Origin of the sequence: Pseudomonas sp. GD04091 (assembly GCF_029836165.1) — a bacterium.
GTDB lineage: Bacteria > Pseudomonadota > Gammaproteobacteria > Pseudomonadales > Pseudomonadaceae > Aquipseudomonas.
The window spans coordinates 1-45,445 of record NZ_JAOEBG010000034.1; the positions used below are offsets into that span (position 1 = coordinate 1).

Genomic DNA, 45,445 nt, shown 5'->3' on the forward strand with positions numbered 1-45,445 from the left:
TTGCCCGAACTATCGCGCGCTTAGAGTCAAGATCAAGATCAACAGACTTTCAATAATTATCGGAGCACCGACAGCGTGCTTGCAGTTACATCCTCTCGCCGGCAAGCCGGCTCCCACAGGGATGACTGAACATTTCAGAGCAGCGCGACAGATTCAGTGTTGATCGTTGTAATGAAACTTCGGCATTTCCCAATGAAACCGAATCGCCAACAACCGCACCAGAAAACCACCGAACAAGGTCAACAACATCGCCTGCTCGGCCGGCACCTTGAAATACACGCAGCCCAGGTAAAACCATGCCGCCGCAAACGACACACTGGCGTACAACTCACGACGAAACACCAGTGGAATGTCGTTGCAGAAGATATCCCGCAGGATGCCGCCAAACACCCCGGTGATCACACCACTGATCGAAGCGACCAGGAACCCCTGCCCCATCTCCAGCGCAGTCATGCAGCCAATCAGCGTGAACGCCACCAGCCCCAGCGCATCGAGCACCAGGAACAACGAACGCAAGTGGCGCATCAGGGGTGCGATGAAAATGGTCAGCAGCGCCGCGAAACTGGTGAGCACCAGGTACTCCGGATGCTTCACCCAGGTCAGCGGATAGTGCCCGAGCAGCACGTCGCGCACCGAGCCGCCACCAAGCGCGGTGACGCAGGCGATCAGCACCACGCCGAACCAGTCCATGCCGCGGCGACCGGCTGACAGAGCACCGGTCATGGCCTCGGCGGTAATGGCGATGAGATAGAGCATCAACAACATGGCGCAGGTCCGTGCGGGAAAGGCGCGCAGTCTACCCAGTCGCGCGGGGCGCCAAAAGGGGGCGCGCCAAGGATCGTCGGCGCATGACAAGGTCAGACCTTGATGAAATGCTCGCGGTAGTGACGCAGTTCGGCAATCGACTCACGAATGTCGTCCAGCGCCAGGTGGGTATTGCCCTTCTTGAAGCTGTCTCGCACATCCGGAGCCCAGCGCGCGGCCAGCTCCTTGAGCGTGGATACATCAAGGTTGCGATAGTGGAAGTAGCCCTCCAGACTGCGCATGTGGCGATACAGGAAACGGCGGTCCTGGCAGATGCTGTTGCCACAGATCGGCGACTTGCCTTTCGGCACCCACTGCTCGAGGAAGGCGATCGTCTGCGCCTCGGCCTCGGCCATGCTCACCTTGCTTTCCCGCACGCGCTGGGTCAGGCCCGAGGCGCCGTGGGTGCGAGTGTTCCACTCGTCCATGCGCGCCAGCACCTCGTCGTTGTGGTGGATGGCGATCACCGGGCCTTCGGCCAGGGTGTTCAGCTCGCTGTCGGTGACGATGGTGGCCATCTCGATGATGACGTCTGCGTCCGGATCCAGGCCGGTCATTTCCAGATCGATCCAGATCAGGTTCTGTGGGTTCTGCATGAAAGGGCTCCTCGAATAGGCCGTCATATTAGCCTAGCGAGGCGGGTCTTGGGCGGGCCGTGCTAAACTGCCTGCCGTTTTCTTTCTGCCCCGCCGACACGGAACCTCCATGGCCAAACGCCAGCTCAACCGCCGCCAGAACTGGCGCATCGAAAAGATCCAGGGCGAACGCGCCGCCCGCGCCGCCAAACGCGAGCAGCATGTCTTGCAAGAGCTGGAAGGCGGCGACCTGGGGCCAGAGCAACTGGGCCTGGTGATCGCCCACTTCGGCGTGCAGGTCGAGGTGGAAGCCCAGGACGGCGAGGCCGCCGGCCAGGTGTTCCGCTGCTACCTGCGGGCCAACCTGCCGGCGCTGGTGACCGGCGACCGCGTGGTCTGGCGCGCCGGCAACCAAGGCATCGGCGTGATCGTCGCGCAGATGCCGCGCAGCACCGAACTGTGCCGGCCAAACAACCACGGTCAGCTCAAGCCTGTGGCGGCCAACGTCGACCTCATCGTCATCGTCTTCGCCCCGGCCCCGGAACCCCACCCCAACCTGATCGACCGCTACCTAGTGGCCGCCGAGCACGCCGGCATCCGCCCGCTGCTGCTGCTGAACAAGGCCGACCTGATCGATGACGAGAATGGTCCCGGCCTCAACGCGATGCTGGAGGTGTACCGCGGGCTGGGCTATCCGCTGCTGGAGGTGTCGGCTCACCACGGCGACGGTATGCAACGCCTGCAACAGACGCTCGATGGCCACATCAGCGTGTTCGTCGGCCAGTCGGGCGTGGGCAAGTCCTCGCTGGTCAACAGCCTGCTGCCCAAGGCCGACAGCCGCGTCGGCGACCTGTCGGAGTGGTCCGGCCAGGGTACGCACACCACCACCACCGCGCGCCTCTACCACTTCCCCAATGGCGGCGACCTGATCGACTCGCCGGGCATTCGCGAATTCGGCCTGATGCATGTCAGTCGCGACGACGTGGAAGACGGCTTCATCGAGTTTCGCGACCTGATCGGCAACTGCCGCTTCCGCGACTGCAAACATGACCGCGAGCCTGGCTGCGCGCTGCTCAAGGCACTGGAGGATGGCAGCGTCACGCAACAGCGGATGAACAGCTATCGCTCGATCATCGCCAGTCTGCCGGAAGACACCTACTGAGCCGACCGAACTGTAGGAATATTTAACCGATATAGGTAGGAGCTCTCTGGTTTTTTGGTCACCCATTGTCCCGAGTCCGGCTTTCCCCGAAGGTCATGCCTCAGCCTGGCAGGTCCTGCCGGCGAGGATCAGGGAGGACAATGCAAAATGCCGGTTTTCATCAGCTACCGTCACGACGAGCGACTCGATGCCTTCATCCTCAACGAGCGCCTGCTGCTCGAAGGCATCCCCACGCAACTGGTGCGTTTCGACGACGAAGGACAGACCTTCGACGACCTGCACGGCAGCTTCTGCCAGCAGATGACCGACGCCACCCACTGGGTCGGGATACTGCCACCGAACAATCGCGACGACTGGTGGACAGCCTGGCTGCTGGGGGCCGCGGCCATGACCAATCGACGGGTGAGTTTCTATCACGCAGGCGCCAGCGAATCGCCGGGATACCTGGGCAAGTGGCCGACCATGAGAAAGCGGGAGCATATTGATCTGTTCGTGCGGGCCTATCATGACGAGCAGACCTTTGGCCGCGCCATGGCCTCGATGGCCCGCCGCGGGACGCTGTCGGACAGGGACAACGCGGACTTCTTCCACGCCGACCTCAAGGCCAAGATCCGGCGGGGCTTCTGAATACCTTTCGCCGATGATCCGGGTGATGCGGCGTTCCGACGAGCCCGCGCCCACGCAGGCAATGCTTGAAGGCGCAGGCCTGGGCAATCTCCTACGGGGCTCGCCGATGAAAGGGCCGCAAGGCGGCCCCTGGCACTTACTGGTCCTTGGCCTCGTCCATCTTCAGTACGCCATCCTCGAAGATATTCAGCTTCTGGCGCAGCTCACGCGGCTGCATCGGCGTATCGGCCGGTGCCGCGCCGGCCCCCGGCGCGGCGCCCGCAGGCGGCGCGGTCTCGGTCGGCGGCGCCTGCTCCGGCGCGCCCTGCTCACCCTCGATGGTGCGCTGAGCCTTCTTGGTCAGGACGATGATGTCGATGCGGCGGTTGACCGGATTGAACGGGTTCGCCCGATCGAACAACGACGACGACGCATAGCCAACCACACGCGCCACCTGCTCGTCCGGATAGCCACCGGCGACCAGCGCTCTGCGCGCGGCGTTGGCCCGGTTGGCCGACAGCTCCCAGTTGCCGAAGTCACCGGTGCCGGAATACGGCTTGGCATCGGTGTGGCCGCTGATGCTGATCTTGTTCGGCACCGCCTTGATGGTATCGGCCATGGCCAGCAGGATGTCCTCGAAGTACGGCTGCAGGCGGGCGCTGCCCAGGTCGAACATCGGCCGGTTCTCGGCATCCATGATCTGGATGCGCAGGCCGTCCTGGGTGATCTCGAACAGGATCTGGTCCTTGAACTTCTGCAGTTGCGGGTTTTCCTCGACCTTGTTCTGCAGCTCCTGCAACAGCAGCTCCAGGCGCTCGCGCTCGACCTGCTCGGCCATGGTCTCGACCTTGTCCTTGTCCAGCTGAATGCTGGTGTCGGGCGTCGGCTCGGACTTCTCTTCCGGGTTGATGGTCTTCTCCGGCGCCAGCTGCGGCGAGCCACCCAGGTCGATGATGTAGGGAGTGCCGCTCTCGGAGAAACCGATCGGGTCCTTGAAGTAGCCGGCAATGGCGATCTTCTGCTCGGGCGTGGCGGTGGAGAGCAACCACAGCACGAGGAAGAACGCCATCATCGCCGTGGCGAAGTCGGCGAAGGCGATCTTCCAGGCCCCGCCGTGGTGGCCGTCGCCAAAACGCTTGACGCGCTTGACGATGATGGGCTGATTGTTCTCCATGGCTTAGCGACCGCGTACTGCTTGTTCCAGCTCGGCGAAGCTCGGGCGGTGCGCCGGGTAGAGCACCTTGCGACCGAACTCGACCGCCAGCGACGGCGGCATGCCCGAAGCCGAGGCCACCAGCGATGCCTTGATCGCCTCGTAGACGTTCAGCTCTTCCTTCGCGTCGTGGCGCAGGGCGTTGGCCAGCGGGCCGAAGAAGCCATAGGCGGCAAGAATACCGAAGAAGGTACCGACCAGCGCCGCGCCGACGTGCAGGCCGATGGATTTCTGATCGCCATCGCCCAGCGAGGCCATGGTCACCACGATACCCAATACCGCGGCGACGATACCGAAACCGGGCATGCCGTCGGCGATACCGTTCACCGCATGGGACGGGTGCTCGAGCTCTTCCTTCAGGCTCAGCAGCTCCATGTCGAACAGGCCTTCGAGCTCATGCGGCGCCATGTTGCCGGTGGACATGATGCGCAGGTAGTCGCAGATGAACGCGGTCATGCGCTCGTCGTTCAGCACGGCAGGGTACTTGGCGAAGATCGGGCTGGCCGCGGCGTCCTCGATATCGCCCTCGATGGCCATCATGCCTTCGCGGCGGCTCTTGTTGAGGATCTCGTAGACCAGGCCCAGCACTTCCAGGTAGAAGGTGTGAGTGAAACGGGTGCCGAACATCTTCAGCGACTTCTTGATCACATGCATGGTCATGTAACCAGGGTTGGCCTGAAGGAACGCACCGAAGGCCGCACCACCGATGATCAGCACTTCGAACGGCTGGATCAGTGCCGCGATCTTGCCGTGGGAGAGCACGTAGCCGCCGAGCACGCTCGCGAATACGACGATGATGCCGATAATTTTAGCCATAAGTTGGAAGCACTTGCTGTCGTGGTCAGGGTAAGGGACGGGAGCCTTTAAACTCTTCTTCTACTTATCGGCAGAACTGCGCCAGACTATAGCCACTCATTGCGAAAAGCCAGTTCGGACTGATGTCAATATGCCAATTGAAAGCAAGGTGCCCAGCCAGGTCCCGTCGAGTCTAGAGGCCTGGATAAAGCTGCTCGACGGGGTTCGCGTTCCAGTCCCGAAGGAAAGCCACGACCGTGTGCTGCAGGCTATCAACGACAGCCACCGCTCACTGCGCGACATCGCCGAGCTGATGCAGGACAGCCCCGCGCTGGTGCTGTGCGTGATGCGCGAGGCCAACCATTCGGCCAATGCCAGCCAGGCCGAACCTGCGCAGAGCCTGGAGATCGCCCTCAACCGCCTGGGCCTGGCCCGCACCAGCCAACTGCTGGCGCGCCTGCCCGCGCTGCCGACCGACGACATCCCACCCGTACTGCGCCAGTTCCTGCTGATCAGCCAGCACGCCACCCAGCAGGCCAACGGCCTGTTCGCCAGCCGTCTCGCGCGGCTGTGGCAGGAGATCCACTGGGGCAGCCTGTTGTTCCTTGCACCGCTCTGGCCGTTGGCCCTGGCCTACCCCCGGCTGCTCGACACCTGGGAGCTGCGGGTCATCCACAAAGGCGAGCAAGCCTGCGAAGTCGAACACGAGCTGTTCGGCGTACGCATCATGCAGCTGTGCCAGGCCATGGCCCAGCACTGGCGCCTGCCCGAATGGGTGACGCAGGGCTATCGCCTGCTGCTGGACGAACGCGAGCAACTGGCGCAGGTACTGGCCATCGCCCGCGAACCGGACCCGCTGGTCCAGCAGCAACGCCTGGACGAAGCACCGAACTTGCGCCGCTGGTTCAACCAGCCCCCCAACACGGTGCTGCTGGCCAACGGCCTTGCCCTGGCCGCCCAGGTGGGCTGGGACAACCCGCACTTGCTGCGCTGGCAGTTGCTGACCGCGCTCTATCTGCAGACCTCGCTGGACGATGTCCAGCAACAGGTCCATCAACAGGCCGCCACCAGCGCCCGCCATCACGCCCGGCATGCCCTGTTCCACCCGGCCGAGGCGCTGATCTGGCCCTGGCACCAGCGCCGCCCACACCCGGACATGCTCACACCGCCGCCGCCCGACAGCGAAGACCTCGGGCGCTGGCGCAAGCTGTGCCAGGAGCTGCTGGCCCAACCCAGTCCGTTCACCAATGCCGTGCACCTGGCCACCCAGGCCCGCGACGCGCTGCAGGCATGCGGCATGCAGCGCATCATGCTGCTGAGCCTGGACAAGGCCAGTGACTACCTGCGCGTGCAGCAGACCGCCGGCCTGCCCTCCGAAGCCGCGGCCATCGCACTGCCGATCAGCCAGAACAAGCTACTGCAGAAACTGCTGAGCAAGGCCGGGCAATTGCGCCTGACACCGGAGAACCATGCCCAGTTTTCGGCGCTGCTGCCGGCGCCGCTGCGCGCGTTCTTCCGCGGCGAACACCTGCTGTTGCGCTCACTGGCGGTCAGCGACCAGGTACTGATGCTGGCGGTGGCGGACCAGGGCGGCAAGCCGCTGGCCGACGTCAGCGTGCAGGCGTTCGGAAAGACCGCGCAATGCATCGAACGCGCACTGGCCGTGTTTGCCGTCCGCAATGCCTGACCCTTGCGCTACAATCGCCCCTCTTTCCACTCTGGAGAACGTGGATGACTGACTTTTCCGGCCTGCCCCTGGTGATCGAAGCCGAGGATCTGCTGCCGCGCCTGGATTCGCCCGAGCTGATCCTGATCGACCTGAGCAGCGCCAACCGCTATGTCAGCGGCCATATCCCCGGCGCCCGCTTCGTCGAGGGCAAGCGCACCCAGCTCGGCCAACCCCCAGCCCCCGGGCTGGTGCCGGCACTGGCGGACCTGGAAAGGCTGTTCAGCGAGCTCGGTCATCGCGACGACGCCGTCTATGTGGTCTACGACGATGAAGGTGGCGGCTGGGCCGGCCGCTTCATCTGGCTGCTCGACGTGATCGGCCATGAGCACTACCACTATCTCAACGGTGGCATTCAGGCCTGGCCCGCCGACAAGCTCACCACCGAGGTGCCGGCAGCGGCCGGTACATCTGTGCGCCTGCAATTGCACGGCGAACCGACCGCCACCCGTGAATACCTGCAAAGTCGCCTGGGCGCCGATGACCTGGTCATCTGGGATGCCCGTGGCCCACAGGAATTCAGCGGCGAGAAGGTACTGGCCGCCAAGGGCGGGCACATTCCCGGCGCGATCAACCTCGAGTGGACCGAGGGCATGGATCTCAACGATCACCTGCGCATCCGCAAGGACATTGCCAAAACCCTGAAGGAACGGGGCATCACTCCGGACAAGGAAGTGATCACCCACTGCCAGACCCACCGCCGCTCCGGATTCACCTACCTGGTGGCCAAGTCCCTTGGCTATCCACGCGTCAAGGCCTACGCCGGCTCGTGGAGCGAATGGGGCAACCACCCGGACACGCCTGTAGAAGTCTAAGGAACCTGCATGAAATCCCGTCTGTTCATCATCAGCCAGTACCTGCTGCCGCACCACCTGCTGTCGCGGCTGGCCGGCTGCGTCGCCGAGTGCCGCGCACGCTGGTTCAAGAACGCCTTCACCGCCTGGTTCGCCAAGCGCTACCAGGTGAACATGTCCGAAGCGCTGGTCGAAGACCTCACCGCCTACGAACACTTCAACGCCTTCTTCACCCGCGCCCTCAAGCCTGGCGCCCGCCCGCTGGACGAAACCCCCGGCGCGGTCCTCTGCCCGGCCGACGGCGCGGTCAGCCAGCTCGGCCCGATCGAGCACGGCCGCATCTTCCAGGCCAAGGGCCACAGCTACAGTGCCCTGGAGCTGCTGGGCGGCGACCCGGCGCTGGCCGCGCCGTTCATGTGCGGCGAGTTCGCCACCATCTACCTGTCGCCCAAGGACTACCACCGTGTGCACATGCCGCTGGCAGGCACCCTGCGCGAGATGGTCTACGTACCGGGCCGGCTGTTCTCGGTCAACCAGACCACCGCGGAAAACGTGCCTGAGCTGTTCGCCCGCAACGAGCGCGTGGTGTGCCTGTTCGACACCGAGCGTGGGCCGATGGCCGTGGTGCTGGTCGGTGCGATGATCGTCGCCTCGATCGAGACGGTCTGGGCCGGCCTGGTCACGCCGCCGAAGCGTGAGCTGAAGACCTTCCGCTACGACGAAGCCAGCCGGGCGCCGATCCACCTGGAGAAAGGTGCCGAATTGGGGCGCTTCAAGCTGGGTTCCACCGCCATCGTGCTGTTCGGACCGGAGCAGGTGAAGTGGGCCGAGAGCCTGGGCGCAGGCTCTGCGGTACGGATGGGTGAGCTGCTGGCGCAGCCGAGCCAGGCCTGAGCATCCGATAACTAAAAGGCCCTGCATGATTCATGTCATGCAGGGCCTTTTTTTGCCTTGGGATTGCTGGGAGGGCTTCGCCCTCCTTTCGCGACGCAAGGCCGCTCCTACAGGGGGATGCGATCTTCTGTAGGAACCCCCGGACTCAAGATCAACCGCGCGCTTCGCGATCGCGCACGCCGAGCAGGTACAGCACGCCGTCCAGGCCCAAGGTCGAGATCGCTTGCTTGGCCGACTGGCGCACCAGCGGCTTGGCACGGAAGGCCACGCCCAGGCCGGCCAGGGATAGCATCGGCAGGTCGTTGGCGCCATCGCCGACGGCTATGGTCTGCTCGAGCTGCAGGCCTTCTTCGCTGGCCAATTTCTGCAATAGTTCGGCCTTGCGCTGGGCATCGACGATCGGTTCGACGGCCACGCCGGTCACCTTGCCGTCGACCACCTCCAGTTCATTGGCGAATACGTAGTCGATGCCCAGGCGCGCCTGCACCTGCTTGGCAAAGTAGCTGAAACCGCCCGAGAGGATCGCAGTCTTGTAGCCCAGGCGCTTGAGCTCGGCGAACAGATGCTCGGCGCCCTCGGTCAACCGCAGCGAGGCGCCGATCTCGTCGAGCACGCCCACATCCAGCCCCTTGAGCAGCGCCATGCGCTCCTTGAAGCTGGCGCGGAAGTCCAGTTCGCCGCGCATGGCGCGCTCGGTGATCGCCGCCACCTGCTCACCGACGCCAGCAGCCTTGGCCAACTCGTCGATCACCTCGGCCTCGATCAGTGTGGAATCCATGTCGAACACCGCCAGGCGGCGGTTGCGACGGAACAGGTCGTCCTTCTGGAAGGCGATGTCGATGCTCAACGCTTCGGACAGCGCGAAGAAGGCCGCGCGCAGGGCTTGGCCGTCGCTCGGCTCGCCGCGCACGGAGATCTCCAGGGCCGCCTTGCCTTTCTCCTGGGGAGCATCCAACACCACGCGGGCGGACAGCCGTTCGATGCGCTCGATGGTCAGGCCGTGCTGGCTGATGATCGCGCTGACCTGCTGCAGCTGCTGAGGCGTGATCTTGCGGCTGAGCAGGGTGACGATGTGCCGGGCCTCGCCCTGGCTGTCGGCCCAGTGCTGATAGTCGGCCTCGGAAACCGGTGTGTAGCGCGCCTGCAGGTTCAGCTCGTGGGCCTTGGATTGCACGCTTTGCAGCAGCGCGGTGGCCACTTCATTGTCGGGAATGTCGACCAGGATACCGAACGACAACGTGCCGTGCATCACGGCCAGACCGATGTCGAGAATGTTCACACCGCCCTGGAGCAGGACGCCGGTGATGGCCGCGGTGAGACCTGGACGGTCTTCACCAGTGATGTTGATCAGGACGATTTCGCGCAAGACCGGGCTCCAACTCGATGAAAAATGCGCATTCTACCGATTTTCCATGACCATCGGGCGCCAACGATACTTTGCCGACAAAACACGGATCGCTATACTGCGCAGCAACTTTCTCGCCATAAAGAGCCGCGCTCTGTGAACCGGCCCACGCCCGTAAAACCCGACAACTTCTTCCTGATGATCTACCGAGCCCTGAGCCAGCGCCGAATTCCACTGGCCCTGCGCATCGCCAGCCATAACATCTTCCTGGTGGCCCTGGCCCTGGTGATCTATGCCTGCGTGATGGGTCTGCAGTTCAAGCAGGCCATGCACGAGCAGGCCGATGCCGTTGGCCAGAGCCTGACCACGCAGACCGCCACGTCTGCGACGGAGCTGCTGGTGTCCAACGACATCCTCAGCCTCAATGTGCTGCTGGGCAACCTGGTGAAGAACCCGCTGGTGGCCCATGCGGCCATCTACAGCGTGGACAACCGCATCCTCGCCGAAGCCGGCCAGCGCCCGCGCAATAGCCTGCTGGGCGAAGCCGAAGGCGTCTACCAGACCAAGATCACCTTCCAGGACGTGACCGCCGGCCAACTGCGCATCAGCCTGGACATGAGCCAGTTCCAGCAGCCGATGCTGATCAGCCTGCAGAGCATGGGCATCCTCGCCGCGATCCTGCTGGCCCTGGCCCTGACCCTCAGCCTGCGCCTCGGCCGGTTCATCTCCACGCCTCTGCTGCAACTGCGCGTATGGCTGCGCGACCCGCACCCGTACACCCCGGCCATCGACCGTCAGGACGAGATCGGCGACCTGGCTCGTCAGCTGCACGCTCGCCTCGCCCCGCCGCCACCGCCGGAGCCGGAGGAAGAAGACGAGGAAGACGATTTCGACGACATGCCCGCCCCCAAGGCTGCCGCTCGCCCGAAAGTGGCGGCGCAGGTACAGGAGCATGACGAAGACGATGAAGCCTTCGCCGGCCTGATGGATGAGGAGAGCGCACCGGTCAAACCGGTCGCCGTCGAATCCGACGAGCCGCAGAGCAGCGCAGTGCTGGCTGTGCAGCTGGGTTCCCAGGAGCAGCTGCGCCGCCTGCCACGCAGCCGTCTGACCGAGCTGCTGGAACGCTACCGCGACTGCCTGGACCAGGCCGCGTCGCTGTACGAAGGCGAAGTCCATACGCTGAACGACGGCAGCACCCTGCTGCTGTTCCACAGCCGTGACTGCGGCGAGGACTACCTCACCAACGCCATCTGCTGTGGCGAGCTGCTGCGCGCCCTGGGCCACGCCCTGCAGATCGAGGTGGCCGACAGCGGCATCACCCTGCAACTGCAGTTGGGCCTGGTGCTGGCCGACGATCTGCATGGCATGGACCAGGTGGACCTGCTGATGACCGAGCAGGCGCAGGACGCACTGGCCCTGTCGCAGCACAGCCGCAACCTGCTGCTGGTCGAGCGCCGTATCAGCGACGATGCCCTGGTGCGCCAGCGCGCGCGCATCCGACCGATCGCCAGCCCCGAGGGGGCATGCTGCGTGGAGCGTTTGATGGAGCCTTATCCGTCCATGCTGGAGCGCCAGCTGGCGCGGATGCACGAGCGCCGCGCCTGATCCACTGCTGAGCGTGGGAGCGGGCTTGCCCCGCGACAGGGCTCGTCGGGACGGCAAGATTGCTTGCGCCGACGCTATCGCTCCCCCGCTGTCCCGCGTCCATTACGACAGACATGAAAAAGCCCGCATCGCTGCGGGCTTTTTCATGTCTGTCAGATCAGAACCGGAACACTTCCAGGTCGGTACGGATCGGCGAAGCCATCGGAATCTTCGGTTTCTCCGGCTCTTTCTTCACCTGTACCGGCGCGGCTGGCTTGCGCGGTGTCTCTTCGGCAATGGCCGGCTGGTTGGCCAGCGGCTTGACCGCACTGCTCAGTTGCTCGGCCAGCTTCTGCAGCAATTGTCCCTGGGCCTGAACCTGGGCCGACTCGCTGCCAGCGTGGGGCTGCTCAAGGTGGACGATGCGGTTGTCACGCACCTGGCCACGGCGGTCCAGCACACGCCATTGCGCATCCAGGATCGCCGGCTGGTTCTTGCCCGAGTCCAGGCGGGTGATCGACAGCAGCACCTGCACGTCCGGAGTGAAACCGGCGCTGGCCGGGGCAAGCACGACGCGTTGGCTGTCCAGGCGCCAGGCCAGCTGACGCACCAGCAACTGGTCGATATCCGACGAAAGGCTGCCGGCCCAACGACCATCGGTCGCCGCGGTCAGGCTGCCATCGGCCTGCCGTTGCAGGAAGGTTTCGCGTTGCAGGTAGTCGGCCACCGATACCGGGCCAAGCACCACCGCCATGCCCGCAGCCTGGCCAGGTTGGCCGGGATCACCACTGTCGAGCTGATACAAGGCGACCGGTTGATGCAGACTGCATCCACTGAGCCCCAACAGTCCGGTCATCAACAGCGCAAATGGAAGGCGCAGAAATTTCATTCATCCCATCCAGGCGGCCGTCACAAGACTGACCGCAGTGATACTCGTGTAGATTCATCCGGGCACTCAGCCACGCCGGTGCCGCAAGGGCGATATCATCCGCGAAAAATCCGCCAGACTCCAGCATTTCCGCCCGAAGCGGCGCCGAAAGCGCCGCGACAGACAGCCCGAGCACTCAGGCGACAGGCTCCACCAGCAACGCATCGACGCGCTGGAAACCTCGTGGCAATTTGCTACCACGGCGACCTCGCTCACCCTTGTAATGCTCCAGATCATCCGGCTTGAGGGACAGGGTACGCTTGCCAGCCTGCAATACAAGGGTCGCCCCCTCGCTGATCACTGCCAGGTCGGTGACATACTCTTCACGGCTGACCACCCGATCACCCGGCACGCCGATGATCTTGTTGCCCTTGCCCTTGCCCAGCTGTGGCAGGTCGGCCACCTTGAACACCAACAGACGGCCCTCGGTAGTCACCGCGGCCAGCCAGTCCTGCTCGCGATCGGCCACCGGGCGCGGAGTCATGACCTTGGCCCCGTTGGGCAGGCTGAGCAGGCCTTTGCCGGCCTTGTTCTTGGCCTGCAGGTCCTCGCCCTTGACCACGAAACCGTAGCCGGCGTCGGAGGCCACCACATACAGGGCATCGTCCTCAGGCAACAGCACGCATTCGAAGGTGGCGCCTGACGGGGGTGTCAGGCGACCAGTCAACGGCTCGCCCTGGCCACGGGCCGACGGCAGGCTGTGGGCGGCCAGCGAATAGCTGCGACCGGTGGAATCGATGAGCACGGCGAACTGGTTGGAGCGTCCGGCGGCGGCGGCCTTGAAACCATCTCCCGCCTTGTACGACAGCCCCGTGGCATCGATATCGTGACCTTTCGCGCAGCGCACCCAGCCCTTCTCCGACAGCACCACGGTCACCGGCTCGGTCGGCATCAGCTCGTTTTCCGACAGGGCCTTGGCCTCGGCACGCTCGACGATCGGCGAGCGGCGATCGTCGCCGTAGGTCTCGGCGTCCTTGATCAGCTCGCTGCGGACCAGCTTGCGCAACTTGGCATCGCTGCCCAGCAGGGCCTGCAGCTGCTTCTGTTCTTTGAGCAACTCGTCCTGCTCGCCACGGATCTTCATCTCTTCCAGGCGCGCCAGCTGACGCAGGCGAGTCTCCAGAATGTAGTCGGCCTGGATCTCTGTCAGGTCGAAGCGGGCGATCAGCGCCTGCTTGGGGTGTTCCTCGGTGCGGATGATGTGAATGACTTCATCCAGGTTGAGGAACGCCGTGAGCAAGCCTTCCAACAGGTGCAGGCGCTTCTCGACCTTGTCCAGACGGTGCTGCAGGCGGCGACGAACGGTACCGATCCGGTACTCGAGCCACTCCAGCAGCAGCGCACGCAGGTTCTTCAGCTGCGGGCGACCGTCGAGGCCGATGATGTTGACGTTGACCCGGTAGGTGCTCTCCAGCTCGGTAGTGGCGAACAGGTGCTGCATCAGTTCGCCAGCATCGACGCGGTTCGAGCGCGGGATGATGACGATGCGGCACGGGTTCTCGTGGTCCGACTCGTCGCGCAGGTCGGCGACCATCGGCAGCTTCTTGGCCTGCATCTGCGCGGCGATCTGCTCCAGCACCTTGGCCCCGGACACCTGGTGCGGCAGCGCGGTGACGATGATGTCGCCATCCTCGACGCGGTACACCGCACGCATGCGGATCGAGCCCTTGCCGGTCTCGTAGAGCTTGAGGATGTCGGCGCGCGGCGTGACGATCTCGGCCTCGGTCGGGTAGTCCGGGCCCTGGATGTGCTCGCACAGCTGTTCGATGGTGGCCTTGGGCTCGTCGAGCAGGCGCACGCAGGCGCTGGCCACTTCGCGCAGGTTGTGTGGCGGCACGTCGGTAGCCATGCCCACGGCGATGCCGGTGGTGCCATTGAGCAGGATGTTCGGCAGGCGCGCCGGCAGTACCGCCGGCTCCTGCAGCGTGCCGTCGAAATTCGGCACCCAGTCCACGGTGCCCTGGCCCAGTTCGCCGAGCAGCACTTCGGAATAGCGCGAAAGACGCGCCTCGGTGTAACGCATGGCGGCGAACGACTTCGGATCGTCCGGCGCACCCCAGTTGCCCTGGCCATCGACCAGGGTGTAGCGATAGCTGAACGGCTGGGCCATCAGCACCATGGCCTCGTAGCAGGCCGAGTCGCCGTGGGGGTGGAACTTGCCGAGCACGTCGCCGACGGTACGCGCCGACTTCTTGTGCTTGGAATCGGCGTCGAGTCCCAGCTCGCTCATGGCATAGACGATGCGCCGCTGGACCGGCTTGAGGCCGTCGCCAATGTGCGGCAGGGCGCGGTCCATGATCACGTACATGGAGTAGTTGAGGTAGGCCTGTTCGGTGAAGTCGGCCAGGGAACGGCGTTCGACGCCTTCGAGACTGTCCAGTAAGTCGCTCATGCGAGCCTCGTCATTTCAGGTTCTGGCGCAGCAGCATGGTGCCGCCGCGCTGGGTGAATTCAAGTTGTTTCAGGGCGCTCATGCCCAGCAGCACGGCCTGGCCATCGAGGCCGGGAACCACCAGCGCGCGCACGTCGCGCAGGTGGATATCGCCCAGTTGCAAGCTGTCGAGGCGGGTGCGGTAGCCTTCGGTGCGACCATTGGCGGTGCTCAGCTGCACCGGGGCGCCGCGGGCCAGCTCAAGGTCGCGGGCCAGGGCTTCGGGGATCGCCACATCGGTCGCGCCGGTATCGAGCATGAAATGCACCACCCGCCCATTGATCGCGCCATCGGCAACGAAATGCCCCTGGCCGTTGCTCAGCAGGCGCACCTCGATGAAGCCATCGCCCTGCTCGCTGTGCACCACGGTATTGGGATTCTGCTGACGCGCCTCCCACTGGCCGAAAAAGCGCGTGGCGAGGAACATCGCCGCCGCCCAGGCGACGATCATCAGTACCCTGCCCGCGCGCTTGCCCGGTGGCTGGCTCATGGCTTGGCGCTCCAGCCGCCTTGCGGCGCGTCGAAGCGCCAGACGATCGGCCGGGTCTCGCCATCCACACGCGGACGGTCGTTGTTGTCCACGCCGATCCAGGCTCCGGCTTTATCGATCACCAGCGCCTCGGCCAGGCCATAGGGTTGCGAATAACGACGCGACTCCACCAAGGCGTCGGCGGCGAATGACCAGCAGCGCTCCACCGCGCCGCTGTCGACATCGCGGCGGCAGATGCGGTAGGCATTGCGCTCGAGAGTGAACAGCTTGCCCTCGAACCAGGCCAGGTCGGCAAAGTCACGGGATACCGGGCGCGCCTCGGGGAACTGCGGCGGTTGCATCTCGACGCCGGCTTCGCTGAGCAGCACGCAGCCGCGGCCACAATTCCAGACCGACTGCTGGCGCTGCACGGCGAGCAGGCCGCGCCGCTCACGCTCGGCGGCCAGCCACAGACGGTCGCCCGCCGGGTTGATCGCCAGGCCTTCGAACAACGCATTGAAATGCAGCAGCATGCCGCTGGCCCGGGCCTGGCGGACCATCGCCTGGTCAATCTTCAACCAGCCTGGCTCTCCGTCCACGGGCAATTGCAGCACAGCGGCGTGCGCCTCGCTGACAACGAACAGATTGCCGGCCTGATCACAGGTGATGCCTTCGAAATCCAGGGCACCGCCGCGGATATAGGACGCCGCCCAATTGCGCGACTTCAACCCCCAGGGCAGGCCGGTATCGGGAGGCGCAGGCGGGGTGAAGGCCAGGGGCTCGGCCTGCCAGGCCGCCGTGTGCTGCGCCAGGCGATAGATGCGGTCGTCATCGCGATCGGACACCGCCCACAACGCCCCCCGGCACCAGGCCAGGCCTGACAGGTTGCCACCGCGCATGCCCTCGACCATGTGCTCGCCGCTGAGCTTGAGCTGGGGCCAGTCGCCCGCCCGGGCCTGCAGGGCGAACAGCGCCAGGCAGGCCATGAGCAACGGACGAATCAAACCAGGACCTCGGCCAGGTTGCCTTTGGTCTCCAGCCAGCTCTTGCGATCACCGGCGCGCTTCTTGGCCAGCAGCATGTCCATGATCTCGGTGGTGCCCTGCACGTCGTCCAGGGTCAGCTGGACCAGGCGCCGGGTGTTCGGATCCATGGTGGTTTCGCGCAGCTGCGGCGGGTTCATCTCGCCCAGGCCCTTGAATCGGGTGACCTGTGGCTTGCCGCGCTTCTTCTCGGCGACCAGACGGTCGAGGATGCCATCGCGTTCCGCTTCGTCCAGCGCGTAGTAGATCTCCTTGCCCAGGTCGATGCGGTACAGCGGCGGCATGGCCACGTAGACGTGACCGGCCTCGACCAGCGGTCGGAAATGCTGGACGAACAGCGCGCACAGCAGGGTGGCGATGTGCAGGCCGTCGGAGTCGGCGTCGGCGAGGATGCAGATCTTGCCGTAGCGCAGTTGCGAGAGGTCGCTAGCGCCCGGGTCGACGCCGATGGCCACGGCGATGTTATGCACCTCCTGGCTGGCCAGGACTTCACCGCCATCGACCTCCCAGGTGTTGAGGATCTTGCCGCGCAGCGGCAGGATCGCCTGGAATTCCTTGTCCCGCGCCTGCTTGGCCGAACCACCGGCGGAATCACCCTCGACCAGGAACAGCTCGGCGCGCATCGGGTCCTGCCCGGCGCAGTCGGCCAGCTTGCCCGGCAACGCCGGCCCCTGGGTGATGCGCTTGCGCTCGACCTTCTTGCTCGCCTTCAGGCGGCGACCGGCGTTGCTGATGGCCAGTTCCGCCAGTTGCATGCCCAGCTCGGGGTGGGCATTGAGCCACAGGCTGAAGGCGTCCTTGACCACGCCGGAGACGAACGCCGCCGCTTCGCGGGACGACAGGCGCTCCTTGGTCTGGCCGGAGAACTGCGGCTCCTGCATCTTCATCGACAGCACGAAGCTGATGCGTTCCCAGACGTCCTCGGGCGCCAGCTTGACCCCACGCGGCAACAGGTTGCGGAACTCGCAGAACTCGCGCATGGCGTCCAGCAGGCCCTGGCGCAGGCCATTGACGTGGGTGCCGCCCTGGGCGGTGGGGATCAGGTTGACGTAGCTTTCCTGGATGCTGTCGCCGCCTTCGGGCAACCACAGCAAGGCCCAGTCCACGGCCTCCTTGTTACCGGCCAGGCTGCCGCAGAACGGCTCGTCGGGCAGGCGCGGGAACTCGCTGACCGAGTCCACCAGGTAGGAACGCAGGCCATCCTCGTAATGCCATTCGACCTTCTCGCCGGTGCCCTTGTCCTCGAAGCTGATGGACAGCCCCGGGCACAGCACCGCCTTGGCCTTGAGCACGTGCTTGAGGCGGCTGATGGAAAATTTCGGCGAGTCGAAGTACTTCGGATCCGGGGTGAAATACACGCTGGTGCCGGTGTTGCGCTTGCCGACCGTGCCGACCACCTCCAGCTCGCTGGCCTTGAAGCCATCGGCGAAGGTCATCTGGTACTCGTTGCCGTCGCGCTTCACGCGCACGCGCACTTGCGAAGACAGGGCGTTGACCACCGAGATGCCGACGCCGTGCAAGCCGCCGGAGAACTGGTAGTTCTTGTTGGAGAACTTGCCGCCGGCGTGCAGCTTGGTGAGGATCAGCTCGACGCCGGAAACGCCCTCTTCGGGGTGGATGTCCACCGGCATGCCACGGCCATCGTCGCTGACTTCCAGCGAGTGGTCGGCATGCAGAATGACCTGCACCGAACGGGCGTGGCCAGCCAGGGCCTCGTCGACGCTGTTGTCGATGACTTCCTGGGCCAAGTGGTTCGGCCGGCTGGTGTCGGTGTACATGCCCGGCCGCTTGCGGACCGGGTCAAGGCCCGAGAGGACTTCGATGGCGTCTGCGTTATAGGCGCTAGCGCTGGGATTGGCCATGGGGTCTCGTCGTCAGTCTGGTGAGTGCAAAAAAATCAAAATAGCGAAAAATCGAGCGCCGCATACTGTCCACGGGCAATGCCGGCGAAGGCCAGCAGCGCCGGCAGCTGTTCGGCGAAGCCCTGGTAGCTGTGATCGCCACCGCCCTGGATGCGCAGGGCGCAGGCGCGGTAATAGCGCTCGGCTTGGCGATAATCCAGGGTTTCATCGGCGGTCTGCAACCACACCTGATAGCGAGCCGCGTCCTGTGGGGCAGGCACTTCCAGTTCGGCCAGGGCGTCCACGTGGTCATGGGTGAGTTCCCAGGCCTCGTCGGTATAGAGGTTGCGCTGGGTACCAAGGTAGCCGTCGAACAGCCGGTGCGGACTGACCGCTGGATTGATCAGCAAGGCCTTGAGCCCGTGGCGCTCGGCCAGGTGGGTGGCATAGTAGCCGCCAAGGGAGCTGCCGACCAGCAAGGGCGCGCCGAGCTCGGCAATGGCGGCCTCCAGCTGGGCAATGGCCTGACGTGGGTGATGGTGCAGGGCCGGGACGCGCAACTGGTCAGGCAGGCCAAGCTGCTGCATCACCGCTTCGAGCTGACGCGCCTTGATCGACAGCGGCGAGCTGTTGAAGCCGTGGATATAGAGGATGGAACCCGACATGCTGCCCCCGGACGCAAAGATGCGCAGTGTAGCGTGTTCGAGGGGCATTGGTTCACCGGCAGGATTTTCGCAACAAATTCTTCAAAGCGACGCCGTCCCACAGGAAATGCGTCGCACTCAATACCCCGGGCTGTCGAAATCCAGCCTCACCTCGAAATCGAGCGCCCGCTCTACCCCAGTCTCCAACCATCCGTCGGCATGCAGCCGCAGCCAACGGTAACCCGGCCGCTCCTCGCTCACCTTGAACGCCTCGCTGCGCGGGGCGAACTGGATGCAGGTCGAAGGCGTGGCAAGGAAGCGAATGCCGTCGCGCACCTCGTCCCACTCCTGGTGGATATGCCCCCAGAGCAGTGCCTTCACCTGTGGATAGCGCTTCACGCGCGCCAACAGCTCATCCGCATTGCGCAGCCCGATCGGTGCGATCCAGGCACAGCCGATATCCACCGGTTGATGATGGCAGCACACCAGGCAATGCCGATCACCGGCCGTGGCCAGGGCCTCGTCGAGAACGACCAGCTGATCCGCCGCCAGCAGCCCGAACGTAGCACCTATCACCGCCGAATCGAGCATGACGATACGCCAGGCGCCAATATCGGTCACCGACCGCACCAGCTCCGGCGCCACCTCGGCCATCACGCGGGCCTCGTCATGGTTGCCCGGCAGCCAGCGTGCAGGAGCACCGAGCGTAGCGGTCAGGTCGCGGAACGCCTGGTAGGAGGCGACGCTGGCATCCTGGGACAGGTCGCCCGTGCAGAGCAGCAGGTCGATGCGCTGCTGTTCACGGCGAACCTGGTCGACCACATGCGCGAGGCTGTCGCGCGTCTTGACTCCCAGTAGCCCGCCCGCCGGGTCGGCGAACAGATGGGCGTCGGTCAGTTGCACCACATGGACAGGTGACGCAGGTGTGAGTGGTTGCGGCAACGGCCGTCTCCTCGAACGGATTCAGCACGGATTATGGCGGCGGATCGGTTTCGAGCAAATACTCGAAACCGACACGCATCACATTTCAGCGCACCGCTTCCAGCTCGTGGCCACACGCCAGGCAATGGCTCAGCCATTCGCCGAGGAACAGGTTGAGCTGGGCTTTCTCGTCCGGCTGGTGCATCGCGGTATTGGGGTACGGATAGATACTGCGCAGGCGCCGGGTATGCTCGGCGCTGACCACTTCGGCCATCCGCGCGTCGTGATACACCTGCACCTCCAGCTCGGGCACCGGCAGCCACGGCAGGCTGTGCTCCTGGCGCACCCGCAAGGTGGTGGTGTAGGGGCAGGCCAGCAACACGTCCAGCACCAGCACGCCGAGCATCTGGTCGCCCTGGGTCATGCCGATGCGCCGCGAGCTTTGCGTGGCGCGCATGTCCGGCAGCAGGCGCATCAGGCGGGCGTAGTTGGCCTCGCAGGCCGTCTGCAGCCCGACCAGGTCGACCCGATAGCGCTCACGCAGCAGGTTCACTTCCACATACCTCGGACTTCGTCACGGTTGAGGGCCAGCCATTGCAGGCCGATGATCGCGGCGGCGTTGCAGATGCGCCCGTCGCGCACGGCCTGCAAGGCGTCCTCGAAGGACCAGACGCGCACGCGAATGTCTTCGCTTTCTTCCTCCAGGCCATGGAGCCCGCCGGCGCCTTCGCTGGAGCAACGCCCCAGGAACAGGTGGACATACTCGTCGCTGCCGCCCGGCGAGGGAAAGTAACGGGTCATCGGCCACAGCGAACTGAAGGTCAGACCGGCCTCTTCCTCGGCCTCCCGATGAGCGACCTCCTCCGGCGCTTCGTCCTTGTCGATCAGCCCGGCGACCATCTCGATGAGCCAGGGGTTGGCGACCTTGCCCATGGCACCGACGCGGAACTGCTCGATCAACACCACTTCATCGCGCTGCGGATCGTAGGGCAGCACGCAGACGGCGTCATGGCGCACGAACAACTCGCGGGTGAACTCGCGGCTCATGCCGCCGGCGAACAGTTCATGGCGCAGGTGCAGCTTGTCCAGTTTGTAGAAGCCCTTGAACAACTGCTCGCGCCGGGCGATCTCGACCTGGGTGGGCATCGAATTCAACGTGTCTGTCATGCAAGTTCCTCATTACCTCGTCTACCGCATCGCGCAATCCTACTCTGCGTGCCGCTCGGTTTCATCCCCTTGCGTCGACCATTCGCGCAGCCGGGACAGGCGCGGCGCTCTCTGTTAGCTTAGTGGCGAACTGAAGGCCGCGCAGGCGGTCCAAGGCCGATTACCCCTGTTGTGAAAGAGGCAACATGACGCTAGTCAAACTGACTTCCCTGGCCCTGGCCGCGCTCGCCCTGAGCGCCTGCCAGAGCCTGTTCACGCCCAACTACCGGGCTCCGCTAGAGGTCAAGCGCGAAGCCTGGGAGCACGTCAAACCCGGCTGCAGCGCGAGCGACTGCCCACTGGTCAATATCGACGTCGTGCACTTCCCGGGGTTGCCCAAGCTCGACGGCATCGTCGAAAAGCGCCTGCTGCAGCTGACCGAGGACAACCAGCGCGGTACTCCGCCGGCCTCGCTGCAAGCCTATGAACAGCAGTACCTGGCCCAGGCCGACAAGCGCAACAGCAGCTACCTGCAGGCCAAGGTACGCGAACAGCATGACGGGCTGGTGATCATCGAGCTGTCCAGCTACCTCGACAGCGGTGGCGCCCATGGCATGCCCGGGCGCGGCTTCATCAACTACTCGCGCAAGCTGGACAAGGTGCTGACCCTGGACGACATGCTGGTGCCTGGCCAGGAGGCGACCTTCTGGAAGACCGCCGAGGAGTCCCACCGCGCCTGGCTGATCAGCACCGGCATGGACAAGGACCCCGAGTTCGTGAAGACCTGGCCGTTCAAGCAGTCGCCGCACATCGCCCTGACCTACGGCGCGGTGGTGATCAAGTACGAGGTCTACGCCATCGCCCCCTACTCCATGGGCCACGTCGAGCTGAAGATCCCCTACCCGCGCCTCAACGGTGTGATCAGGCCCGAGCTGTTTCCCGGCCGCGGCTGAGCGATAGCAGCCCGTGCAGTACCCCTGCCAGCAGCAGTGCCGGCAGGGTCGCTCCCAGCTCCGGCGCCTCGCTCGCCATCAGGTGATACGCCGCGACACCCGCCGCCCAGGCCAGCAAGGCCTGCCAGTGCACCCCCTCCACCACTGCCGGCAGACGGCGGCGGCGGATCACGAAGTGGTCCACCAGCACCACGCCGAACAGCGGTGCGAACACCGAACCGATCAACAGCAGGAAATTCTGGTACTGGGCCAGCGGCGCCAGCAGGGCGATCAGGGTGCACAGCACACCGATGGCCAGGGCCAGGTGCTCGACCTTCAGCCTGACCAGCAGCCCGGTGGATACAGCTGCCGAGTGAATGTCGGCAAAGGCGTTCTCCGATTCGTCGAGCAGGATCAGCAACAGCGGAATACCCAGGCCGGCACCGGCCAGGGCCAGCAACAGCGCATTCACTTCACCGCTCGGAGCGAAGGCCAGGGTGTAGGCCACGCCCAGGCTCATCAGCCAGGCGTTGCCGATGAAAAAGCCCAGCGCCGTCCCGCCGAACACCCGGCTGGCGCGCTGGCCGAAACGCGAGTAGTCGGCGATCAGCGGCAGCCACGACAGCGGCATGGCAATGACGATGTCGAAGCCCAGCGCCAGGGACAGCGAGCCATCCCCCGGGCGGCGCCACAGATCGGCCAGGTCGGCCTTGGCGAACAGATTCCAGGTCAACCAGCAGCAGGCACCGAGCAGCAGCCAGATCCCCCACCGGCGCAGGACCTTGCGCACGAACGCCAGCGGGCCGCTGACCGCCAGCAGGGTGGCCAGGGCGCCGAAGCACAGGGTCCACAGCAGCGGGCTGCTCCAGCCGCTGCCCTCGCCGAAGGCACGTGCGCCCAGCAGGCTCGCGGCATCGCGCATGACGATGATCTCGAACGAGCCCCAGCCCACCAGTTGCAGCAGGTTGAGCAAGGCTGGCAAGCGCGCGCCGTGGCTGCCCAGCGTCAGGCGCAAGGTGGCCATGGCCGAGAGGCCGGTGTCGCTACCGATCACCCCCGCTGCGGCCAGCAGCAACACGCCCACCGCTGTGCCGAGGGTGATCGCCAGGATCGAGCCGGCCAGGCCCAGGCCCGGCGCCAGCAGGGCGCCGACCTGCAGGACCATCAGGCCGATGCCAAGGGAAAACCACAGCGAGAACAGGTCGCGGGCGCCGAACTGGCGGTGATGGGCGGGGACCGGGTGGTCGGGGGAGAAGTGGCTGGGGGTGGTCATGTGGGTGCTCGCCGGGAATATTGTGGGTGTTGCTGGCGAGGACTGCGTCCTCGTATCGCGACACAAGGCCGCTCCTGCAGGGACCGCGCAGGTCTTGAGCCTTGCGCGGTCCCTGCAGGAGCGGCCTTGTGTCGCGAAAGGGCCGCAACGCGGCCCCCAAGGTCTACTTACACCTTCTGGTACAACTGGCTGCCTTCCTGGCGGAATCGCTCGGACTGCTCGCGCATGCCCTGCTCGACCGTCACATCCACGGTCTCGATCTTGGCGGCGTACTCACGCACTTCCTGGGTGATCTTCATCGAGCAGAACTTCGGCCCGCACATCGAGCAGAAGTGCGCGACCTTGGCCGACTCCTTGGGCAGCGTTTCGTCGTGGAAGGACCGCGCAGTGTCCGGGTCCAGGCCGAGGTTGAACTGGTCTTCCCAGCGGAACTCGAAGCGCGCCTTGGACAGCGCGTTGTCGCGGATCTGCGCGCCGGGATGGCCCTTGGCAAGGTCGGCGGCGTGCGCGGCGATCTTGTAGGTGATGATGCCGGTCTTCACGTCGTCCTTGTTCGGCAGGCCCAGGTGCTCCTTGGGCGTGACGTAGCAGAGCATGGCGCAACCGAACCAGCCGATCATCGCCGCGCCGATACCGGAGGTGATGTGGTCGTAGCCCGGGGCAATGTCGGTGGTCAGCGGGCCGAGGGTGTAGAACGGCGCCTCGTCGCAGCACTCCAGCTGCTTGTCCATGTTCTCCTTGATCAGTTGCATCGGCACATGGCCGGGGCCTTCGATCATGCACTGCACATCGTGCTTCCAGGCGATCTTGGTCAGCTCGCCGAGGGTTTCCAGCTCGCCGAACTGCGCGGCGTCGTTGGCGTCGGCGATCGAGCCCGGGCGCAGGCCGTCGCCCAGCGAGAAGCTGACGTCGTAGGCCTTCATGATTTCGCAGATCTCGTCGAAGTGCGTGTACAGGAAGTTCTCTTTGTGGTGCGCCAGGCACCACTTGGCCATGATCGAGCCGCCGCGACTGACGATGCCGGTGACGCGCTTGGCGGTCAGCGGCACGTAGCGCAGCAGGACGCCCGCGTGGATGGTGAAGTAGTCCACGCCCTGCTCGGCCTGTTCGATCAGGGTGTCGCGGAACAGCTCCCAGGTCAGGTCCTCGGCAACGCCATTGACCTTTTCCAGGGCCTGGTAGATCGGCACGGTGCCGATCGGCACCGGCGAGTTGCGGATGATCCACTCGCGGGTTTCGTGGATGTGCTTGCCAGTGGACAGATCCATGACCGTGTCCGAGCCCCAGCGGATGCCCCAGGTCAGCTTGGCCACTTCTTCCTCGATGGAGGAACCCAGGGCGCTGTTGCCGATGTTGCCGTTGATCTTCACCAGGAAGTTGCGGCCGATGATCATCGGCTCAAGTTCCGTGTGGTTGATGTTGGCCGGGATGATCGCACGGCCACGGGCGATCTCTTCGCGAACGAATTCGGGGGTGATCTCTTTCGGAATGCTGGCGCCGAAGCTGTGGCCGGCGTGCTGCTGATCCAGCAGGCCAGCGGCGCGGGCCTCCTGCAGCTTCATGTTCTCGCGGATGGCCACGTATTCCATCTCGGCGGTGATGATGCCCTGGCGCGCGTAGTGCATCTGCGTGACATTGGCACCGGCCTTGGCCCGGCGCGGGTTGCGCACGTGGGCGAAGCGCAGCTTGGCCAGCTCGCCGTCGTTCAGGCGCTGCTGGCCGAAGTTCGAGCTCAGGCCGGCCAGGCGTTCGGTGTCGCCACGCGCGTCGATCCAGGCCGAGCGCACATCGCCCAGGCCCTTGCGCACGTCGATGATGACGTTAGGGTCGGTGTACGGGCCGGAGGTGTCATACACCAGCACCGGGGCGTTCTTCTCGCCGCCGAAGTCGGTGGGGGTGTCGTGCAGGCTGATCTCGCGCATGGGCACGCGGATGTCCGGGCGCGAACCCTGGACATAGACCTTGCGCGAATTGGGCAAAGGTTGCACGGACTGCTGGTCGACTTGCGCCGACTCGCTGAGGTGGATCGTTTTTTCTTGTTTGCTCATCACAGGCTCTCCAGACAGCTTCCTAGCGGATGGAATGTCGGGGAGAACCTGAAAGGCGCGGACGCACCCCTTGACGGGGGGCAGTGCCGGATATGGGGTGCCGTGGGCTGCATGCAACCGTGACGATCCCGGACCTGGCACAAGAGGCTCCCGGGATGTGAGAGCAATCTTGTTCCCTACGCAGGCGCTAACCTGATCAGGTTCAACGGGATCCGCACCTCTGCGATCTCAGCCTTTGCTTCAAGGCACCCCGACAAGAACATGCGCAGTCTAGACTGGAGTGGTCGGCAAAGCCAAGCAGGTAAATCCGGGGGTGATAAATGGCGCAAGCGGCGGATTGTTGATGGAGACGCGCGGCACTACACTGGCCCATCGCTCGATACCCGACAGTACAGTAAATAAATCTTGATCAAGGATTGCCCTATGCTGCGCAAACTCTCACTGGCGATCGCCGTGTCTTGTGCGTCCACCGGAGTGGCCTGGGCCGTGGACACGCCCACGACGGTGAAGACCGACCTGGTCAGCGTCTATCAGGAAGCGGTCGACAACAACGCCGACCTGGCCGCCGCCCGCGCCGACTATGGCGCCCGCCGCGAGGTGGTGCCCCAGGCCCGCGCCGGTTTGCTGCCCAATCTGTCAGCCGGTGCCGAGATGATGAACACTCGTACCAAGCTCGACGAACCCTCGGTCACCTCCAACCGCAGCGGCAATTCCTGGAGCGCCACCCTGGCGCAGCCGATCTTCCGGGCCGACCGCTGGTTCCAGCTGCAGGCAGCGGAAGCGGTCAACGAGCAAGCCGCGCTGGAGCTGTCGGCCACCGAGCAGAATTTGATCCTGCAGACCGCCGAGAACTATTTCGCCGTACTCCGGGCACAGGACAACCTGGCCTCGACCAAGGCTGAAGAGGCGGCGTTCAAGCGCCAGCTCGATCAATCCAACGAACGTTTCGACGTCGGCCTTTCGGACAAGACCGACGTGCTGCAATCGCAAGCCAGCTACGACACCGCCCGGGCCAACCGGATCATCGCCGAACGCCAGGTACAGGATGCCTTCGAGGCGCTGATCACCCTGACCAACCGCCAGTACAGCGCGATCCAGGGCGTGGTCCACACCCTGCCGGTGCAGGTGCCGACCCCCAACGACGCCAAGGCCTGGGTCGAGACCGCCGGGCGGCAGAACCTCAACTTGCTGGCGACCAACCATGCCGTGGCGGCAGCCGAAGAGACCGTGCGCCAGCGCAAGGCCGGCCATGCGCCGACCCTCGACGCGGTGGCCAGGTACCAGAAGGGCGACAACGACAATCTCGGCTTCACCAACCCTTCGCAGAACGGGGTGCGCTACGGCGGCGACGTCGAACAGACCAGCGTCGGCCTGCAGCTGAACATTCCGATCTACAGCGGCGGCCTGACCAGCTCGCAAGTGCGCGAGGCCTACTCGCGCCTGACCCAGACCGAACAGCAGCGCGAAAGCCTGCGCCGCCAGGTGGTGGAGAACACCCGCAACCTGCACCGCGCGGTGAACACCGACGTGGAGCAGGTACAGGCGCGCAAGCAGTCGATCATTTCCAACCAGAGCGCGCTGGAAGCCACCGAGATCGGCTATCAGGTCGGTACCCGCAACATCGTCGACGTGCTCGACGCGCAGCGCCAGCTGTACACCTCGGTGCGCGACTACAACAACAGCCGCTATGACTACATCCTCGACAACCTGCGCCTGAAGCAGGCCGCCGGCACGCTGAGCCCGCAGGACCTGCAGGACCTGGGGCGATACCTGAAGGCCGACTACAACCCGGACAAGGATTTCCTGCCACCGGACCTGGCGGCCGCAGCGGCGAAGAATTTCGAACGCAGGCCTTGAGCCAAGGGAGCACACGGGCGCTCTCATGGAACAAATCGTAACTCATTGATTTAGCTAGGCCCTGTGGGAGCGGCCTTGCGTCGCGAAAGGGCTGCGCAGCAGCCCCGGAAATTTCGATGGAGGCTCGAAATCAGGGGCCGCTACGCGCCCCTCTCGCGACGCAAGGCCGCTCCCACAGGAGACAGTTGCCAGCACAACAGCGCAGCCCGAAGGGCTGGGCGATCTCCCACTGGGATCGCACCGCCTCACAGATCAGCGGATCAGCGTAGCCAACCCCTCCAGCAGCCGTTGCAACGCCCCCTGGTTGGCCTGCATCACCGCCCTCCCCGCCTCGCCCATGCGCCGGGCATCCTGCGGCAGTTCCACCAACCGGCGCACCGCCCCGGCCAATCCGTCGGCGTCGTCCACCAGCTGCAACGCCCCCGCCTCGCGCAACATGGCGCTGATCTCGAGGAAGTTGAACACGTGCGGGCCCATGATCACCGGTAGCGCCAAGGCCGCCGGCTCCAACGGGTTGTGCCCGCCGGTGGGCACCAGGCTGCCGCCGACGAAGGCGATATCGGCCAGGGCATAGAGGAACAGCAGCTCACCCATGGTGTCGCCCAGCAGCACCTGGGTCTGCGCCGTCACCGCATCGCCAGCCGAACGACGCACCGTGGCGAACTGCCCGGCACACAGCCCGTGCACCGCGTCGAACCGCTCCGGATGACGTGGCACCAGGATCAGCAGCGCATCGCTGTGTGCCTCGAGCAGCTGGCGATGGGCATCGAGGATCAATGCATCCTCGCCCTCGTGGGTACTGGCGGCGATCCATACCGGGCGCTGACCGGCGCCCCACTGCTCCCGCAGCTGACGAGCGCGGGACAGCAACTGGTCGTCGATCTTCAGGTCGAACTTGATCGAGCCGGTCACCTGCACGCATTCACGCCGGGCGCCAAGCCCGAGGAACCGTTCGGCCTCGGTCTCGGTCTGCACCGCGATCAGGCTCATCTCTTCCAGCATCGGCCGGGTCAGGCCGGCGAAGCGGGCATAACCACGGGCCGAGCGCTCGGACAACCGGGCATTGGCCAGCGCCACCGGAATACCGCGCCTGGCGCACTGGTGAATGTGGTTCGGCCACAGCTCGGTTTCCATGATGATGCCCAGCTGCGGACGCACATGATCGAGGAAGCGCCCCGCCGCCCACGGCAGGTCGTAGGGCAGATAGCAGTGCTGCACCCGAGGCTCGCGCTCGAACATCGCGCGGATGCGCTCGGAGCCGGTCGGGGTCATGCAGGTGAGCGTGATGGGCAAGTCCGGGTACTGCTTGAGCAGGGCTCGGACCATCGGCGCGGCGGCGATGCTCTCGCCCACCGAGACCGCATGGACCCAGATGCCGCCCTGGCGCATCGGCGGCAACCCGCAGGCGAAGCGCTCGGCAATGCGCGCACGATACGCCGGCGCCTTGCGCCCGCGCAGGAACAGGCGCAGCGCGACCAGCGGCAGGCCCAAGTGAAACAGCAGGGTATAGAGGGTTCTGTTCATGGCCGCGGAGTTTACTAGGAACTGGATGAAAAGGCCTGTCAGCCAATGGCCCGCAGGTGCACGGCAAAGCGCTCGGCCAGCCATTGCGCCGCCGGCCCCAGCGGCTCGTCACGGCGCCAGGCAAGCTCCGCGACCAGCGCTGGCGGGCGCCACTCGCTGTCCAGCTCGACCATCTGCGTCTGGTAAGTGGGGTACTGCACCACATGACGCGGCAGCCAGGCCCAGCCCAGGCCGCGCATCAGCAGTTCGGCCATGGCGTAGAAGCTATCGGCGCGCCAGACCTGCGGGCTGATCGCTTCGCCACCGGGATAACCGCTCTGCTGTGGGGTGATCAGCAACTGACGGTGCCGTGCCAGCTGCTGCCGACTGACCTTGGCCAGGTTCGCCAGCGGATGATCGATGGCGCACACCGTGACCATTTCGACGCTGCCCAGCGCCCGCCGCTCCAGCGAAGCGGGAATGCTTTCGTGGTGAAAGAACAGCCCCAGGTCGGCACGCCGCTCCACCAGCTTGCGCGCCACGTCACCCTGGGCACCGCTGGCCAATTGCACTTCCAGATAGGGATAGCGCGCAGCCAGTTCGTCGAGGCTGTCGATCACCGGCTGGTAGGGCATCGCCTCGTCCTGGGCGACGCGCAACAGCGCCTCCTGGCCGCGCATCAAGGCCAGTGCCCGACCATCCAGGCGCTCGCACTGGCGCAACACTTCACGGGCATCCTCCAGCAGAGCAGCGCCGATATCGGTCAGGCGCGGCTGACGGCCACTGCTGCGCTCGAACAGGGTCACCCCCAGGTCCGCCTCGAGCATGGCGATGGCGTTGCTGATCGCCGATTGCGCCTTGCGTTGCTCACGGGCCACGGCGGAAAACGAGCGCAGTTCGGCGGTCCGCACGAACAGGCGCAATTGCTCCAGGTTCCAGTGTTCGGTCATCAGCAACCCATCTCCAAAACAGATAGGTAATGACTTTACCGCATTCATGGATCGCCTAGAATGCCAAGCCAGCAACGGAGGACCCGCACCATGAACGCCTATACCTATCTCGCCATCGCCATCTTTGCCGAAGTCATCGCCACCGCGTCCATGAAAGCGGTCAAGGGCCTGAGCACGCCGCTGCCGTTGCTGCTGATGGTGTGTGGCTATGGCGTGGCGTTCTGGATGCTGACCCTGGTGGTGCGCAGCATCCCGGTGGGTATCGCCTATGCCATCTGGTCGGGGCTGGGGATCGTGCTGATCAGCGTCGCCGCGCTGGTGATCTACGGGCAGAAGCTCGATATCCCGGCGATGCTGGGCATGGCCATGATCGTCGGCGGCGTGGTGGTGATCCAGGTGTTCTCCAATACCGCCGGGCACTGAGGCTCCCACGCCCGGACTCGGGTCACAGCCTGTATACTGCGCACCTGTCTCCGCTTTAGAGGTGCCCGCATGCCATCCGCCATTTCCACCGACGTGCTGATCGTCGGCGCCGGGGTCGCAGGCCTCTGGCTCAATGCCCGCCTGCGTCGCCTGGGCTATTCGACCGTGCTGGTGGAGCGCGCCAGCCTGGGCGGCGAGCAGACCATCAAGTCGCAAGGCATCATCCATGGCGGCACCAAGTACGCCCTGCACGGTGCCCTGACCGGCGCCTCCGAGGCCATCGCCGACATGCCGCGCCGCTGGCGCGAAGCGCTCGCCGGCAACGGCGAGCTGGACCTCACGGATACCCGCTTGCTGTCCGACGCCCACTACCTCTGGTCCCCCGGCACCCTCGCCGGCAACCTCACCAGCTTCTTCGCCAGCAAGGCCGTGCGCGGCCGAGTCGACCAGGTCAAGGGCGAGCAACTGCCTCCCGCGCTGCAGGACCGTGCCTTCAAGGGCAAGGTGTATCGCCTGGCCGAGCTGGTCATCGACGTGCCCAGCCTGCTGGCCAACCTCGCCCGGCTGGCGGGCGACAGCCTGCTGGCCGGCGAGCGCATCGAGCCGCTGCGCGAAGGCGACGAGCTGGCCGGGTTGATCGTCGATGGCCGTGAGATCCGCGCCCAGCGCGTCGTCCTGAGTGCCGGCAGCGGCACCGAGGAGCTGCTGCATGCCCTCGGCCTCGGCCAACCCGCGATGCAACGGCGCCCGCTGCACATGGTCCTGGCCAAAGGGCCGAACCTCAAGCCGCTGTACGCCCACTGCCTCGGCGGCGGCCCCAAGCCACGCATCACCGTGACCACCCACCCTGCCGCCGATGGCCAGTGGGTGTGGTACCTCGGCGGCGACATCGCCGAAGCCGACGGCGTCGCCCGCGAGCCCGCTGCGCAGATCGCCGCGGCGCAGAAGGAAGTCGCCAGCCTGCTGCCCTGGATCGACCAGGGCCAGGTGCGCTGGGCCACCTTGCGCGTCGACCGTGCCGAGCCCGCGCAGTCGGGCCTGGTGCGTCCGGACAACGCCTTCCTCGCCGACCAGCAGCGCCTGCTGGTCGGCTGGCCGACCAAGCTGGCCCTGGCGCCGGACTTCGCCGACCGCGTCCTGGCCAGTTTCGAGCGCGACGGCATCCGCCCCGCCAACCAGCCAGACCTCACCGACCTGCCCCGCCCGCCGCTGGCCGTGCCGGCCTGGGAGCAACTGCTGCCATGAGCCTGCCGACCCTGCACACGCATCACCGCCCGCTGGGCAGTACCGGCCTGCGGGTATCGCCACTGGGCCTGGGCACGGTCAAGCTTGGCCGCGACCAGGGCGTGAAATACCCCAACGGTTTCACCATCCCCGATGACGAGAGCGCCCGCCTGTTGCTGGCCCAGGCCCGCGAGCTGGGCATCAACCTGATCGATACCGCCCCGGCCTATGGCCGCAGCGAGGAGCGCCTCGGCCCGTTGCTGCGCGGCCAGCGCGACGCATGGGTGATCGTCAGCAAGGTCGGCGAAGAGTTCGAGGACGGCCAGTCGCACTTTGATTTCAGCGCCGCTCACACCCGTCGCTCGGTCGAGCGTAGCCTCGCGCGCCTGGAGACCGACCGCATCGAGCTGGTACTGGTGCATTCCGACGGCAACGACCTGGCGATCCTCGAACAGGAAGGGGTGTATGAAACCCTTGCCGCGCTCAAGCAGGAAGGCAAGATTCTCGGCTATGGTTTCTCCGGCAAGACCGCCGCCGGTGGCCTGAAGGCGCTGGAGCAAGGCGACTGCGCGATGGTCACCTACAACCTCAACGAGCAAGCGGAGCGACCGGTGCTGGACTACGCTGCCGAGCACGGCAAGGCCATCCTGGTGAAGAAGGCCCTGGCCAGCGGGCATATCTGCCTGGCCCCGGGCGTCGATCCGGTGCAGGCCAGCTTCGAATTGCTGTTTGCCCACCCGGGCGTGAGCAGTGCCATCGTCGGCACCATCAACCCGGTGCACCTGGCCCACAACGTGGCCACCGTCGCCCGCATCCTGGGCCGGCCCTGAGCCGCCCGGGCGGGGGCCCAACGCAAGGAGGAGCCTCGTGCCGCGTACGCTGATCCGCAAGAACCCGAGCAACTTCAAGACCCTGCCGCTGCATGTCGAAGCTACGCCCGAGAGCCTGACCTACCAGAGCATCGGCATGCCGCTGAACTTCGCCCAGACCCTGCAGCGACGCAAGGCCATACAGTTGCCCGACCACGACCGCTTCGTGGTGGAGCTGGCCAATCTCGGCGTGTCGGTGCGGCTGACCCTGCACTGGCAAGGTCGCGACTACTGGGTGCTGGTGCGCCAGCGTCGGCAGGACCGCGGCGATGTGGTGCTCAAGCTGATCTCAGGCTACGTGCCCGCCCACGAACTGAACCTGCCGCTGCACACCGCCATCCAGGAAGTGGCCGAGGAATGCCTGCTCGAAACGCCGGAAGGCTGGCTCGGCGGACGCTTCAACGACACCTGGCTGCCGGCCCCCTACGCCGCCGCCCTGCACTATCGCGAAGCGCTGCCGTTCGTGCTCACGCCCGAGTCCGGCGCCGCGCGCGCGGTGCACTGCGCCAACCTGATGCTGCTGGAGCGGCCACGGGCCTACGTGCACCTGCCCACGGCATCGCTGCAACTGATCTACGACCTGCGTCTGCAGGTGCCAAAGGAGGCCAAGTCGCTCAGCCTTTTCCATGTCGATGAACGGCTCGAAGGCGACCAGCTGGTGGCCCGGCTCAATCGCAAGCGTCCCGACCTGTACCTGATGCCACTCAAGGATGGCCAGCCAACGGCCGAACTCTTCACCCTGAAGAAGGACCAGCTGCTGCCGGCAAGCACGCGTGGGCTGTGGCTGGCCGAGAGCTTCGCGCGCCAGGAGGGTTGGGTGGTGCGGGATGAGCGGGTACGCTGGAGGGACTGGCTGAAGCAGCAGGGGCTGGTCGAGAGCAAGCCGGCCCAGCCGTCACACCTGGAGCGGTTCAGCGACAAGGCACGGGAGTTGCTCGCTCGGGCACGAACCACGCTGAATAAATGATCGAGGGGCAATCCTGCTCCCACGATGGCTCGCGGGGCGGGATTGTCCCTCGATCGAAACCGCCTCAGTGCTTGCGGATCTTCTCGACGATCGCCGTGGTCGAGCTGTTCTCCACCAGGCCCAGCACTTTCACGGTGCCGCCGTAGGCCTTGACGATATCGGCGCCGACCACCTGGTCGATGCCATAGTCACCGCCCTTGACCAGCACATCGGGCTTGACCTGGCGCAGCAGATTCTCCGGTGTGTCCTCGGGGAAGCTGATCACCCAGTCCACGGCACCGAGGCCAGCCAGTACCGCCATGCGCCGGTCGACGCTGTTGATCGGCCGGCCCGGCCCTTTCAGGCGGCTGACCGAGGCATCGTCGTTGATCGCGACGATCAGGCGGTCACCCTGGGCACGGGCCTGTTCCAGGTAGGTGACATGGCCCGCATGCAGGATATCGAAGCAGCCATTGGTGAAGACGATCTTCTCGTTGTGCGCACGGGCATCGTCAATGGCCAGCAACAATTGCTCCAGCCCCAGGACGCCACGCTCGGAGCCCTCCTCACGCTGGATCGCCCGGCGCAGCTCGGGCGCGCTGATGGCCGCGGTACCCAGTTTGCCGACGACGATACCCGCGGCCAGGTTGGCCAGGGCCACCGCGTGAGGCAGGTCCTCACCGGCGGCGATGGCGGCTGCCAGGGTGGAAATCACGGTATCGCCGGCACCGGTGACGTCGAACACCTCACGGGCGCGGGCCGGCAGGTGCAGGGCCGGGTGGCCGGTACGCAGCAGGGTCATGCCATGCTCGCCGCGGGTCACCAGCAACGCGCCCAGGTCCAGCTCTTCCAGCAGCCCCAAGCCCTTGGCCACCAGCTCGGTTTCATCGGCGCAACGGCCGACGATGGTCTCGAACTCATTGAGGTTAGGGGTGATCAGGCTGGCGCCACGGTAGATCGAGAAGTCCTTGCCCTTGGGGTCGGCCAGCACCGGAATGCCTTTGGCACGGGCGGCCTGGATCAGGGACTGGTGGTTTTTCAGCGCGCCCTTGCCGTAATCGGACAGCACCAGCACCTTGACGCCTTCGAGCAGGGTATCGACCTCGGCGCCCAGCGACAGCGGGTCGGTGGCGAAGGGCTCTTCGAAATCGATGCGCAACAGCTGCTGGTGACGGCTCATGACCCGCAGCTTGACGATGGTCGGCTGGTGCGCGATGCGCTGGAAGATCGAGCGAACACCGGCGGCTTGCAGGCTGTTGGCGAGGCTGTCGGCGGCCTCGTCCTGGCCGGTGACACCGACCAGCGAGGCTGGCGCGCCGAGGGCGGCGATGTTCAAGGCCACGTTGGCCGCGCCGCCGGGACGGTCCTCGATCTGGTCGACCTTGACCACCGGCACCGGTGCTTCAGGCGAAATACGTGAAGTACCGCCATGCCAGTAGCGGTCGAGCATGACATCGCCGACCACCAATACCGGGGCTTGATCGAAACGCGGCATGGACAACTTCATGGGCAACCCATTTTGGAAATAGTGAACAGGGGCAGGATATTAGCACAGGGTTGCGCAGGGCTTTACGGCCAACCGCGGCAATGCTGTATCGATTGACCGGCGAGACCTGCAGGGCCTCGCCGTGACACGGATCAGGTGATATCGGCCTTTTGTGCTTCGTCCAGCCCCATGGCGTGCAGACGAGCATAATGGCCATTGGCCTGGAGCAGCTCGGCGTGGGTGCCACGCTCCACCAGGCGGCCCTGATCCATGACCAGGATCAGGTCGGCCTTCTCGATGGTCGACAGACGGTGGGCGATCACCAGGGTGGTGCGCCCCTCCATCACATGGTCGAGAGCGGCCTGGATGTGACGTTCGGACTCGGTGTCCAGGGCCGAAGTCGCCTCGTCGAGGATCAACAGCGGTGCGTTCTTCAGCAGGGCCCGCGCGATGGCCAGGCGCTGGCGCTGACCACCGGAGAGCAGCACACCGTTCTCGCCGACTTCGGTATCGAAGCCTTTGGGCAACTGGTCGACGAACTCCTTGGCGTAGGCGTCGGCGGCAGCCGCCTCGATGTCCGCGCGGGGCGCGCCCGCCAGGTCGCCGTAGGCGATATTGTTGGCCACGGTGTCATTGAACAGGGTGACATGCTGGGTCACCTGGGAGACATGGCGGCGCAGGTTGCGCAGGCGATACTGCTCGATCTCCACGCCGTCCAGCAGGATCTGCCCTTCGGTGTGGTGATAGAACCGTGGAATCAATGCCGCGAGCGTCGACTTGCCGCTGCCCGAGCGTCCTACCAGGGCGATCATCTGCCCTGGCTCGGCGGTGAAGTTGATATCGCTAAGCACCTGGCGCTCGGTACCGGGGTAGGTGAAGCTGAGGTTGCGTACCTCGAGGCGCCCCTCGACCCGCTCCTTCTCGACGGTGCCGGTATCGACCTCGGGCTTCTCGTCCAGTTGCTCGAAGATGCTCTCGGCGCCTGCAAGGCCCTTCTGGATGGTCGAGCTGACTTCGGACAGCTGGCGAATGGGCTTGGGCAGCAGGCCTGCGGCGGTGATGTAGGCCACCATGTCACCCGCCGAGGCATCGCCACGCAGGAACAGCACCAGGAACATCAGCGCGGCCATGGCGGTGTAGATCACCAGCTGCAGCAGCGGCGTGTACAGCGCGCCGGTCTTGGTCATGCGCAGCTGCTTGTCGGTGTTGCTCTGGCTGGCCGCGCCGAAGCGACGCTCTTCGTAGCCCTCGCCGCCGAAGCTGCGCACGACCCGGTAGCCCTGGATGGTCTCGGAGGCCACGTGGGTGACATCCCCCATCGCCACCTGGATCTTCTTGCTCTGCTTGCGGAATTTCTTGCTGGCGGTACTCACCATCACCGCGATCAGCGGCAGGATCGCCACCATCACCAGGGTCAGCTGCCAGTTCATCCACAGCAGGTAGGCAAACAGGAAGACCACGGTCAGACCTTCGCGGATGACCACCTTGATGGCATCGGTGGCGGCACCGGTGACCATGGTCACGTTGAAGGTGATGCGCGAGATCAGGTGTCCGGAATTATGGTTGTCGAAGTAGCGGTTGGGCAGCACCAGCAGCTTGTTGAACAGCTCGACCCGCAGGTCATGCACCAGGCACAGCGATACCTTGGCCAGGTAGTAGTTGCCGAGGAACGAGCCCAGGCCCTGCCAGGCGGCGATCAGGATGATCAGCAGCGGCACCGCCTGCAGCAACTGCAAGTCGCGCAGGTAGGGGACACCGGGGAACAGGACCGCCTGCGGATTGCTCAGGCCATCGACGAAATACTTGAGGATCCCGGCCAGCATCGGCTGGGTGGAAGCGAAGATCACGAAACCGACGATGCTCAGCAGGAAGATGCCGATGTAGGGTTTGACGTAGCCCAGCAGGCGCAGATAGATCTTCAGGCTCGCGGGAGGAGACGATTCGGGAACTGTCATGAGAATCCGTCGGGTCAAAAAGAGTCGGGATTATAACACACGCGGTGTCTCGCACCGCCCGCTGCAGGTAAGATAGGCGGCTGTCCCGAACCATGGCCCCGGAGGCTTGATGCAAGCACTTGACCACGCCCGCTACCTTGCCCTGCGCGAGGGCGCCCATGTCCTCGAGGCCGACGGCACCGGCGACAAGGTCCTGCGCCTGCGCGATGGCTCGATGTTCAAGCTGTTCCGCCGCAAGCGCCTGATCAGCTCGGCGGCGTGGTACCCCTACGCCCGGCGCTTCGCCGACAACTGCAAGGCCCTGGCCGAACGTGGCATTCCCTGCCCGCAGGTCATGGCGGTGTACCGTATCGCCGAGATCGCCCGCGACGCCGTGCACTACGCGCCGCTTCCCGGCCACACCCTGCGCCAGCTGCTGGAGCAACCCGGCGCGCATGCCGGGCTGCGCGACCAGCTCGGGCGCTTCATCGCGAAACTGCATGAAACCGGGGTGTACTTCCGCTCGGCGCACCTGGGCAACGTGGTGCTCACGCCCGAGGGCACGCTGGGGCTGATCGACGTCGCCGACCTGCGCACGTATTCCACGCCACTGCGCCGGTCGCAACGCCTGCGCAATTTCCGCCACATGCTGCGCTACCGCGAAGACCGTGAGTGGCTGCTGGCGGACGGCGACAATGCCTTCGTCGAAGCCTACCTGGCCAGTCAGCAAGTGTGCCGGCGCCAGGACCTGGCCAGCGCCCTGGCCTGAGCAACTCGCCTGAATGCAAAAGGGGCTGCGAAGCAGCCCCTTTTGCATTCAGGCCGCGCAGATCAGCCTTTCGAGCGTCGCTGCTGCACACCACGGCCAAGCACCATCGCCGCCGGCAGCAGGACCAGAGGCCACAGCTCGTCGGGGTTGCCGATCAGCTTGCTGCCATCGAAGTTGAGCATCACCAGGGCGCAGGCCAGGTACATGCCCCAGGGGTCGCGCAGGCGCACGGCCTGGACCAGGGTCATCGCCACGATGACCAGGAACAGCACCAACGACACACCGCCGGTGTAAAGGCCCAGGGCAACGAAGATGTTGTGCGGGTGCTGGATCGGCATGACGCCTCCCAGCAGCTTGTCGGTATGGAACTCGACACCACAGCCCACCAGCCAGCCACAGTTTTCCCACTCGCCAACCATCACATGGAACAGCTCGCTGCGATAGGAATCACCGCGCGCGAACAGCGAGTGGAACCACGCCGCGTCCTTGACCAGCCACAGGGCCACGCCGCCGAGCACCGCGAACAGCAGCAGCCACGGCCCGGCAACACGCGGGAAGCGCCACAGCGCCCAGCAAGCCCAGGCGGCGAACAAGAAGACTGCGCCGACCATAGCGGTGCGCGTCTGCAAGACGAAGGTGATCGCCACCACCGACAGCACCACCGCACAGAACGCCTCTATCCAGCGGCGACGGTGCAGCCACCCAGGCATGGCCAGCGCCAGGGCGCAGAGCAGCCAGATGCTGGTGTAGATCACGTTCTGCATGCGCGCCGGCATCAGGTCGACCCGCTCGCCAAGGGCATGAATGCCGGTCATGTAGGCGTATGCCGCAAAGCCGAAGATATACAGGCAGATGGCCCAGAACAGCACGCGGGCAAACACCTCGGAGCGCAAGAAGCTCTGGTTGGTCAGTCCCGCGACGACAAGGACGAACAGCGTCACGTAAATGATGTGCTTGTAGAACTGGCCCTCACCGGCAATCGTCGCCGGCACCAGGAACCACAACATGAACACTAGCCAGGCCACCCCCAGCTTGTCGCGCAACAGCCCTGCTCCACGCTCCTTGATCAGGAACACCAACCCCGGCAGCGCGATGAACGCATAGAAGATGTTGTTCGTCCATTTCGACGAGTCCATCAGCACGAAGCTGGCCAGGAAGGCGATCAGTGCCGCGCTGAAATAACGCCGGCTCGTGCTGCTGTCTCTGGCAATCCCTTCAAACATCCTTCAACACCCATCCAAGCAATAATCCGATAACCAGCACGGCGAGCAGGCGGATACGATCCATCCGCTTGCGCCGTGCCTTCTTGATCTTTTCTTCCGGCATTTCCACGTGCTCACCGAAGCCGGTGTGCAACACCGCGTCGTTCTCCAGGATCAACGCGTAGCGGTTTCGCTCGGCATACAGCCGCGAAAGGCTCTTTTCACCGGAGTGCGCGGCATAGGGCGCGTGAGCCTGGTAGTCGGCGAGCCGACGCAGGCCCGGGTTGAACGAAAACCCTTGCCATTCGGCCTTGTGCGAGCCCAGCTTGTGGAAGGCGATGCCCTGCTGCACCTGACGCTCTTCAAGGAACACATAGGGGCTGTGCACCTGCAGGTCGTGATTGAAACTGCGCAGCCAGACCTGCAGCGCTTGCGGGTCGGCCTCCAGCAGCGCCTGGGATTCCTCGATGAAACCAGGTCGGTAGAACGCCCAGTCATCTTCGCAGTGGAACACCCAGAAGGTCTTGACCTGGGCATAGGCGGCATCCACCGAACGCAACTGCCCAAGCTTGGGGTTGTTGACGATGAAAGTGGTGTGCTCGCGCCAATGCTCGGGAATGCAGCTGCGCACCGCCTCGTCACCGGAGTCTTCGGTAATGAACACTTCACGGATGGGCGCGGTGTTGTAGCGATCGAAGGTCTCAAGGGTGCGCTTGAGCAGATCGAAACGACCACAACTGGTCACCACCAGCGTGATCTCGCTGTTTTCACTGAAGATCATGGCTTCCTCGATGTATTTAGGGCTTAACGCGACAGGCCGATGGCCAGCAACAGGCGCTCCAGCAGACCGGGCTTGGCGGCCGGGCGCAATGGTACGCGCATGGCCTCGGTAATCGCCCGCCCAAGCGCGTGGAAGGTGTAGCGCTGCTCGGCCAACTGCTGACCGTTGCGCGAGATGCTTTCGGCGAGCGCGAGGTCGCCACGCAACAGGGCCAACTTCTCGCGCAGTTGCTCGACGTCGCGGTAGAGCACGATGTTGTGCATGTCTACGAAGCCCAGTGCCTGGTTCTCTTCCTCGCCCTGGTCGTAGGCGAACAGGACGCAGCCACAGGCCATGGCTTCGAAATTCTTGATCATGTACTCGCCCATGCCGACATCGGCACTGACGAAGAAGCGGATCCGGCTGAGGGTCTGGCTGTACTCCTCGCCGGATTTGGTGCGGGTGATCAGCAGGTCTTCCACCGCCGCGATCGACTCGAGCATCTGCTTGCGCCCGGAGTAGGCCACGCTGCGCAGGCTGCCGACGAACGCCAGCTCGATGTCGCGCTCGCGGTTTTCATTGCGCAGCAGTGCCTGGTCGTAGCCCTTGGGCACGAACACCGCGTCGAAACCCTCGTCGCGCAGGCGCCGGGTGACGACAGCGCCGGAGCTGATGACCCGCGCCCACGGCAGCTGGCGATAGTACTCGCTGAACTTGCCGGTGTACTTGCAGGGGATGTAGTTCTGGTAGGCGTCGTGCTCGAGGATCACCAGGTTCGGCACCGTGCGGATGAAGCGCGCCTGGCGGATCTCTTTCTTGAAGCGCAGGAAGAACAGGATGCGATCGTACTGCCCGACCTGTACATGCTCGCGGAAATAGCTGCGCAGATCAGCCTGCTGGTCACCGGTGAGCCAGCGGATATCGCACTCGCAGTCGGCCGCGATGCCTTCGTAAAGACGGTCCAGGATGGCGCGTTGCTCTTTCTGGACCAGGAACAGGACTTTCACCGTGGCTCTCTCTTGTCGATCACTGTGCCGACCCACAACAGCTCGTGCCGGCGCACTGCCTTGCGGAAGAATTCATTTTCACCGAATGCCGGCCAGCGCCGGGCGGCCAGGCAGCGCTGCAGCAAGCGGCGGATGCGGCGCTTGAGCGGGGGGGCTGGCTGCAGGTCGTGCATCATACCCAAAGCGATGGCCTTTTGCCGCTGCATTTGCGCACTGACCCCCAGCGCCCATGGCCGCATGGGCAGGCCTGCATCGAAGAAGGGCGGCAAGGGCACGCCCGTACCAGCGTCACCCATCGGCCACCGATCGTTGTCATGCAGGTGGTTGGCATAGAACAGCAGGGTCTGCGGCTGCCAGCTTGCGCCCTGCAGCGCCTGCTGCAAAGCGTCATGGGCGCACACATGATCCGGGTGCGGATCGAGCGCCGGATGCGGCATCACGATGGTCTCCGGACGCGCGCGCTCGATCAGCTCGCGCAGGTCCTGCACCAGGTTGCTCCAGGTCGGACGACCATCGGCATCGCTGCTCAGCGCCACCTCGTTGAAGCGGCGGAACGGGCGGGTATCGGCCAGATCCGCTTCCCGCGAAGGGACCACCGTATCGGGGGCGGCCTGCATGGCTGGCAACTGCATGCAGAAGTAGCCCAGCTGCACGCATTGCGAGGAAGGCACACTGGCCCAACGCGGCACGGCGATGCTGTCCCAGCTGCGCAGCTCGCCTTTCAGGCGGGCCGCTTCGGCCAGGCCGATGCCGAACGTATCGCGGTAGTGTTCGTTTTCGATCTCGCCGGCGGTCAAGGTCACGATCCAACTGCTCCCGGCCTGGGCATAGGCGGCGAAGGCCGCCAGCTCGGCGTCGTCGGCATGGGGCGCAATGACCATCATCGAACCGGCCAGGTAGTCGGGATGACGAAACACCAGCAGCTCCATTTCCGGCGCGATGCGACAGTGCCAGCCGCTCAGCCGCAGCCGGCCGGCAGCCAGCGCCTCGGCCTGGCCGCCCAGATTGAGGTAGCGCACACCCTGAACGCCTCGCTCGAAGGCCTGGCAGTCGGCAACCCCACCCTCGATGCGCACCGCCGGATCGAACAGGCGCCCCAACCAGCCGGCCCTCAGCGTCACCCGCAACAGCAGGGTTTCACTGCCGTCCAACCGACAACCGGCTGGCAAGGCCAGCGTGCCGCCCTGCTCACGCAGTGCGTGGCGCTCGCTGGCCTGCAGGTCGTACTGGTAGTCGCTGCCGGGCACGTAGAACAGATGGTCGCTGAACCAGGCCTCGTGGGCCACCCACAGCAACACCGCCAGTACCGGTGGCAACCACCACGCCGACAAGGCCGACAGCAGGAGCAGGACAAGCGCCACCAGCAGGATCACCCGCTTGCGCTTGCGATGGCGTTTGAGCAGTTGCTGCTTGTGAGCGCTCATGTTCAGACCTGGAAGACGTTGACGGGATTGCACCAACGGTCCTTGTACTCACGGTCGGCCCGGCCGAACGAGAACCGCAGCGCCTTGCCGCGGGCATTGGCATCTTCCCAGGCGGCCTGGGTATTGAGGAAGCTCAATACGCTGCCGGGGCTGAACGCCTTGGTCTCGGGGTCGACGCCGCCGTTGACGTATTCCACGCTGATCCACTCCGGCGCCTCGACACGGTACACCAGCTGAATCGCGATGGGCGCCCCTTCAAGGAACAGCACCGAACCGATCAGCAGCCCGCGCAGGCGCTCGATCACTTCGGCCATGCGGGCCGCGCCGGTCGCCGGGAACCCCCAGCGCCGCTGGAACAGATCACAGTACATCGCCGCGATTTCGGCTGCCGTGAAATCGCCGATCGGTCGCACCTGGCCGCCAGCCTCTTCCAGCAGGCGCAGCTCGCGTCGCTGGTTATAGCGGAACTTCTTCGACAGATCCTCGTGGGGCCGCGCCATGGCCAACTGTTCGGGCTGCGCCTTCAGGCCGCTGAAACGGCCCTGGCTCAGCGCCGACAGGTAGCGCCCGGCATGGCGCAACGGAGCCCCGGCATCAGCCGCCGCCGGCAGGATGAGCTCGGCATTGCCGAGGTCGAACAGACCTTTCTTGCCAGCGCGCTTGAGCACGTCCTTGGACAGCGCCAGGTGACGCCCCCAGGTCGGCAGCGCGGCCTTGAGCTGACCGTCCTGAAACCACCCCAGGTAGCGCACCGGGATCTGTGCCAGGTCCGCCAACTGTTCGACCACCTGCGGATGCGTGGCGACGCTGCCGCCAAAACGCTGCCAGGCAGCGCTGTATTCGGCCGCGTCGATCACTTGCCAGCCGCGTTCGCGCCAGGCCTGGAGGTGATTGAGCATCACGCCTGCGCCACCAGCGCACGAACCTGCGGCAACTGCCAGAAGGCATCGCGTACCGCCTGGTCGCTGAAACGCTGCCTCAATCGCTGCAGCATGTGCTCGGCACAGACCTCGCGCTGCTGCGCATCCAGGCCGGCCATGTGCTTCAGGCCCTGGGCCAGCTGCGCGGCATCACCCAGCGGGAACAGCACGCCGACGCCCTCGACCACCTCACGGGCACCGCCGCAGGCCGTGGCCAGCACCGGTACGCCGGCGACCATGGCTTCGAGCAGGACCATGCCGAACGGCTCGTGGTCCGAGCTCAGCGCGAACACGTCGAAAGCCTGGAAATAGCGGCGCGCGTCCGGCACCTGGCCAAGGAAGTCGACCTGGCCGGCAATGCCCAGCTCGCCAGCCAGCGCCTTGAGCTCGGATTCCAGGCGCCCTTTGCCCAGAATCACCAGGCGCGCGCCGGCCGGCAGGCCCGGCAAGGCCTCGGCGAATCCACGCAACAGTGTCGCCTGGTCCTTGTCCGGATGCAGACGACCGACATTGCCGACCACCCAGGCCTGCTCGTCCAGGCCCAGGGCCCGACGAGCCTCGTCACGCGGCACCAGGCTGGAGCGCAAGGACTCGACGTCGATGCGGTTGTAGAGGGTCTGGATACGCTCGGCGGGCCACTGCGCCAGGCAGCGGCGCATGTCGTCGCGCACCGCGTCCGACACGCCGAGCAGGCTCAGGCGTTTGCGCAGCAGGTTGGCGAACAGCCGCCGGCCTTTGCGCTCATAGTCGCCGAAGGCATGGTGCACGCCGATCACCGGCAGGCCGGTTCCCAGCAGCGCGACATAGATCGGCTTGAAGCGGTGGGCGATGCAGAAGCTGAAGTTGCGCTGCGCGGCAATCTTGCGCAGCGCGCGGATGGCGCCCAGCTTCAGGCCGCGCACGGCCTTGGAACTGAACTCCAGGAACAGCACCTCGTCCGAGGCGCAGCCCGCCGCGACCTGCGCGTCGGCTGCCCCGGTGAGGAACACGGTGGTCACCTTGTAGCCGCTGCCCTGGAACAGGCTGGCGTACTGACGGGCGCAGTCGAGAAACGGCCCGTCATAGCCATGGCAGAACTGCAGGATGCGCGGTTCAGAGCGGCTGGTCATAGAGCGCGGCGCCGTCCTTGACCACCAGGATGTCTTCCATGATCAGGTACTGCAGGTCCGAGCCGAAGAACATGTTCAGGGCATCGGTCGGCGAGCAGATCATGGGTTCGCCACGACGGTTCAGCGAGGTGTTCAGCGACACGCCGTTGCCGGTCAGGTCCTCGAGCGCCTTCATCATGTCGTAGTAGCGCGGATTGTACTCACGCTTGAGCACCTGGGCGCGCGAAGTGCCGTCCTCGTGGACCACTTCCGGCACACGGGTCTTCCACTCTTCGGCGACTTCGAAGGTGAAGGTCATGAACGGTGCCGGGTGGTCGATCTTGATCATCTGCGGGGCGACGGTGTCGAGCATCGACGGGCAGAAAGGCCTCCAGCGCTCGCGGAACTTGATCTGGTGGTTGATGCGATCGGCCACGCCTTCCACGCTCGGGCAGCCGATGATCGAACGACCACCCAAGGCGCGTGGACCGAACTCCATGCGCCCCTGGAACCAGGCCACCGGGTTGCCATCGACCATGATCTTGGCGATCTGCTCTGGCATGTTCTCGAGCTTGCGCCATTTCGGCTGGCTCGGGTGACGGGCACAGGCGGCGATCACGTCTTCATTGGAATACGCAGGGCCGAGGTACACGTGCTCCATCTTCTCGACCGGCACGCCACGGGCGTGGGAGACGTAGGCGGCAGCGCCCACCGCGGTACCGGCGTCGCCGGAGGCCGGCTGGACGAACAGCTCTTTCACGTCGTCGCGGGCGATGATCTTCTGGTTCAGCTTGACGTTCAGCGCGCAGCCGCCGGCGAAGGCCAGCTTGCCGGTTTCCTTCAAGGTGTCGCCCAGGTAGTGGTCGATCATCTGCAGGGCCAGCTTCTCGAACAGCGCCTGCATGCTGGCCGCGTAGTGGATGTACGGCTCGTCGGCGATGTCGCCTTCGCGCTTCGGACCCAGCCACTCGATCAGCTTCGGCGAGAAGTAGAAGCCCTTGCCCTTCTCTTTATAGCGGCGCAGACCGATGACGTTGGCGTACTCGGTGTTGATCACCAGTTCGCCATTCTCGAAGCTGGCCAGACGCGAGAAATCGTACTTGCTGGCATCGCCGTACGGCGCCATGCCCATGACCTTGAATTCGCCGTCGAGCATCTCGAAACCGAGGAACTCGGTGATCGCGCCATACAGGCCGCCCAGCGAGTCCGGATCGAAGAATTCCTTGATCTTGTGGATCTTGCCGTTTTCGCCGTAGCCGAAGAAGGTGGTGGCGTACTCGCCCTTGCCGTCGATGCCGAGGATCGCGGTTTTCTCTTTGAAACCCGAGCAATGGTAGGCGCTCGAGGCGTGGGCCAGGTGGTGCTCGACCGGCTCGATCTTGATCTTCTTCGGATCGAAGCCCAGCTGCTCCAGGCACCAGACGATCTTCTTGCGGTAGCGCTTGTAGCGACGGTTGCCCATCAGCAGCGCGTCGAGGGCGCGGTCCGGGGCGTACCAATAGCGCTTGGCGTAGTGCCAGCGGGCCTTGCCGAACAGGCTGATCGGGGCAAACGGAATGGCCACCACATCGACGTCCGACGGCTTGATGCCGGCCTGCTCCAGGCAGAACTTCGCCGACTCGTAGGGCATGCGGTTCTTCGCATGCTTGTCACGCACGAAGCGCTCTTCTTCGGCGGCGGCAATCAGCTTGCCGTCGATGTACAGGGCCGCGGAAGGGTCATGGCTAAGGGCGCCGGACAGGCCAAGAATCGTCAGTGCCAAGGGTCTAGCCTCTCAAATCGGTATGAAGTGCGCCAACGGCCATTCAGGCGGATGGCGGCTAAAGGGCGGGATTATAACGCAAAGATGGCGGACACACCGCCCCCTTGTAGGAGCGGCCTTGTGTCGCGAAAGGGGCGCGCAGCG

The 45,445-nt window shown here is 65.1% G+C and carries 40 protein-coding genes and 1 riboswitch; of the genes, 13 read left to right on the top strand and 27 right to left on the bottom strand.

Annotated features, from left to right (window positions below; translation table 11 throughout):
* Nucleotides 1-153: 153 nt before the first annotated feature.
* Both N7422_RS25705 and orn read right to left on the bottom strand, forming a co-directional pair.
* Complete coding sequence (locus tag N7422_RS25705) at nucleotides 154-765, bottom strand: trimeric intracellular cation channel family protein (RefSeq protein WP_011535955.1); 612 nt, start codon at nucleotides 763-765, stop codon at nucleotides 154-156.
* Between the two features lie 92 nt (nucleotides 766-857).
* The gene (orn, locus tag N7422_RS25710) at nucleotides 858-1,400 is read right to left on the bottom strand and encodes an oligoribonuclease (protein WP_279809154.1); all 543 of its coding nucleotides are present in this window, start codon (nucleotides 1,398-1,400) and stop codon (nucleotides 858-860) included.
* 109 nt (nucleotides 1,401-1,509) lie between these two features.
* Between orn and rsgA the strand changes: the two genes are divergently transcribed.
* Nucleotides 1,510-2,541, top strand: a complete 1,032-nt coding sequence (gene rsgA / locus N7422_RS25715; RefSeq protein ID WP_279809155.1) for a small ribosomal subunit biogenesis GTPase RsgA — start codon at nucleotides 1,510-1,512, stop codon at nucleotides 2,539-2,541.
* Nucleotides 2,542-2,688: 147 nt separating this feature from the next.
* The gene (locus N7422_RS25720; protein ID WP_279809156.1) at nucleotides 2,689-3,168 is read left to right on the top strand and encodes a molecular chaperone Tir; all 480 of its coding nucleotides are present in this window, start codon (nucleotides 2,689-2,691) and stop codon (nucleotides 3,166-3,168) included.
* Nucleotides 3,169-3,304: 136 nt separating this feature from the next.
* Here the strand turns inward: N7422_RS25720 and motB are convergent, their stop codons facing one another.
* A complete protein-coding gene (gene motB, locus N7422_RS25725) occupies nucleotides 3,305-4,321 on the bottom strand; it encodes a flagellar motor protein MotB (protein ID WP_279809157.1) in 1,017 nt (338 codons plus the stop codon).
* A gap of 3 nt (nucleotides 4,322-4,324) precedes the next feature.
* The gene (gene motA, locus N7422_RS25730; protein WP_279809158.1) at nucleotides 4,325-5,176 is read right to left on the bottom strand and encodes a flagellar motor stator protein MotA; all 852 of its coding nucleotides are present in this window, start codon (nucleotides 5,174-5,176) and stop codon (nucleotides 4,325-4,327) included.
* A 130-nt stretch (nucleotides 5,177-5,306) separates the two neighbouring features.
* Here motA and N7422_RS25735 point away from each other — a divergent pair, with 130 nt between their 5' ends.
* The 3 genes from N7422_RS25735 to asd are packed head-to-tail and all read left to right on the top strand — an operon-like array spanning nucleotide 5,307 to nucleotide 8,569.
* Nucleotides 5,307-6,842: an HDOD domain-containing protein gene (locus N7422_RS25735; RefSeq protein ID WP_279809159.1), complete on the top strand. Its 1,536-nt coding sequence runs from the start codon at nucleotides 5,307-5,309 to the stop codon at nucleotides 6,840-6,842.
* Nucleotides 6,843-6,886: 44 nt separating this feature from the next.
* A complete protein-coding gene (locus N7422_RS25740) occupies nucleotides 6,887-7,696 on the top strand; it encodes a rhodanese-like domain-containing protein (RefSeq protein ID WP_279809160.1) in 810 nt (269 codons plus the stop codon).
* 9 nt (nucleotides 7,697-7,705) lie between these two features.
* Nucleotides 7,706-8,569, top strand: coding sequence for an archaetidylserine decarboxylase (gene asd, locus N7422_RS25745; protein ID WP_279809161.1), 864 nt, complete (start codon nucleotides 7,706-7,708; stop codon nucleotides 8,567-8,569).
* Between the two features lie 151 nt (nucleotides 8,570-8,720).
* Here asd and serB read toward each other — a convergent pair whose 3' ends face one another.
* Nucleotides 8,721-9,935, bottom strand: a complete 1,215-nt coding sequence (serB, locus tag N7422_RS25750; RefSeq protein WP_279809162.1) for a phosphoserine phosphatase SerB — start codon at nucleotides 9,933-9,935, stop codon at nucleotides 8,721-8,723.
* Between the two features lie 135 nt (nucleotides 9,936-10,070).
* Here serB and N7422_RS25755 point away from each other — a divergent pair, with 135 nt between their 5' ends.
* Nucleotides 10,071-11,522: a histidine kinase gene (locus N7422_RS25755; RefSeq protein ID WP_279809163.1), complete on the top strand. Its 1,452-nt coding sequence runs from the start codon at nucleotides 10,071-10,073 to the stop codon at nucleotides 11,520-11,522.
* Between the two features lie 157 nt (nucleotides 11,523-11,679).
* Here N7422_RS25755 and N7422_RS25760 read toward each other — a convergent pair whose 3' ends face one another.
* The 9 genes from N7422_RS25760 to N7422_RS25800 form a co-directional block, all read right to left on the bottom strand.
* A complete protein-coding gene (locus tag N7422_RS25760) occupies nucleotides 11,680-12,390 on the bottom strand; it encodes an ABC-type transport auxiliary lipoprotein family protein (protein ID WP_279809164.1) in 711 nt (236 codons plus the stop codon).
* A 175-nt stretch (nucleotides 12,391-12,565) separates the two neighbouring features.
* Nucleotides 12,566-14,821, bottom strand: coding sequence for a DNA topoisomerase IV subunit A (gene parC / locus N7422_RS25765; protein WP_279809165.1), 2,256 nt, complete (start codon nucleotides 14,819-14,821; stop codon nucleotides 12,566-12,568).
* A 10-nt stretch (nucleotides 14,822-14,831) separates the two neighbouring features.
* Nucleotides 14,832-15,350: a TIGR02281 family clan AA aspartic protease gene (locus N7422_RS25770; protein WP_279809166.1), complete on the bottom strand. Its 519-nt coding sequence runs from the start codon at nucleotides 15,348-15,350 to the stop codon at nucleotides 14,832-14,834.
* Entirely contained in the window at nucleotides 15,347-16,333 is a 987-nt protein-coding gene (locus tag N7422_RS25775) for an esterase-like activity of phytase family protein (RefSeq protein ID WP_279809167.1), read from the bottom strand. The genes N7422_RS25770 and N7422_RS25775 overlap by 4 nt, the downstream gene beginning before the upstream one ends.
* Nucleotides 16,330-18,234: a DNA topoisomerase IV subunit B gene (gene parE / locus N7422_RS25780; RefSeq protein WP_279809168.1), complete on the bottom strand. Its 1,905-nt coding sequence runs from the start codon at nucleotides 18,232-18,234 to the stop codon at nucleotides 16,330-16,332. Before parE ends, N7422_RS25775 begins: the two co-directional genes overlap by 4 nt.
* Before the next feature lie 35 nt (nucleotides 18,235-18,269).
* Nucleotides 18,270-18,878 (bottom strand): YqiA/YcfP family alpha/beta fold hydrolase, encoded by a 609-nt coding sequence (locus tag N7422_RS25785; protein ID WP_279809169.1) that lies wholly within the window; start codon nucleotides 18,876-18,878, stop codon nucleotides 18,270-18,272.
* Nucleotides 18,879-18,995: 117 nt separating this feature from the next.
* A complete protein-coding gene (gene cpdA / locus N7422_RS25790) occupies nucleotides 18,996-19,799 on the bottom strand; it encodes a 3',5'-cyclic-AMP phosphodiesterase (protein WP_279809170.1) in 804 nt (267 codons plus the stop codon).
* 85 nt (nucleotides 19,800-19,884) lie between these two features.
* A complete protein-coding gene (locus N7422_RS25795; protein WP_279809171.1) occupies nucleotides 19,885-20,337 on the bottom strand; it encodes a DUF1249 domain-containing protein in 453 nt (150 codons plus the stop codon).
* On the bottom strand, nucleotides 20,328-20,945 hold the full coding sequence (locus tag N7422_RS25800) for an NUDIX domain-containing protein (RefSeq protein WP_279809172.1): 618 nt from the start codon (nucleotides 20,943-20,945) through the stop codon (nucleotides 20,328-20,330). The genes N7422_RS25795 and N7422_RS25800 overlap by 10 nt, the downstream gene beginning before the upstream one ends.
* Nucleotides 20,946-21,130: 185 nt before the next feature.
* Here N7422_RS25800 and N7422_RS25805 point away from each other — a divergent pair, with 185 nt between their 5' ends.
* A complete protein-coding gene (locus tag N7422_RS25805; RefSeq protein WP_279809173.1) occupies nucleotides 21,131-21,877 on the top strand; it encodes an RsiV family protein in 747 nt (248 codons plus the stop codon).
* On the opposite strand, the gene cytX is transcribed toward N7422_RS25805, so the two are convergent.
* Both cytX and thiC read right to left on the bottom strand, forming a co-directional pair.
* On the bottom strand, nucleotides 21,846-23,129 hold the full coding sequence (gene cytX / locus N7422_RS25810; protein ID WP_279809174.1) for a putative hydroxymethylpyrimidine transporter CytX: 1,284 nt from the start codon (nucleotides 23,127-23,129) through the stop codon (nucleotides 21,846-21,848). The two genes, N7422_RS25805 and cytX, sit on opposite strands and share 32 nt — an antisense overlap.
* A gap of 167 nt (nucleotides 23,130-23,296) precedes the next feature.
* Nucleotides 23,297-25,177 (bottom strand): phosphomethylpyrimidine synthase ThiC, encoded by a 1,881-nt coding sequence (thiC, locus tag N7422_RS25815; RefSeq protein ID WP_279809175.1) that lies wholly within the window; start codon nucleotides 25,175-25,177, stop codon nucleotides 23,297-23,299.
* Nucleotides 25,178-25,333: 156 nt separating this feature from the next.
* Nucleotides 25,334-25,440: riboswitch (TPP riboswitch) on the bottom strand.
* A 160-nt stretch (nucleotides 25,441-25,600) separates the two neighbouring features.
* Here thiC and N7422_RS25820 point away from each other — a divergent pair.
* Nucleotides 25,601-27,034: a TolC family outer membrane protein gene (locus N7422_RS25820; protein WP_279809176.1), complete on the top strand. Its 1,434-nt coding sequence runs from the start codon at nucleotides 25,601-25,603 to the stop codon at nucleotides 27,032-27,034.
* 252 nt (nucleotides 27,035-27,286) lie between these two features.
* Here N7422_RS25820 and waaA read toward each other — a convergent pair whose 3' ends face one another.
* Both waaA and N7422_RS25830 read right to left on the bottom strand, forming a co-directional pair.
* Nucleotides 27,287-28,558 carry a lipid IV(A) 3-deoxy-D-manno-octulosonic acid transferase gene (gene waaA / locus N7422_RS25825; RefSeq protein WP_279809177.1) on the bottom strand — a complete coding sequence of 424 codons (1,272 nt, stop codon included), beginning with the start codon at nucleotides 28,556-28,558 and terminating at the stop codon, nucleotides 27,287-27,289.
* Nucleotides 28,559-28,596: 38 nt separating this feature from the next.
* A complete protein-coding gene (locus N7422_RS25830; protein ID WP_279809178.1) occupies nucleotides 28,597-29,487 on the bottom strand; it encodes a LysR family transcriptional regulator in 891 nt (296 codons plus the stop codon).
* A gap of 90 nt (nucleotides 29,488-29,577) precedes the next feature.
* On the opposite strand from N7422_RS25830, the gene N7422_RS25835 reads away from it, so the two are divergent.
* The 4 genes from N7422_RS25835 (at nucleotide 29,578) to N7422_RS25850 (ending at nucleotide 32,970) form a co-directional block, all read left to right on the top strand.
* The gene (locus N7422_RS25835) at nucleotides 29,578-29,910 is read left to right on the top strand and encodes a multidrug efflux SMR transporter (RefSeq protein WP_279809179.1); all 333 of its coding nucleotides are present in this window, start codon (nucleotides 29,578-29,580) and stop codon (nucleotides 29,908-29,910) included.
* Nucleotides 29,911-29,979: 69 nt separating this feature from the next.
* A complete protein-coding gene (locus N7422_RS25840) occupies nucleotides 29,980-31,155 on the top strand; it encodes an FAD-dependent oxidoreductase (RefSeq protein ID WP_279809180.1) in 1,176 nt (391 codons plus the stop codon).
* The gene (locus tag N7422_RS25845) at nucleotides 31,152-31,964 is read left to right on the top strand and encodes an aldo/keto reductase (protein WP_279809181.1); all 813 of its coding nucleotides are present in this window, start codon (nucleotides 31,152-31,154) and stop codon (nucleotides 31,962-31,964) included. The genes N7422_RS25840 and N7422_RS25845 overlap by 4 nt, the downstream gene beginning before the upstream one ends.
* Nucleotides 31,965-32,001: 37 nt before the next feature.
* The gene (locus N7422_RS25850; RefSeq protein ID WP_279809182.1) at nucleotides 32,002-32,970 is read left to right on the top strand and encodes a metal ABC transporter ATPase; all 969 of its coding nucleotides are present in this window, start codon (nucleotides 32,002-32,004) and stop codon (nucleotides 32,968-32,970) included.
* A 64-nt stretch (nucleotides 32,971-33,034) separates the two neighbouring features.
* Here N7422_RS25850 and hldE read toward each other — a convergent pair whose 3' ends face one another.
* Nucleotides 33,035-34,456: a bifunctional D-glycero-beta-D-manno-heptose-7-phosphate kinase/D-glycero-beta-D-manno-heptose 1-phosphate adenylyltransferase HldE gene (gene hldE / locus N7422_RS25855; RefSeq protein ID WP_279809183.1), complete on the bottom strand. Its 1,422-nt coding sequence runs from the start codon at nucleotides 34,454-34,456 to the stop codon at nucleotides 33,035-33,037.
* Nucleotides 34,457-34,587: 131 nt separating this feature from the next.
* Nucleotides 34,588-36,390: a lipid A export permease/ATP-binding protein MsbA gene (gene msbA, locus N7422_RS25860; RefSeq protein WP_279809184.1), complete on the bottom strand. Its 1,803-nt coding sequence runs from the start codon at nucleotides 36,388-36,390 to the stop codon at nucleotides 34,588-34,590.
* Between the two features lie 109 nt (nucleotides 36,391-36,499).
* On the opposite strand from msbA, the gene N7422_RS25865 reads away from it, so the two are divergent.
* Nucleotides 36,500-37,138, top strand: a complete 639-nt coding sequence (locus N7422_RS25865) for a phosphotransferase (protein ID WP_279809185.1) — start codon at nucleotides 36,500-36,502, stop codon at nucleotides 37,136-37,138.
* A gap of 62 nt (nucleotides 37,139-37,200) precedes the next feature.
* On the opposite strand, the gene N7422_RS25870 is transcribed toward N7422_RS25865, so the two are convergent.
* From N7422_RS25870 to N7422_RS25900, 7 genes are read right to left on the bottom strand one after another with little or no spacing between them, the layout of a single operon-like run.
* A complete protein-coding gene (locus N7422_RS25870; protein ID WP_279809186.1) occupies nucleotides 37,201-38,361 on the bottom strand; it encodes an O-antigen ligase domain-containing protein in 1,161 nt (386 codons plus the stop codon).
* On the bottom strand, nucleotides 38,354-39,121 hold the full coding sequence (locus N7422_RS25875) for a glycosyltransferase family 2 protein (protein WP_279809187.1): 768 nt from the start codon (nucleotides 39,119-39,121) through the stop codon (nucleotides 38,354-38,356). Before N7422_RS25875 ends, N7422_RS25870 begins: the two co-directional genes overlap by 8 nt.
* Before the next feature lie 23 nt (nucleotides 39,122-39,144).
* The gene (locus N7422_RS25880) at nucleotides 39,145-40,107 is read right to left on the bottom strand and encodes a glycosyltransferase (protein WP_279809188.1); all 963 of its coding nucleotides are present in this window, start codon (nucleotides 40,105-40,107) and stop codon (nucleotides 39,145-39,147) included.
* Entirely contained in the window at nucleotides 40,104-41,531 is a 1,428-nt protein-coding gene (locus tag N7422_RS25885; protein WP_279809189.1) for a PIG-L family deacetylase, read from the bottom strand. The genes N7422_RS25880 and N7422_RS25885 overlap by 4 nt, the downstream gene beginning before the upstream one ends.
* A gap of 2 nt (nucleotides 41,532-41,533) precedes the next feature.
* Complete coding sequence (locus N7422_RS25890) at nucleotides 41,534-42,430, bottom strand: antimicrobial resistance protein Mig-14 (RefSeq protein ID WP_279809190.1); 897 nt, start codon at nucleotides 42,428-42,430, stop codon at nucleotides 41,534-41,536.
* Nucleotides 42,430-43,560, bottom strand: coding sequence for a glycosyltransferase (locus tag N7422_RS25895; protein ID WP_279809191.1), 1,131 nt, complete (start codon nucleotides 43,558-43,560; stop codon nucleotides 42,430-42,432). The genes N7422_RS25890 and N7422_RS25895 overlap by 1 nt, the downstream gene beginning before the upstream one ends.
* The gene (locus N7422_RS25900) at nucleotides 43,544-45,301 is read right to left on the bottom strand and encodes a carbamoyltransferase (protein ID WP_279809192.1); all 1,758 of its coding nucleotides are present in this window, start codon (nucleotides 45,299-45,301) and stop codon (nucleotides 43,544-43,546) included. Before N7422_RS25900 ends, N7422_RS25895 begins: the two co-directional genes overlap by 17 nt.
* Between the last annotated feature and the right edge of the window lie 144 nt (nucleotides 45,302-45,445).

Excerpts from the sequence above, each read along its gene's own strand:
- N7422_RS25705 (WP_011535955.1), bottom strand. The coding sequence starts at position 765 with ATGTTGTTGATGCTCTATCTCATCGCCATTACCGCCGAGGCCATGACC.
- orn (WP_279809154.1), bottom strand. The coding sequence starts at position 1,400 with ATGCAGAACCCACAGAACCTGATCTGGATCGATCTGGAAATGACCGGC.
- rsgA (WP_279809155.1), top strand. The coding sequence starts at position 1,510 with ATGGCCAAACGCCAGCTCAACCGCCGCCAGAACTGGCGCATCGAAAAG.
- N7422_RS25720 (WP_279809156.1), top strand. The coding sequence starts at position 2,689 with ATGCCGGTTTTCATCAGCTACCGTCACGACGAGCGACTCGATGCCTTC.
- motB (WP_279809157.1), bottom strand. The coding sequence starts at position 4,321 with ATGGAGAACAATCAGCCCATCATCGTCAAGCGCGTCAAGCGTTTTGGC.
- motA (WP_279809158.1), bottom strand. The coding sequence starts at position 5,176 with ATGGCTAAAATTATCGGCATCATCGTCGTATTCGCGAGCGTGCTCGGC.
- N7422_RS25735 (WP_279809159.1), top strand. The coding sequence starts at position 5,307 with ATGCCAATTGAAAGCAAGGTGCCCAGCCAGGTCCCGTCGAGTCTAGAG.
- N7422_RS25740 (WP_279809160.1), top strand. The coding sequence starts at position 6,887 with ATGACTGACTTTTCCGGCCTGCCCCTGGTGATCGAAGCCGAGGATCTG.
- asd (WP_279809161.1), top strand. The coding sequence starts at position 7,706 with ATGAAATCCCGTCTGTTCATCATCAGCCAGTACCTGCTGCCGCACCAC.
- N7422_RS25760 (WP_279809164.1), bottom strand. The coding sequence starts at position 12,390 with ATGAAATTTCTGCGCCTTCCATTTGCGCTGTTGATGACCGGACTGTTG.
- parC (WP_279809165.1), bottom strand. The coding sequence starts at position 14,821 with ATGAGCGACTTACTGGACAGTCTCGAAGGCGTCGAACGCCGTTCCCTG.
- N7422_RS25770 (WP_279809166.1), bottom strand. The coding sequence starts at position 15,350 with ATGAGCCAGCCACCGGGCAAGCGCGCGGGCAGGGTACTGATGATCGTC.
- parE (WP_279809168.1), bottom strand. The coding sequence starts at position 18,234 with ATGGCCAATCCCAGCGCTAGCGCCTATAACGCAGACGCCATCGAAGTC.
- N7422_RS25785 (WP_279809169.1), bottom strand. The coding sequence starts at position 18,878 with ATGTCGGGTTCCATCCTCTATATCCACGGCTTCAACAGCTCGCCGCTG.
- N7422_RS25800 (WP_279809172.1), bottom strand. The coding sequence starts at position 20,945 with ATGACAGACACGTTGAATTCGATGCCCACCCAGGTCGAGATCGCCCGG.
- N7422_RS25805 (WP_279809173.1), top strand. The coding sequence starts at position 21,131 with ATGACGCTAGTCAAACTGACTTCCCTGGCCCTGGCCGCGCTCGCCCTG.
- cytX (WP_279809174.1), bottom strand. The coding sequence starts at position 23,129 with ATGACCACCCCCAGCCACTTCTCCCCCGACCACCCGGTCCCCGCCCAT.
- thiC (WP_279809175.1), bottom strand. The coding sequence starts at position 25,177 with ATGAGCAAACAAGAAAAAACGATCCACCTCAGCGAGTCGGCGCAAGTC.
- N7422_RS25820 (WP_279809176.1), top strand. The coding sequence starts at position 25,601 with ATGCTGCGCAAACTCTCACTGGCGATCGCCGTGTCTTGTGCGTCCACC.
- waaA (WP_279809177.1), bottom strand. The coding sequence starts at position 28,558 with ATGAACAGAACCCTCTATACCCTGCTGTTTCACTTGGGCCTGCCGCTG.
- N7422_RS25830 (WP_279809178.1), bottom strand. The coding sequence starts at position 29,487 with ATGACCGAACACTGGAACCTGGAGCAATTGCGCCTGTTCGTGCGGACC.
- N7422_RS25835 (WP_279809179.1), top strand. The coding sequence starts at position 29,578 with ATGAACGCCTATACCTATCTCGCCATCGCCATCTTTGCCGAAGTCATC.
- N7422_RS25840 (WP_279809180.1), top strand. The coding sequence starts at position 29,980 with ATGCCATCCGCCATTTCCACCGACGTGCTGATCGTCGGCGCCGGGGTC.
- N7422_RS25845 (WP_279809181.1), top strand. The coding sequence starts at position 31,152 with ATGAGCCTGCCGACCCTGCACACGCATCACCGCCCGCTGGGCAGTACC.
- hldE (WP_279809183.1), bottom strand. The coding sequence starts at position 34,456 with ATGAAGTTGTCCATGCCGCGTTTCGATCAAGCCCCGGTATTGGTGGTC.
- msbA (WP_279809184.1), bottom strand. The coding sequence starts at position 36,390 with ATGACAGTTCCCGAATCGTCTCCTCCCGCGAGCCTGAAGATCTATCTG.
- N7422_RS25865 (WP_279809185.1), top strand. The coding sequence starts at position 36,500 with ATGCAAGCACTTGACCACGCCCGCTACCTTGCCCTGCGCGAGGGCGCC.
- N7422_RS25870 (WP_279809186.1), bottom strand. The coding sequence starts at position 38,361 with ATGTTTGAAGGGATTGCCAGAGACAGCAGCACGAGCCGGCGTTATTTC.
- N7422_RS25875 (WP_279809187.1), bottom strand. The coding sequence starts at position 39,121 with ATGATCTTCAGTGAAAACAGCGAGATCACGCTGGTGGTGACCAGTTGT.
- N7422_RS25885 (WP_279809189.1), bottom strand. The coding sequence starts at position 41,531 with ATGAGCGCTCACAAGCAGCAACTGCTCAAACGCCATCGCAAGCGCAAG.
- N7422_RS25890 (WP_279809190.1), bottom strand. The coding sequence starts at position 42,430 with ATGCTCAATCACCTCCAGGCCTGGCGCGAACGCGGCTGGCAAGTGATC.
- N7422_RS25895 (WP_279809191.1), bottom strand. The coding sequence starts at position 43,560 with ATGACCAGCCGCTCTGAACCGCGCATCCTGCAGTTCTGCCATGGCTAT.